Genomic DNA, 57671 nt, shown 5'->3' with positions numbered 1-57671 from the left:
AATCATCGGCCAGTCGCCCGGCTGGATCTTGCACAGTGGCATGACGGTTTTGTTCATTGTCGTCTCAATCGGCATCGCTATGACCTTTGTAATACGATATCCGGATAAGATCCAGGCATTCGGGGTGATCACGACAGTAGATCCCTTCAAGCCTATCATCTCCCAATCATTGGGAATAGTTGATACAGTATTTGTCCAGAACCAAGATATCGTTGAAATTGATACCCCCTTGTTTTATATAAAAAATACAGCAGATCGAAAGGACGTAGAAGAATGTTTGAAACAAGTAGACGAACTGGAACAATCCCTACCAACCATTCTACCCTCAGTTACGCTAAGATTAAATGATCCTATTTCAACACAGGAATATGGTGCTACTCCATACGAAATTAGACCATCCATACTTCGCAACTGGAAAGAACACTTTATTCTTGGACCGAATCAATCGTCCTTTGCCTCGTTGTCCAGCCAAGTGCGGGAACTGAGTCAATATTTAATACGACAGGAACACATCCTCAAGCTACAAGCCATAGATCGGGAAATCGAAGAAATACAGCTATTGAACAAGGTCCTGGAGGAAGAGAAGAAATTGACCGGCGAAGAAGTAAACCTGTCCCATAAAGATGTGGAACGCAACCAACAACTTTACGATCAGGGCATCATCAGCGAACGGGAGATGGAACGGAGCCAGGCCAGCCACCTTGGCGTACGGAAGAATTATCTGCTCAAAGGAAACAATATGGCTCAAAACCGAATCCGCATCGCCAGCCTGCATCAACAGAGGACTGAAATTTTAGCCAGCCGGCGGGAACAGATTCTGCTTTACCAATCCCAAATAACTGAGATCATTCTGAACCTCCGAAACCAGTACCGACAATGGCACCGACAATATTATATGGAGGCACCGGCCAGGGGCAGGGTCCAGCTCTCGTCTGATCTAGTCGCCGGCCAGACTATTCCGGCCGACAAATCGATCGGATATGTCCTTCCTGAATCTATTGACCGGGATACTGAACAAGGATCCTCTAATTTCAAATATGCCAAGGTTTATGTTCCCGCTACCGGCGTCGGCAAAATCAGCACGGGGAATCGCGCCATTATACGGCTGGAGGCGTATCCTTATAAAGAATATGGCTCCATCGATACCTATGTGGAAGAAATATACCCCATACCCGAAATGCAGGAAAACGGAGGCCGGAGCTATGAAATCCACCTCCCACTGAATTCTGTGCTCACCACCGATTATGGCTACCCGGTGCATTACACACCCGATATGCCCATCCACGTATCAATCATAGCGGAGGAGCGTAGCCTCTTCAGCCGTATCTTCGCTCAATTCCTCAATCTTGTAAAGACGCACAGCCGTGCTTCTCAACCTTCGAAAGGTGATACATCCATTGGCCCTACTCTTTCACCATCTGAAAAACAATCACTTGTTATTGCGACTGCAGGAAGATCATCTCATCCACCATTCTATCATTTGTACCATTATTCTATAAAGGGTCAGGATCATGCAACTCTAACACCCCCATTATGTCAATCATCAAACTATGTATCAGCTATCCCACCCCAAACTATAAACTATATACTACACACTAAAAATTAAAGTTTTGAACTTAATCGATCAGATCCACCGCCTTCAGCGCATTCACCAACTCATCCGCCGCAAAGCCACGGGTCCTCCGCATGACTTCAGTAGCCGACTAGGTATCTCCAACCGCCAACTATACCGCCTCCTGGACGAACTCAAGTCCTACGGCCTGCCCATCGAATATTGCCGTACTCGACAAAGCTATTATTACAGTCGGGAGGTAGAATTTGAGATATCATTTGAGATTAGAGATAACAATCATAGAAAAATATTCGGTGGAAGGAAAATGGAAAAGATAAATTTTGATTTTTTTCATTCACTGACAAGATATGGCAGTAAAAGGAATTATCTTGAATCATGAATTTGCAAAGACATCGGTCAGAGGACGCTGAAAAACATGACCTTAAAAAAGAGTGTAGGCAATTAATGCTAATAATTTATAAAAATGAGTAATTTAAAAGATTTTAGAGAATTAGGGATATCAATTCCTAAAGATCAGCTGAAAATGATTTTAGGAGGTTATGGTGGTTCCTGTGGCTATATTGACAATAATGGGAATGAAATGTGTGGTCTTAGCCAAGCAGAAGCAAGACATATGGCCGAGGGTATTCCTGGGTATTATTGGTGTTGCGAAAGCTGTGCGTCAAATGGGGGTAGTGCTAGTTATTGCTAAATTAATAATATTAACCCACCTTTTTTGGTGGGTTAATATATATTTTGGTTACGAAAATAGCGAATCATTTAAAGTTCGATGGATTTGACAGATTTTAAGATATTGATCCTTTTGATAAATGTAGGTTGTGTTTGTTTTTTATTTGATGATCTATATTGACTATTTGTCATGTAGCTTCAATAAATTTTTTATGAATAAAATATTTTTTATTATAATTATTACTTTCTTTGCTTGTGAACGGTATAGTCCATCGTCCAATTCGAAGATCTCAGATTCGTCGCCCAATACCTACACGATATTTTTAAAAAATGTTGATTACATAAATGGTTTTGATTTAGAAAATGGCATCAAATCGAGAACACGCTTTAAATGTCCTTTATATTATGTGGATTCACTTGGACTCATTTCAGAAATTTGTCCGGATAACGGGACAAATGATACCATCACCATTCTTCATACTCAGGATCATCTGGAAATAGTCCATACCATCAGGGGACTTGATTTTTTTTATTACCGGTTGGATTCAGGTGATACATTATCTCTCCATTATGAAGAAAATATTCCTATTGCGGAAAATCCAGCACAGAATTTATATTATAACCTACTTAAAGATAACCCCTTTGAAAAAATAAAGGATAGGTACTATTTAAAGTTTCCAGGACCAAATAGTTTATATAATAAATATAAGACAAGAGATAAATTTCCCGAAGAATTAGAAAGGCTATTACCATTATATAGAAACCTGGATTCAATTTATCAGCTGATAAAGAAAAGCCATACTTATCAGTTAGATTATATCAGAAATAATTCTGATTCGCCTGATTATTGGGAATGTATATTAAACAAAGAAATGAAACGTTTGATCCTGTCATCTTATTTTATTAATGATTTAGACACAAGTATATATGGAAAAGAGTCTGATTTTGATATTTATAGTATTTCAGACCGTTTTTACTATAAGACTAAATTCGATCAAAACCCGGACTCGATATTTAATTCGGTCCAAAATCACTGTCCCGACATCAATCCAAACCTCGCAAGGTATTATTTTCAGATGAACTTGGAAAGATTCACAGAGGCGGAATCCCTGGCATCCATCAACAACATGATTTCGCAATATTACAAATCATTTTCCCAGCCCCGGGATACTGTATTTATTCAGGGATTAAGAATGAAAATGGGCGTGGAAGAGAGCCTTGCTGAAGATATTAAAATCAAAAATAAGGCAGGAGCGAAATCCAACCTTAACCAGGTGATCCGGCAAAATGGTGCGTCATTGTATTACATCGATTACTGGGCGAGCTGGTGTGCACCTTGTCGCAAGGAGATACCTTATTCGATCGATCTGAAAAAGGATCTCGAAGAAATGAATATCCGATTTATCTATCTAGCCTACAATGACAGGATTGACAACTGGAAGAAAGCTAATGATGAACTGAAATTAAGTCAATACAAGTATTCTTATTTTATTACCAATTCACGGAGTTCCCAGCAGTTGATAGATTATAGTATTAAAACCATTCCGCGATATATGATTCTGGATAATGATGGCAAAGTTTTGGTCTCTCATGCCATGCGTCCATCTGATCCTGAATTAAAAAAAGTACTGCTAAAATATTTAAGTAAAAGGTAGCACGAATGGAAACCGGTTTTGCCAATTTAGTATATACGTTTCTTGATAAAAATGGATACTATTATCGGCACCTCGATGTTGAATTACATTCTCACCCGGAATTTCCTGCCTTATCAGCATTATCTGACACCTTCGACAAACTTCACATTCCCCATTTGTTCACCAAACTTTCTCCAACCCATGCCGAGAAATTAGATGGTGCTTTCTTAGCTCAACTTCAAATGGATGAATTGTCAGAAATATACTTCATCCAAAAATACAAAGAAAATATTGTAATTACCGATCAAAATAATAATAAAAGTTCGATTCCTTTAACGGAATTTCTTCAACATTGGACAGGGATTACCATCCTGATAAAAAGCAGACCCCCAAGTTATGCATCTATTTTAATAAAAGATTCTTTTACCTTATTTTCACTTTTATTTATATTACTTACTTATCTGATTACCGATTCAATTGGTGAGATATATTTTCTCCTTTGTTCAGGCATTGGTCTTACACTATCTATACTCGTTCTTAAAGTAGATTTAGGAAAGTCCTCCGAAGTAGTAAATAAACTATGCGGACAAAGAACTAAAATGGATTGCAATTCCATTATTCATTCAAAGCCGTCAAGGTTATTGAAAGGCAATGTTAAATTGACAGATCTGATTATCATATATTTTGCTTTCATCCTATTTTTTCAGATAATTTTTGTGAACATTATCTCTTTAGGAGTTCTAACTCTACTTTCATTGCCATTTGTACTCTATTCTCTTTGGCATCAGTTTAGATTAAACCAATGGTGTACTCTTTGTTTAATTATAGACCTAGTTTTAGTCATCCAATTCTCCCTGCTTCTTATCTATTTCAATTTAACTTTACCAACATTATTTATTCTATTGGAAGCATCTGTATTGGGACTTTTGACAATTTTAGCATGGGTTATGATCAAACCATTTATTGTAGAATGGAACCATTATAAACCAATATTATTCGATTTCCTATCTATAAAAAAAGATTGGAAACTTTTACACTATTATTTTGTTCAGTCTGGGGCTTTAAAACTTCCTGAATGTTATCAAAAATTCCCTCTTATACAGTTCAAGGATGGTATATGGAATCTTGATTTAATCCTTCAGCCCAATTGTCCAAATTGTATTTCTGCGTTGAATAGAATTATTAGTATTCAGGATAAGTACCAGTGTTTTAAACAAATACGGCTCATGATTAAACCTGAAAATGATCATGAATCCAATAACTGGAATTCGAAGATTTCTTTGTTATGTAAACTAGACTCGACAGATGCTATACAACAATGGGCTAGTTATTTAAAGAGGAGTAAAAGCTCCCAATTAGATACTAAAAATATTCCAAATAAAATTAAGGAAAATTGGATGGTTGCATTACACAATTTAAGTGAGTGGTGCAATAACACTGGCTTAGATAAGACACCATTAATCTTGCTTAATCAAAAGCCTTTGCCTTACCATTACTCGCCTGTAGATTTTGCATTTTGGGTTGATAAATCATTTGAACATTTTATGACAACAAGAGAAGCTTCTCCTTAATTTATCAAATCCTTCATTTGTAGAAAGACCTATTCAATTTGAATTCCTAATAGGCAATAAAAAAATAATTTCTGAAAAGTCAGGTTTCTAATCAAACGATCTCCATATACATACAACTCATTATTCGTTCATATAAAATGATATTAACTATTTCAATAAATATAACCTGGAAATCTACAAATGAAGCAAAATAAACATCAAATATTTTTTATGATGACACACTCCAGCCATCAAAATTCGACTTTTCTTACATCAAAGAAATTGTCAGGGTATTTATATAAACTATATTATTGTGGCCCAAATAAAGGAGTTGATGGAGATGACTTGAAAAGAAATGCCAATTATCAGGGATTTCCATATATCTCTTTGGATCCATACAGTAGAACTTATTGTTCATATTATAAAGAAGATCAAACCAAATCAAAAGAAGAAAGATGGCTTGATTGCTTTCTTTTCAATCTAGAAGATGGAGCGCTCTACAATAACTTTATTAAGGCATACACTCCTGATCTAATGATTATCGATATACACTTCATGGCATTGGCCATGCCTTTTTTGCACCAAGGCATTCCAGTTTTATTGGCCAGCACCAAAGTTGGAACAGACAAAGACATTTCAGTACCACCTCTTACGAGTTCACTTATTCCCGACGGAACCTCGTCATCTAACGAGCAAATTGAAAAATCCTGGCAAGCTCTTCGAATGAAGAATAAAGGATTAAGTGGGTATTTGGAGTTCTTAGGATATGTAGCAGAAGAAAGGTATCAGCTGAACTTTAATGATTTATATTACCAAGATAAATGCATTGTCCCATTTGGATTCAGATTACCGGAATTAATTTTTTGGGATGAGCAGTTTGATTTTCCAAGGACATCAAAAGGCTTGGAAAATAAGTTTTATTTAGGTAACCAGGTGGATGTCAGACGATTGGAAAAAGTCAATAAGTTTTCCGGTGATTTAGAAAATAATCTTATTTATATATCCCTCGGCACACGATGGGGTAATAATGTTGAAAGTAGAATATCTTTCTTAAAAGAATTCATTAAGGCGGCAAAGAAGTTGGAAAATTTTCACTTCGTTGTAGTTGTTTCCAATTACATGGATCGGGTGGAAGGCTTTATAGAATCTTCCAATATTACTTTATTAGATTTTGCTCCTCAATTATCTATACTATCCAAGTCGGTATTAATGATCAATCATGGAGGTGGGAATAGTGTGAAGGAATGCATCCGAATGGGAGTCCCCATGCTGTGCTATCCTTCAGATAATGATCAATTTGGAAATGCTGCACGGGTAGTATATCACAAAGTGGGACTGAGAGGGAATTATAACGAAAAGGACGAAGTTATCGCTGAAAAAATTGTGTGGATTTTGGATAATCAGGAATTTAAGGAGAATATTAAAAAATTTCAACTTCGTTCTATAGCCGCTGAAGAAAGTTATGAGGATGTAAAGGTTATTGAACAATTTTTATCCGCTTAATCAGTTCCCCACATAAGTGGCTTCCAACCTTTTACCAGAAGATAATCGACGATCGATTCACGAATAAGCCTGAAGTCAGCAGCCCGCCAGGAAGAGAACTGATCTCTGCTGTAATATTTATTCAGGTTGCCAGTACCATTTTTTGATAGCTGTTGAGGCACTACTGTCGGAATGGATCTCAGAATCTTCAAACTTGATGAAAGGTGCATATCCTCCCCAGAAGCAAAACTGGAAGGCCAGATGTGCCAAAAATCCTTTATCCACCCGGTCTTAAAAAAGAAACTATTACATCCATAGTCCACCATGGTATCATCCTCCTGGAAATTGTATTTATGATCCGGATGAACATCACCAATAAAATAGAGATCTCGTACTTCACCTTCATGGAAGGGCTTAATAATGCGGCCGGTACAGGAAATTACAGCATTATATTCCTTGCATTTCTTCAGGCAAGTATCCAACCATGTTGGTGAAGGAATCACATCATCGTCAATGATAAGTGTGTATTTGGTTTTGACATATATGCATAGAGAAAATCGCCAAAAGTATTTAAAATTAATATCGGAGTGGACGAGATGAATGTCAGGGAATATCTCTTTATACTTATTCACAGTTGAGGATATATCTATATGGTATTTATCCTGTAGTATCCATATTTCCTGCGGCCGAATGGTTTGATGAACCAAACTTTGCAGTTGCTCGTCCAGGTATTCTCTTTTCCAGACTGATATAATGATGGTAATGGTATCGTTCATGCGGTCTATTTGAAATAATTCATTTCAATATAACCTGAAACACTGCCATAAAATGGCAGTAAATTAGGTTAAAATGTGATGTAAAATGTTTGATGTGCTTGAAAACGACGTGGGTAATAAAATAACCATTGCTATCCTCTATCCTCCCAAGGCGGATCGATGTGAAATAATAGAACCGGGTTCATTTTGGAAAGAGTTGTCACATTCTATGTGCTGCGATACGCAGTAGTGGTCCCACTGGAGAGAATAAGGTTAAAGGCGGGTCGCTCGCCCACTTACTAAGCGGCAACCTCCTTCCTACAATCTTCTTTGATTCTGGATTGGTCAGGTTAACTAATTATATAATGTTAACCTATTCTAATATTAATATCATCAACAATCAAAGACATGCCACCACCTACACTAAATCCTATAAAGAAATCTCCAATTATCCATGGCATTATGGGTGATAATTCAAATTCCCCCCACACCCAAAAGGTAGTCGTCCTAATAACGACTTTCCATAGGCCAAAGTTATTAGCTTCGCTTTTGAACTCACTGCAGAGTGAATCTACATCATACCATATTGAATACTATATCTATGATGATGCCGTAACCAATAATGGTAAGCATAAATTTTGGCTAACAATCAATAGGTTGTGGGAACAGATTAGAGATAAAAGATTTGATTATTATATTCACATCCAGGATGATTATAGTCTTGGTAAGAATTTCATATCAAAGGTCGTAGGTTTATGGGATAGCATTGATGATCCATTTAAAATTGGTCTCAATATTTTTCTCGATGAATTTCGGGTCGGTAAAAAAGTATGGGTAGACAAATGGCCAGAATTGCGCTATTATAATAAAACTCGTTTCTTATTGAATCCATGGCTTGACATGGCCTTTATATGCACTCGAAACTTATTTGATCTATTAGACTGGAAGATACTGCCCATCTCCATGCAGCGCTGGCGACACAAGCCTAATCTTTCAAGTGGGGTAGGAGCTCAGATATCAATTCGATTGTTTATGAAGGGAAAGAATATGTACCAGGTCACCCGTAGTCAGGTAGAACATATAGGAAGCGATTCGAAAATGAATCCGGAAATAAGAAAACAGGAACCGCTCATTGCATTCTCTTTACCCCTGATCTTTGCCGCCTTTGAAGCTAAGGACCTGGAAAGTACTGATTATAATATGATAATTTCAGAATTAACTCGTTTTGTTGACAGAATCTATTTTTTTGCCCCAGAGGGTTCTACTGCCCCAGTTGTAAATTCTGATTTTAAAGATAAAGTAGGTGTAATTAATTATCCGGGTGATCAAATCACTTTTAAGAACAAGGTTGATATAATAAAGTCACTTCACAGAAGTGAGTTTTATCTCTTCCACAACGTGGAGCATGCTGCATGCTCCGCCCCTTATATTTGGAATTCAATCCGGCAAATGGAGGATGGACATTCCAATATTGATCAATTTGTAAAAATTATAGTATAAAGGCAATATTCTTCTTCGATGGGATTCGGCGTATCGTTTTGAGATCATTTTGTACTTGAATGCTATATATGAGACTCTCTCATACGCAGTAGATAATTTAACCTGCAAAACCAGCAAGATCGTTGACAATGCATTTCACCAGAATTATCGTATGACCTTCTAAGTAGGCTTAAATGCTTATTTTCAGAACTTCCTAACCTTAAGGGATTAATTACCAGATCCTGCAAATGTGACCGCTTTAACCATTTCTAATCTTTCCTATTCATACAAGAATAATCCATTTGCTGGCAGCTCAAAATGCGTCCTATAAAACTTCAATCTCCCTCTATTCCGTGGCGAAATCAACTACATCCTCGGTCCCAACGGGACAAAAAAAGCCTTTGGTCAACTACATAACAGGCATGCCACCCAACTATGAGAGCGAAATTAGATTTCCATAGCAAGAAAAGTGGGAGCGCTCTTAGAGGATCCCTTTGTCTATCCGTCACTCAAAGTGAAAGAAAATATCCGGATATTTCTTAGGCATCAACAAATAGAATATGGAACGTAGCATGATTTACTAAATCAACACCTGGAGGTTGACGAACTGCTTCACCAACGATACAAAAAACTGTCGCAAACGATAGAAAACACATAAAGTAAGCAGAGCCCTAATCGCATGTTTTTGATCAGGGGCTCTGGCATAAAATTTCTATCTCCTCTAATTCCACCCCGGATTCTGGGTCAAACTCGTATTTAAGGTTAATTGTTCTTGCGGTACCGGCAACAGATAATCCCTGCCAGGATTAAACTGATATCCATTCGGTATTTGCTTTTGCAATGGATCAATATATCCTTCCTCATCAAGGAAAACAACTTCTCCAACTGTGACATCCGGATAGGTCTCCGGATCAAACTTGGCTCCTTTCAGCCGCTTCCCCACAAATAAATCATGCGCTCTCCAGCGCATAATGTCATCCGGTCGGTAGCCTTCCAACGCAAACTCGATATGTCGTTCTCGACGTACTTCATTGAGTATAGGGGAGAGATTGGGATACAACCAATTGGGATCCGTCTCGATCTCGGCCATAATCAAATGTGGCATCGCTACCCGGTCTCGCAACACATTGACCGTCATATCCAGATCGCTTTGTGTGATTGTTCCCAGCTCAGCTTTGGCTTCCGCATAAATCAACAGTGCCTCCGCAAAACGGAAAGCTGGTGAAGTCGTCGTACCTACGCCTCCGGTAAAGAAATGATCCCGGTTTGGGTTGGCTCCTTTATAGATCATATAGCCGGTAGGACAACGGCTGGACCCGGAAGCATCAATGGGCGCTTTTTCAAAGAACTGATCCTCCTGCCCACGACCTGTAGCCATTAACTCACCCGGCAGCCACATGGTTTGAGACAACCGCAAGTCCCGGTTTGCCGATACATCCATGATGGTCGCATCTCCTTGGTATAAAGGGCTCGTAGCTATCGGTTTTCCATCCGAACACAAATAATCATTGACCAGTTGCCTGGACAATCCATACGATCCTCCGATTCGTGGCAAATAGCGCTGACCATTGTGCGTCACACCCTGATTGAGGTCAAATTTTCTCCAAACCATCACCTCAGGATTTGAACTGAGGTCCGTTTGATTGAACAATGTCCAATAATCATTCTGGGGATCACCGTTGGTGGAAATTGCAAAGCCGGCCGGATTATCCATCAAGTTTTTAGCAACATCAGCGGCCATTTGGATAAAATTACTTCCATCTTTCCCACTAACGCCAAATTCGGTCCCGGCATGATATTTTTCCCAGGTACCTTCATACAAGGCTACCCGCGCTTTAAAAAGCATAGCAACTTCCTTACTGATGCGATTCCCGTTGGCTTGTTTGCCGGAGTTCAGAAAACTAATTGCTTGATCCAGATCTTCTAAAATCTTAGTAGCAATCACATCCCGGGATTCTCTTGGAGCAAACAACTCCTCAGCATCCGGAGCCAGCGGCTTTTCAATCCAGGGAACCCCGCCATAATTGCGCAATAAGTCAAAGTAAAACCACGCGCGAAAAAAGTACCCCTCTCCCACGCTTTGACCAATTTCGCTCATTGGCGCGTCCACCTCCGGATACTTATCGAGAAATATATTTACTGACCGGATATCCCCATAATCCCAATTGCCATTGCCACTATTTATGGTATACAAACCTGCCATGCGGTTATTGACATTGGTATGGATGAGATTATCACTGGATCCATCCCACCAGTAAATGCCCCCGTTCCATGCTCCGGGGCTCCAGGACGGTAAATTGTGGTAAAATTGAGTAACGTATAATTCCAGGTCACTCGGAGTCTTCCAAAAGCTCGAGGTCGTTATATTGTCCAAATCCGGACGATCCAGAAAATCCTTGTTGCAAGAGTAGAAAGATACAAATAACAGTCCTGCTATCATACTGATTAATAAACTTTTCATCTGCTTTGTTTTTTATAGTTTGTTGAATGTTCATCCCAAAGGTTTGGGAAAATGCATTCAGAAACGCTCATGCCATTTAAATCATTCTTATTAGATATGTTTGCCATCGGTATCCCTAAATGTAAATGATGAAAATTAATGCTCGTTTCAATCTGTTTAAAATTATTTATAGTCCTACGTTCAACCCGACCGATAACACCTTCTGCAAGGGAAATATCTTTCCCTGGCCCCAGCCCCCGCCGAGCGCTTCTGGATCGTAAGATTCCCATAGCTTTGTAAAAGTTAGAAGATTTTCTCCACTAAATACCAACTGCACGTTTCTCAAGCCGACTCGATTCATAACCGATGATGGCAAAGTGTATCCCAGCTGAATATTTTTCAGTCTCATATAGGAGGCATCTTGCAAATACTTTGTTTGTTCTCTGGTGTTCTTTAGGTGCTCATTGTTCAAATAGGGCTTTGGAAAGTATGCATCTGTGTTTTCAGGCGTCCAATAATCAAGCGCGGACGTAATCCAGGAATTTTGCCACTGACTTCCTCGGAATCCATAGAACAGATTACTATTTCTGCTAAATAGAAAATCACGTTTTCCTATCCCTTGAAATAATAAGGATAGATCAAATCCGGCAAAGTTCACTCCGAGATTAATTCCAAAATTATACCGGGGTCTGTTATTGCCTATGATTTTAAGATCTCCATGATCTTCTAAAGTATTTTTACCATTGTTGATAACACCATCCCCGTTTACATCAGCATACTGGACATCACCAGCTCCCCACCTTGACCAAAACAAACTTTGATCCGGAGCATTTTCAGCTTCATCATCTGTCTTAAAGTAGCCTACCGTAGTATATCCCCAAATTTCTCCTACTTCTTCTCCCTCTCTCCAGTTGGAAAGGATACCCGTCGGATTTCGGTATTTTTGAACCACTGTCTTATTATCTCCTATATTAAATCCTGCCCGATAGCTAACCTTCCCGACAGCGCCCCGATACCGTGCACTCAATTCCCATCCTCTAGTCTCCAGAGCAGCATTGTTTTCTGCTGGTGCACCGACGCCCAGCACCTCAGGCAAAGACTCTACAGGCCCTATCATATCAGAGGTCGTTCTGTTGTAAAGATCAAATGACCCTTCAATTTTATTTTCAAACAGCGCTACATCAAAACCAAAATTCTTGGTGGTCACCGTCTCCCAGGTTAATGAAGGACTGATAATACCGGGCGCACGAATCACGTTTGGTCGTTGACCACCGATCAACCAGGACGTTGAACCAGACGGCAGCAATTCTACGAATCGATTCGCCAATCTGGGATCATGATTCCCCAATTCTCCCCAGTTAGCTCTCAGCTTAAAGGTATTTACGGACGATACCGGCCAAAATTCTTCTTTTGCAATATTATATCCGACCTCTACAGATGGAAAGAAGCCCCACTGTTTGCCTTCCCGGAAAAATGAACTCCCATCATATCGCCCTGTTGCTTTCACCAGGTATTTGCTTTTATAGTTATAGGTTAATCGCGCAAACACACCTTGCTGGCTATACTGACTTGCACCATCTCCTATATAATCCTCACCGGTTGCCGTACTAATGGTCGGAATATTAGCCGTAATCAAATTTGTTTTCCGCCCCGATAGATTTTCCCATTGAACCAACTGCTGCTCATAGCCTGCCATTGCAACAAAATTGTGACCACCTATCGATTTATCATAAGAGGTTGTCACGTTCATTACCTGTGTATTTCCACTTTCAAAATATCGCGAAAAGTCATCCGGATTAAACCCTACATTATCCGATGTTCCATCCGGTTGAAAAAGAAAGTTCCGGAGCCGGGTTTTCTTTTGATTCTCATTGTTCAGCTTATAGTTATACGTGAAGCGAGTCACCCAGCCCGTCACGGGCTCTATGTTCGTTCCGATCTGCAGAATAGTTCGATTTTTCACATTGTCCGTATACCCAGACTTTTGAAGTCGCAATGCATCCGCCAGAATTAAGTTGCCATCCGGATCGTAAAGACCCTGGATGGGACGAAGACGCGAGATCTGATGATAGAAGATATTTTTATCATATCCCCCATATCCGCCGGAAGGAAAATTGCGATTCTCTTTGGAATACTTGGCCGACATATCAAATGATAGCCAATCGTTAACTCTACTGTTCCAATTCCCTGTGAAATTGAACCGGTCGTATTCATTATCGGCAAAATTGAAATTCCCAATCTGATCATAATAGCTTCCAGACAAATAAAATGTATTCGTCGCTGACCCACCACTTAAGCTAACTCTGTGCTGTTGTCTAGGGACATTTTCCTTGAAAAAGATGTCATAAAAATCGTTGTTTGCATTGGATTGCCAGCCGGTACCGGTTTCATTGGGTTGGGCTTCTGTTTTCAGCTTGCCATCAATATAATCCTTCGTTCGCTGTATCACATCATCCTTGTAATACGGAGAGCCAAAGGCGTTGATATTTGAGGTGTTTATGGCATCAATAAACTGAAGGCTATTCATCATTTCCGGAAGGCGGGTCGGTGAAGCAAAAGCCACATTAGATGAAATGTCAAATTTGACTTTTTCTCTTTTCTCACCCCTTTTCGTGGTGATCAAAATAACACCATAAGCCCCCCTTGAGCCATAGATAGCTGCCGATGCAGCATCTTTCAATATCGAAATATCGGAAATATCAGAAGGATTGATTCCATTCATTTCCGAAACCGTGATCGGAATTCCATCAAGCAGGATATAGGGCTCTCCACCACTACCTGTCAATGTACCCAGACCACGAATATTAATGTTTTGTGTGGCACCGGGTTCACCGCCGCCATTATTAATAGAAAGGTTCAGATTGGGCGTTAACCCCTGCAGCATTTGCTGCACATTGGCCACCGGTCGGGTCCCTACATCTTTGTCAAAATTAACATTATCAATAGCACCAGTGAGATCTTGCTTTTTCTGTGTTCCATATCCCACGACGACAACCTCCTCCAATTGTTGGAGATCTTCGTCCAGTGTAATTTGGATTATTGCCCGGCCGTCTATAGGCACTTCTTTGGTTTGATAGCCTACATACGAGATGACAAGAATGGCATCTTCAGCTACATCAGATAGCGTGAACGCTCCTTCAACATCTGTGGATGTCCCCTTTGTACTCCCTTTTACGAGTACATTGACCCCGATCAAAGCTTCACCCTGTGAATCCCTTATAATTCCTGAAATATCAATGGGAGGAGGAGGTGATTCAGCATACATGACATCATTGTTGACTAATGGAATATATTCGGCTTGAACCGGAACGATCAAACCAAAAACAATTCCGATCAGGAGGATTTTTCGCACAATCAATTGAATCATACTTGAATATTTAGAAAGTTAGTAATCAGTTTTTGTAATAACCAGAGTTTAGGGCTCTGCACAGCATATTAGAACAATGAATTTTCATGCTACATATATAGTTAAAGGAGCATAGTGATCTAATACATAGTAAAACACAGCACTAAATTGTTATGACAAACGCTAATATCTAAATTTTTACTTAATATTATATTTGATTTCCTAGTTTTTTTCACATTAGCTACTTACATCAACTCTATATAACTATACGTCACTTCACAGAATGCACCTAAATTCACTCAGAGGTTGCTTAGTTTAATTTTTGTCTTATTTTTAAGCTAATAACCAATTCTTCTCAATGCCTATATAGAATAATGCATGACTACCTCCATTTATTCATAAAGGTCATTCACGGCGATAATCAGTTAATAATTAAAAAATTAGAACGTTCGCTCCGCAGACAGCCGCGGACCTTAGCCGCCTCTAATGTCCGAAGGAGTACGAACAAAAGATCTTTTCCCAGCATTAGTATATGATGTTTGATTACGTCAATGACTTTACCTCCTTTCAGACAATTCAAATGGGCTGACTCATTCGACCAATTCCCAAATTGGATCATATTCATGCGACCTTCCAAATGGATAAAGTGTGCCAGGCGATGGTTTATGGGCCCGTTTCAGTACCAACCCATATTGAAACAAAGGATCGGCAACGATAGAAATGGTTTCCGGAGAATTTGTATGGAATGCTTTAGTGATCCGAACCTAGAAAGCTGAACCCTGCCAAAAGCTACTTTGGATCAAAAACACGAAAGCACCAACTTAGAATGGATGGACATCAAATAACACAGATGAATTATTCAACTTTTTGTAAAAAGACATTAAACAAGAAAACTGATATCACCCTACTGGTATATTTACTATAAAACCACGCATGCATGAAAAACAGAATAGATATCAAAGTGGATGCATCCAGAAGGTCAAGCACTATACTTCTAAACACAAGATTTTATTCTTACAATTTTAAATGATGCACAGATCATTGATTGCGATCACTCTACAGCAGTTTTAGCAATAAGCAGTGATATGGAAGACATTGAAGATGCGCTACAAAATTATACAGCAATAAAATTTAAATTAACATTTTCATATCCACAGATCACGAATTAAAGAAGGCAGCTATTCTCCAATTGCCGGTTTATACCGCTGCAGAGCTACTCGAGCGTATAAACATATAGTAGTGTAATCAGTTTGGCTACCATTTTACCTTATCGCTAATCATATTTCTTAGCCTTCCCCATCAAATCTATCCCCTTTAGGATCCGCTCCTCATAACCCATATCAGAATGACGGTCCGAATCTTCAATTGTCGGCTTCCAGATGGTTTGCAAAAAACCAAGTAACCGGTCATCGGAAAGGAACTTTTGGCCAAATTCTACAGTCTGACCAATGTTTGAAGCATTGTCCGTATGGAAGCTGCCTGTGGGGATTTGATCATACCCATGTCGATCCAGGTCCAGATACGCATCGCTGAATCGTTTGTACTTCTTACCCTTACTACTTTTATCATAAAATTCCTGTTGATCAGTGGCCGCTACTTCTTCCTTCGTTGCAAAGTCATGTCCATAATACCAATTGCTTTGAACCACGGATTTCGGCATACGCTTAAAAAACACCTCCGGCTCGTTCCAAAGGAAATAATCGGGCCAGATCCAGGCTCTGGAGTTGTTTTTCTCGACTTCTTCCACCAAAAAATAAAAATCTTTCCACCACGCTTCGCCCTGGCGAACCACAATATGCTTTTGATACCGCTGATGGCTGTAGGTTTCCTCATCCATCCCCAAATGAAAAAACCGGGGTTGATCGAACAGTTCAGACACCTCTTTGATTAAATTGCTGCAAAATTCATAGTAGGGTTCTGTAGATACCATCCGGCTATAGACACCCATCCAAGTGTCGTGCCCGGCTGAAAAATTCAATTTTGGAATGGGCTCCAAACCAAGCTTCCGCGCTTTGTCCAGTTCCGCACGCAGTTTATCGACCGACCAGGCATTGTTCACCGCGATCTCCGGATAGGAGTCATATTTCACTCCGTCACCCAGATCGATTACCACCATGTTCAGTCCCTGTTCAGTCATTTCATTCAACGCCTTATTCCACAATGGTTCACTAAACTGCAAATCGGGTCGGTATCCCCGGAAAGGTCTTTGTGGTGCAATATACTCTTCCCACATATTGAAGCTCAAATGCAACAAACACGCCCATATTTTGTCCGGATAAACCGATCTTTGATTTCGGAAAAGCGGCGAGACTAAGGATGATGTCGTGGTCATCGAACCTGCTACAGCCATATCCTTTATAAATTTTCTACGATTATACATTTTGTACTGTTGTTTTTATGATCCATAATTCATTTATCCTGAAATTCACTCTTGGCCTCCCCCAACAAATCAATGGCTTTCAGAATGGTCGGTTCAAACTGCCTGGTCGTCGGCATCCAAAAGGTTTGCATAAATCCAAGTAATCTTTGATCATTGATGTGCTCAGCACAAAATTCAACCGTTTTCCCAACATTCATTTCATTCGTAGCCTTAAAATCCTGTGCCGGTATCGCGTGGTAACTCCCCGTAGGTATCTGATCATATCCTTCTCGTTCCAAATCCAAATAGGCCTGGGTATATTTCCCATCTGTGGCAAAGGTTTCTCCATAATACCAATTGCTTTGAACGACGGATTTTGGCATCATTTTAAAAAATTCCTCCGGGTGATGCCACACATAATCCGACCACACCCAAGGTCTCACGCCCTTCTTAAAGGCCTCACTGATGTAAAAATACAAATCGGCCCACCAGGCTTCTTTTTGACGAATGACGACATAGTCAAAGTGTTTTTGGTGGTGATAGGTTTCTTCATCCATTCCAAAATGGATAAACCGGGGCGCATCAAACAGGTCGATTGCTTCTGCGATCAGATCTCTACATACCTCGTAATATTTCGGCGTGGAGACCATTTTTGCATACTCCCCCAACCAGGCATCGTGGGTTGCCGCAAAGTTCAGGACCGGTATGGGCTCAATTCCCTTTTTGCGAATTTTATCCAATTCAATCCGCAATCGTTCCGGTGTCCAGGAATTTTTTAAAGAAATTTCAGGATGAATCCTCCACAGTACAGAATCATCCAGATTCATCAATACCATGTTTATACCTTGGACAGCCATCCGGTCAATGGCCGCATCCCAGGTGGAACTGTCCGGTTCAAACTCATCACGCAATCCTCCCCAATTTCGAATACCACCCGCAAAATTGAAGGACAGATGCATGAAACAGGCCCAAATCCTTTCTTCGGTGTCATTCAAGTTTTCGTGAACTTCTTCCTTTCTCATATTGGCTAATTTCTTAATCAAACACTGATTTTATCATTTTTTAATCTAATATTCAAATCGGTACGTAAATATTTACATGAAAATATACCCTGAAACTGCAGTACTCCGATTAGGGGCTTGAAAAATCACTTATTGATCGCATATCAACGAGGTGTGTCGTCCCTGAAAGTCCTTTTTCCACCATCGATAGTCCTAATGCATGGAGGACGATCTTTTTATCAAAATTTCATCTATCCTACCACTGGCAAATCACTAAATGTACCAGACGTTATCCCGAGTAACCTACCTATTCAAGGATAATGAGGGTATGGAGCTGATACTAAAATCATATTCTTAAAGTTCTTCGACCCTTATCGGGTCGGTTGAGGTAAATCACTGTGTCTAATAAACTGTGACCCCTAACAGGGTCAATCCTTATTACAAAGTACCATCACCCCTTCAGGGCTCATTATACTCCGTTCATCTATTCGATGGGTTGGGACCCATCGCTGTTATATCATCGCCCTTTTCCCATAGGGATGCCAATGGCACAGAGCTCTTACTCCACGGACCAAAATGGTGCAAATCAGGTCCGGTTAGCAAGGTGTAAGCCATCTCGCTATCCTACAGGCAAACATCGCGATTTCTTCCACCAACATCTGTTTTATAAGGCTATTCCATCTCAAGAACAGGATGTAGTATAGTATCAAGTACTATGTTGGTCGAACCAAATAATTGTAAAGAAAAATGGGTATCATGATATCAAGTCTAGGAAGGACGTCGGTGTATTAGTGATGGGTCCCACCCAAAGGCCGGGATGGTAAAAAACTACGCTCGCAAATACGTTGACATGATGGGGATCTCCACATAACTTAAAAAAGTACACTAGTGTTCTGTTTTATAAGTTATGTGGAATAATACTGAGGTCTTTTTTGTGATAGTCAAGGCGTCAAAACGCAACCGCAGCTGGGGTTAAGGTGAGGCTTTACAACGAAGGATAGCACAAAAAGGAGCCAGAATTAACCGTAATGATTTATGAAACGGAGCACTAGCATGCAAGCAATAGGACCTCAGCGAGGTCCAACTTTATTAGCATCATATCGACCCCCGATATCGACCCAGATATGGGTCGCAGACTGACTAAAACCTAAATAGAAATCAAAACCACGCCATCAATATGTATTTCGTTTCTGGTGAATTAGCTTCTTAGAATTCTTACAAAATTTTGACTTCCCCGCTATATTCATCTCACAGGCCATTCAAGATCAGGCCTTAGGAGTGATAATCTTTTCTTTCACCAGCGCTCCACTATCCGCCAACATCTTTACCTTCAATTGCTTTTGATTTGCGTGCAGTTTTATCAAGGTTCGACGGCCCTTTTGCGGACCTCCGCCGATGAATATAGGAAAATTGTGGTCTTCGTCTGGTTCATGATATTTGTAACGGTGGGTATGCCCTGAGATCTGGACATCAATATCAGCTTGATTCAATAAATCACCAAACATCTCCCGGCAGTGCAGTGTTCCATGCCAGGTGCCCGAGTGCCACGGCGAAATATGAATCAACAGTACCCGGTATTTCGCATTTTTAAATGAATCCTTCTGAATTTCCGCTTCCAACCAGGCTCTTTGCTCTGCCCGATACCGGTCAAAGGCAGCCAGCCCCCCATATTCCCAGTTCTCATCGGCCTTGTCCTCTCCCGCATCCAACACCAAAAACTTAACTGGCCCTCGATCAAAAGTGTGGTAAAATTTACCTGTCGGAAAATCAAAATATTGCGGGAGCATTCGAGCCGCAGCTCCACGTACCTCATGATTCCCTTGTACAAAAACCAGTGGCGTATGCGATGCAAAAACATTGACGCAGGGTGTGATAAACTGATCTTTGATCTGCGTTTCAGAATTGGTATTGTTGAACACATCCCCATTGAACACCACCACATCAAAGTCCTGATGATTCCCCTGGTATCCAAATCGGTATAGAAGCTCCGGGATGGTGGATTCTATTTCATGGTGGTCATTGAAAATGGCTACACGGACCGATTTTTCATCTTTAGGAGGAACGGCCACTTCATGAATTGGTCCGATTTCGGGTTCACCGAATTCATATTGGGATCCCTTGACGTCCAGTATTTCAACGGATACAATCCGGTATTTTAGCCGTACGCCAGGTTCCAGGGGTTGTATTCGAACCCGGTGTATGCGGTTGTTCGCCTGAATAAGTCCACCCACATATTCGAAAGCTTTTTTATGTAAAAAGGCACTTTGACCGTACTCCACCCAGGAAAAGCTATTGCGTGTAGTGGTCCACATCACAGTGATTCCCTCCGAGGACAGGTTTTGCAAATAAGGTCCTACTTCCAGTAATTTGTTCGATTTTGCACTGATGGCCACCTCTTTTGATGAGAGCAAGGGGGAAGCCGGCAGGAAACTCAACATACCCAGTTTGGTTATTTTGTCCAGAAAATCTCGTCTATCCTGACGTGTACTATTTTTCATAATTCTCTATTTCCGACCAAAATAATTTATTAATCTGATCTTTCCTAAATTCCTAATCCGGTGAGTATCAATGTAACCAAATTACATTTAAACAAAAGCAAAAATGTACGCTATACAAACACATGGACGTGGTTAGAAAATATTCAACGCCATGTCGTCACACGGCTGCGGAAATTTGTGAGGTCAGTGGGAAATATACGGATCATTTTTAGACCCTAGTGCACTAAGTATTTCTCAAAAAAACGGTCCATATAATATTGACAGTATTCATTCACCTTTACAGCCAGATCCATGGTATGGGGCCATCCTTTCAACCGGTGGTATTCATGAGGGACACCAGCATTGGACAACCACACAGCCAAAGAATCGGACTGGCTCACGGGCACCAGGCCATCGATGGTTCCCTGAAATATCAAGGTCGGCGGAACATCTGGAGAGATATAGGTCCGTGGGGAGGCTGCTTTATAGATGTCCGGGTTCTCTTCAAAGGATGCATTCAGGAAGTCTTTCACCTGATAGCTTTCCCGGGCGTACGATGTGGTGAAATCAGTGGGACCGTATAAATCTACGATGGCCTTTATATCAGCAGAAGCGGAATCAAGGGAACAGTGGTCACTAAATAACTCCATATCACCTCCATAACCAACCAATAGAGCCAGATGCGCACCGGCAGAACCACCGACCAGAGCCATCTTGGTGACATCCATGCCGTAGTCGGACCCATGTTTCATAATCCATCGAATCGCACAGTTTACATCCTGAACAGCGGCCGGATAGGGGGCGTCTTTCACTAACCGGTAGGAAATGGTCGCAGTGACATATCCTTTGTTGGCATAATCAATCAAATACGGCAGATAATCCGATCGTTGGCCACTCCGCCAGGCGCCGCCATGAATAAAAATCAAAACGGGCGCAGGCGACTTGAGATCCCTGGGTTTGTAGATATCCAGTTGAAGAGAAAGTGAATCGACTTTTTTATACTCTATATTCTTAAATTCCTGGATGCCCTCGGGAACCGATGGTTCTGTATCAACCAGATCCAAGAAACCCAAAGCATAAGATATCTTCAAAAATGTTTCATTCATATACCCTTTCGGTGATTGAAGCGGTCGGGATTCGCTTATCGGCCGGGTCTTGCAGCTAAAAAGGACCATCAAAATTAAAATGGAAACCAGGTGAAGCTTATATTTCTTGGAAACGTCTTTTATCAAAGCTACAGATTAGATCAAATATTTTTTTTTACCAAAATTTGTCAGGAATTGGGCCCGGTTGCACTAGTGTGCCGAATCATAAATAAAAGATACTATTTATGATTTGGTGCCCTCGTTCTTCAAGAACAAAGTACGATAATTTTGGGCTCGGCAATCCACCTGCACACGAACCTCCCATTGGCTACTATATCACCATTTTAGCTCGGTAATCCTTCTTACCCACAATCCTCACCCACAGGCTTTCCGATCTAATGGTGATACGGCGTGCTGTTCCAAGACAACCACATTGGCGCGCACTTATCGCTCCCGGAGAAACACAGGTTCACGAATCACAGATTGAGCCAGACGATTCGTGAGCCTGCCTGGCTATATTTTTTTTCGATTATTTATAACACCTCATATATCTCAAAATGACTCAGAGTTCAACCTAATCCGACCCACGCTATGGGGTGGCAGGCTCTGACTGGGTTGGAATTGATTTTCTAACTCACATCTAACCTAATCTGACCCTGACTGGGTAAAAGACCTCAGAGCGGTTGGGTTAGATTCTGAATTGCATAATTTTGTTCGTTACATTATAATTATAAAAATTTATGAAACGCAACACTAGTTTTGATTCAATTTCCACTTTTCATACTCTTGTTCTATATCATCCCGGCTCTCCCATTCTTTATACACCACCCGCCATTTGATAGCGTATTCTTTTCCTACTTCAAAGTCCGGCAGTATATATTGAAAATCCCACGCTGGCTTTCCATCCCCGGCTCCACTGGGCGATTGAGATAATCTGATGATGCCCTCTTCTGGTTCCGGAAAAAGATAAGCAAACACCATATTATGAAACCGACCATAGTAATAGGGTTCTGAAAAAGTATAATCCGAAATCTCTTTCGCCAGGTCTATATTAAAATTTGGTGCTGTATAAAAATCATACGAATCATCTTTGCTGACGTGCGTCCCGTTGTCGCCGTGAAATCTTGAAAAAACATACATCCAATCATCGGGACCAATTCCATTTTTCCGGCCTTTAAAATAAATCCCGAGTTCTTTGGGTGAATTGATGTAGGAGGCCCAGAAGAAACCGATATATCCATGGTCAAACATGGCTCGATCGTGCACTTTAAATTTGAATTCCACATCGATGTAGTGGGGTTCCACCATCTCAAAAGTGGTCCAGTTTTCCACTTTTGAAATGCTGGTTTCCGGTTGATGCAACATCACTTTGGAATCCGACAACCGCTGAATGGTCATCGCTTCCTTTCTGGGCTCAAAAAAAGAAACCAGGGAATCCCCGTCAAAAATATGTTCCAGGTTAACACCGGCAAACAGCGGCACAAACAAAGTGGAATCCTGATCAACGTGGTACAACTCAGAAATGCCGTTGTATCCGCTGCGATGGTGTTCCCCATAGGCGCTATTATCCACAAAAACAGCTTTGAGGTCCCCCTTTTTCAAAGTAACTGTCGGTTGAGCTATTAGATTCCCCATGGAACAAACACAACTGATACAAATACCAATTAAAATTTTCAAAAAAAGAGGATGATTCATGATTTTTAAATTGTTGTCATAGTGATTTTATAAAATAATCATTGTAGCGCAAACACTCTGCAAGTAAACTTAACGAAATCCAGCTGAAATCAAAATATAGCTTCTACTTCGGTTCCTATACAATACCTTTTGAAGGACCGAATGGCAATCAACTGATTTTGCGATCTGATTGGGCAGGCACGATCTTTGTACATCATAAAAAAATGCGTCTGATATCATGTCAACTTCACCTGTGCATAGCTTATCGTATTCTTTTTGTTTTCCCGGACACCCAACAAGTCAATAAACCTTGACGGGGAACAACCCGCCCCCTGAGAAGGAACCTGAAAAGTGACAAAAGGTGCATCAAAAGGAATCTGAATTGATTCCCCTCTAGGAACCATTGGCGTTCGAAGAATTTCTACCATTCGATTCTCGGAAACTTTACGGCCATCGGCGGTGATTCCGGAAATATAAAATACCACCATTAATCGGCCTTCTGGGGTCACCACAAACCGACCGTTCCCGGGTGTTAAATCGCCTTCCTCATCTTCTTTATGTGCTGCAACGGCTATTGTTGTTAGCAGCTCTCCATTTTTCACCACACTGCAATTTAATGCCTTGTACTGTTTTGCATCCGGAAAAAAGGTTGGTCTCAACCGCTCATCAATGGCTTTCTCCGTCCACAACAAATACGCCGTATTATCCTCATCGACCCATAGATCCTGATTGCGGATATGTCCCGCTGTGGCATCGCGGTCCGCAATCAATATCCATGAAGAAAAATCACGTTGCACGACATCCGAATTCCAGGAGAAATAAAGTCTTCTGAATACATAATCCCATTTTTGACCGGTTGATTCCAATTTGTATTCCCGCCAGGCCTCCACGGGTTCTACAATATCCGCAGTGGATAAAAACCAAGCCTTGCGGTCTCTTAACACAACATTGCTATAGCACAGCCGTAAGGGAATTTCCTTCCCATGATAACTTTTCCTGGGCCACAACAGGCCACCCGTTGCAAGCCAGGCTCCGTGCCGGTCGCGGAAAGTCCATTCAGCATGATCATACAAATAGTTTTGAAAAAGAATGACTTCTTGATTTCCACTGTCCACCCCCCAGGCCCTGTAGGAGTGATCGTTAAACCCCGGATTATTTCCCCACTCCGGAATCCACTGTTCGTGAATCCCGTATGGAGCTTTCGAATTAAAGGTCAATACGCCCGGACGGGTTGGGCAGTATTTTGTGCAGGTGTCAGCCATTTTCGGATTCACGGACAAAAGCACCTGGTCACCTCCGAAAGCCCCCAATGGACAGGGTTCTCTGGTGTAGTTCACTAAATCCCGGGCCACCAACATCCAGCCAGATTTCTTCCGCTCAAACAAAAGCCACTGGCAATTACTCAGTCCTTCCACTTCCGGATCTGTTTCCAATCCGCTGGCGAACAACTGATCGCCCATCCGGACAATCGAAGTACATCCAGATGCCCAAAGCGGACCAGCACCGTTGTTTGCGTTCACATAGGAGTAAATGTCTTCTTCGACCAAAACCGATGTTTTCAGACCTCTTTTGACTTGGATACCGGATTTAATAAACATCAGCGTGCTGACATTCCCAAGGGCAAGGAATGCTACAGAATGCTTAGTGGCTTTTAAAATAAATTTTCTTCTGGATAACATATACATATCATTTAGACTCAGCGACATTCTCGAGGATCGGCAACATGCTCATCTTGAATTCTTCCCAGGTGTCCACTGCGATCGACCCCCGGTATCCCTCAAAAACTGCAGTGACTCCCGATACCCGATTAATTGGGCATCCAACAACATATCCGGTGTCATAATAATCATGTCACCGTGTTCATCCCGCACCGAAGCAAATCCATGGTTCGGCGATTCAATCACAGCGCTTAACGCACCGCAGTGAAAACTCAACGCGCCATCCAACCCAAATGGAGAATAACTACCTACGCCTTCCGGATCGGACTCCAGTTCCACATTATCCGTCCGTTCCAGCCCGGCCTTCGTCCACGCCGTCAATATCCTTTTGTACAATTGATCAAAAACGGGTCGCAATTCAACTTCCGTAAATGGTTTGAGCATTTTGGGAAACACGGCTCCGGTATGCATATTCAAAATTAAATCCGGTTTCTCTATATCACACAAATCAAACAAAGCGCGGGTTTCGGGTTGCATGACGTTGAAAAAGTCATCGTGTTGGATGTTTACACCGGCTTCGTTCGAGTAGCCACCGGGAAACTGATTGGTCGTAAAATCAAAAGGGATATACTCTTTGATATCAGGCCACCCAATCAGCGTTCCATCGGGATTTCCTCCGGTATTCCAATATTCATTGACCTTATAATTCATTCCCCTGAATGGCGTCATCCGAATAGGCACCCGGTTCCTTCCATCCGGATTCATAATCGGAATCACGATCAACCGGTCGATCTCATGAAAAAACTGCTCAATCTCGGGCCAGGCTTTCCCTCTCAGATCCTTGCCAGTTTCCAGTACAGATAAAAAGTTGACGATACCCATGATGGGCTCCAATTCGCCACCATGAACGGATGCCATCGCCAAAAAGACCGTGTTTTCGTGATCCGGACCTCGGTACGCCCGCACATCCTGAAAACCCAAGGAACCGGAATAGGTGGTTGTTCCTTCTCCTTCCCGGGGAGTCCCGTAAAAAACAGCACGAATGGGTCGACCGCCGGCTGAAGTGCCAATTTGACGTACTTCTCCACGACGTATGTTCGCGTCCAGAAAATCATTCACCTCCGCATTGGTGGTGAGCCAAAAATCAGGAATTGAATCTCTTTCTTTTAAATACTCCGTCGGTACTTCAAAGCAATGGATGCCCGGTTTGATCCAGGTGGTGGTCTGGCTTTCGACCGACGACAAGAAAAACATAAAGAAAAAGCTTGCAACCAGGGTGAGTCGAATCATACGTTGTGAGATATACATTATTAAATTAAGCAATTGTACGTTTTATCCGGATCCATCAAATGCCCCCAGCCATAAATTTCTTCATCTTCAATGCCTTTAGCAGGTTTCAAATATCCGCTTTCAACCAATGCTCCGATATGAAAATACACCGCATCGACATCGGAAGGAGCCTTCCCGGGAAAATGGCTAAACCCACCATCGTCCTTGCGGCATTCCAATATCCAATTTGTCGCTTTGCGATACGCCTTTGCAATCTGTCTTTTTCGCTTTTTATCACCCACCTGACGAAGTATAAACAAGGCATCAAAAACAGCATGCACATCATAATCAGGTGTGTTTAAAGACCAGGACCCATCGTCTTTTTGATCTTTAAGTACCCGGGTCACCATTTCTTCTGCCAGTGGGGTTTCCTCACCAATTAATCGATAATAATGAGCAGCATGAAAGGTGGATGCCACATGGTTACCGATATAACCATCCGCTTTTTGTTCGTCTTTCAAATACGCCCTCATTTTTTCATCGATATACGAAGGCATCCTCTTATTCCAGGCACTAAAGAAAAGAGCAAAAAAACTCGTAGTATAAAGCGGTAGTTCCTGGAATCTTTTTCCTTCAAAAAAATACTCGATAACCGGCATGGGGTCATACCTGGGTTCTGCGCCTAAAATCTTCAATGCGGCCACACTTTGTACCGTGTTGTACAGTTTGGAAAGGGGGGTGTTGGGATCTCTGGACCCCGTCGTTGCATAGAATGCCCCATCGCTCCGCTGACTTGAAAGGAAAAAATCAATGGATGCCTCTTCATAAGGCAATTCCCAGCCAAACGTTTTATGAACGACCACCGCATAGGTAGGAGCTGCGATGCCAGAGAGTCCGGTATCAGACATCCCCGGATAATCAGCGGGAATCCCGGGTCGAAACGTTCCATCTTCGTTAGCTACTTTTATAAAAAAAGACCGAACCCCGTCAAGGATTTTAGCTTTGTTTTCCACGGGCAAAAAGCCAAAATTTCCAACCGCCAAGCCTCCAGCAAGGACAGGCACTGATTTTAAAATTCTTCTCCTGTTGTAAATCATAGTATTTTAGGTTTTAATCTTCTGAAGACAGAGCCTGTACCAACGGATACCGCATAACATACCTACCGCCATGATCGTCTTTTTCATGCACCTCCCGAAAAGTTCAGTCGCTGACCCTGGTTGATCAGAACTTGGGAAAACACGATATGGTACAATATATCGGATTTTCAACTTAAATTATATAGTAGGTGCGTTTTTATCTTTAATTTCTCGACGGAGAACCCACCTTCCGCACTACTAAACAATTGGTCATTGATCCGATGTCTGCGCATAAAAGGCTATTCAGTTACTCCTGATACACTCGCGTCAAATTTTGCGTCATGATATTTCGGGTATGGCTTTCTTCTATACCATATCGAATGATCTGGTCTCCATCCCCACGAAACACGCCATTGATAAAGCTACAATTCGCGATGGCTTCCTCTATCAGGATCAGTGATTGACCATCGCCATTAATATTCATGGCATAGATATTATTGATTTTTCCTGGCTGCGAGTCTCTTCCATAGCCCCGGCCTCCAACCAACAGGGTATTGTAGCCACCATGAAAAATCACCCCATCCACAAATACATGGTGGGTACTGGCTTCATCATTCGCCCGGATGGCTACTGCACGGGTCGCACTTTCACAGACGATGTTGGTGATGTACACCTGCTCCGTGTCATCTTCCGGCCCATGCCATCTTCTCGAAGTAACCATGGTCGAATTAAAGGTGCCCCCTTCTGGATCATCCGCATGCGTTCCAAGGGTCGACAAGGCCACAAAATCATCACCGGTTACTCCCGAAATATTATCGATCCGAAAATTTTTACATCCGTGTCGGAGATTAATACCATCCCTATTTCGTATCACCTGCTCCTGGCCACCGATCACACTGGTTTCGGGATTATTTATTCTAATATTGGAAAGCTCCGCATTCCACACTCTTTCGTGGCTCACGGCCCATGCATGCGTTTCTTCTATCGTGACATTCTTAAGAGTAAAACCATCCACATAAGCCATCAGGATCATTATATTTCGCCAGTCTCCAGATTGTTTCACACCTGCTTTGCCCGCATCGGTACCGTAGCTAATGTGGTAGTCCCCCGACTTTTTAATATCCTTAGCGGGAGTCAGACTAAGCTTTTTAGCTCCATCGCCGGTCGATCTGGGACGAGCTGCTCCTTTTAAGGTCGCGTCACCCACGCCAATAATTCGGATGTGGTGATTCCACGATGGATTGACTATTCCGAATCCCACATTGTTGCTACGGAACATATTGTCTCTGGATTGATCGGACATTTGAAGAGTGCAATTTTCCAGAATCACTGTAACGTTGCTGGGCAACAAGATTGCGCTATCCAACAACCACAATCCAGATCCATTCCCATTGGTGGCCGGGATCACAACCCGACCGGTCGACTTTGTAGCTTGATCCACCGCCGCCTGGATTCGTTCCGTATCGTTTCCCTTAAACTGGTTTGGAGTGATGTTCTCTACTTGATGTGCGATACGCCTCGTACAGGAGAAAACATTCAATAGCAACAACAAGGATACCCAATATAAATTTTTCACATTTTTGTTTTTTAAGCTGAAAGAACCATTTAAAAATAATCTATCCCGCAAAATTCATGGCTTTTGACTTATGCAGATGCAAGGCATCTAACTCCGTCGGAATAGCATTCTATTTCAAGGAGTTAGTAACATGAACGAATATAGTCTCATCTCGGTAAAGCCGAGCTGAGACAGAAAGTTCAGTGAACTTTCTATGAGAGAACCGAGGGCTCTGTCCCGAGGATAATGTATGAATCAAAAGTCAAACGTCAACAAAAATTGGGCTATGCAATATGCCCAATTTTGGATTTTAAGCAATTGATGACCTGCATATTATGCACCATCACAGATTGACGTGGTGAATAAAGCGGGCTATGCAATTCAAAATACGCGTCCAGCCTGTTCCTTTCCACCAGATCTTTGATCTTCGGCAAGCCGCTCGAAATCGATTGCCTATTATAGCACAACCAGCACATGCTACCAGTACACCAAATTCATTTCGGAATTCGACCATAATATTTATAGTCATCAAATGAGCTCTCCTTTAATAGCCTGGGATCATTGGATGCTTCCATCCATTGTTCCAAAGCGGTGCGAAACACTAGAGCCTTTTCTTGATATTTTTCATTATTGATCACATTATTCAACTGATGTGGATCATGGGTTAAGTCATAGAGCTCTTCCACCGATCGTTTGCTGAATATTTGATCAAATAAAAAATAACTCCTGCCTTGTTTCAGATACGATTTCTGGTTTTCCACGAGTACATCCTTCGTAGGAGAGCGGTCGATATCTGCTCCTCTGTATTGCTTTTCTTCGATCATCCGCTGCGGGTTCCCCGCTGGCCACCGATGGCTCTCAAAATTCTTAATATACAAGAAATCACGGGTGCGCACTGCCCGCATGGGGTATCCCTTCTGACCTGATCTGGTGATGGAATGCCGTTCCCGCTCTACGAAAATTGTATCACTGCCCTTTATCCCATGCCTGTTTTTCAACGCAGGCCACAAACTGGCACCTGACAGGTCAGATGGAATCTTCGCACCGGCCGCTTCAAGAAATGTTGGTGCCAGATCGATCAGATTAACCAGATCGTCCACCACCTGGTCCTTCTGAATTTTTCCTTTCCACATGATGGCCAGAGGCACGCGCGTTCCGGCATCATATAGAGTGGCTTTCCCCCGGGGAAATGGCCAGCCATTATCACTGGTTACCACAAGGAGGGTGTTCTCTAATCGGCCCTTTTGTTCCAAAACCTTCAAAACTTCGCCGACCTGCTGATCAAATTGGTGGACCGCGTGGTAGTAATCCAGGATATCCATCTTCACCTGCGGGAGATCCGGCAGGTAAGGCGGAACCTTTACCAGCGCAGAATCCAGACCGGCCGTCAATCCAGCCCCTTCTTGATAAGGCCGATGGGGCCGGATGCTGCCATACCAAAAACAAAAGGATGCGTCTTCTGGGACAGCGTCTAAAAAGGAAGTGATATCGGCATACTGTGGACCAGCAGGATTATGTTGCCACCCGGAGATCTGAAAGTTTCCGGGTCCCCACCCCTTTCCTGTATACCCTATCTGGTATCCTGTTGCTGCCAGTATATCGGGATAAACCTGGAGATCCTTGGGAAAAGAACCATACAGGTTCGCGCCGGACCCCAACTCATGAGGGTACCGACCTGTTAAGATGCTGGCGCGGGAAGGTGAGCACGAGGGAGCAGCTACATGGGCATTGGTGAAAAGCACCCCATTTTGGGCTATTTTATCAAAATTGGGTGTGTGTACCACAGGATCACTGTGCGGCGAAATACTTGCATGTGGCCACGACCAGTCGTCTGCTATAAGAATCACGATATTGGGCTGATCCCGTGTACCCATCGGATCAATTATCCCCTGCCCGGCGGACTGCATCGGATGTGCCGATATGCATACCAGCACCACAAGAACATTCAACCACTTCATGTCCTATGGATTTCAAGTTGTCCGCACATTACAGGCCAGGCGTTGGACATCGGGTCCCAATTCATCATTTTCTAAAATTTCTTATCCGATGGAATGTCAAAAAATTGGCGTCGTGGTTGTTGTGTGCACCGCCCAACCCATCATCATAGGCGGTTCGGGATAAGTAGATAATATTCCGACCATCAAACTGCCAATCGATGTATTGAAATCCGTGGTATTTCATCTCCCGATGATGGAGCAAGATCCGTTCCAGCTCCCAGTTCACCAAATCCCTGGAGGACATCAGTGCCTGGGTGTTTCGCACCGTAGCCGGGTTTATTGTTGGATTATACTTTTTAATATCCGCCGGAATGTAATTCGCGATCATCCAATATCGGTCAGATGACTTATCGTAACGAATCGTAAATTTCTTGGCTCCGCCCGGGAAGGGTTTAAATCCGGTTTGGGGATCAAAACTGGCTTTTTTCCCATCGGTTGAAATCCTGACAAAAGCCGCTTTCTCCTCGATGGTCGATTTGTCATCCACGCGCAAGATATTCCACAATTGACCCTCCCGGTCTACCACCGCATTCCCTTCGATCCAGGCGTTGAAGTTTCCGTTCAGATACGAAGTATCCCGATATAGTGTATTACTGATCGTCCAGTTACCCGCATCCAGTAAATCCGCCTCAACCGGCGCAGACATCATAAAATTACCGTAGCGTTTGCCCCACCTTTTCGGAGTGCCCATGGCACTTTCCATAGCCCGCCACAAGCGTCCATCGTGGATCAAAACCGGTCCAGGAGCGCAATGGTATTCACCTTCCAACAACAGACCATTTTTGCGATCAGTGGGTTGTGTCCAGGTCCTCCCGCTATCGGTTGACTTCCGTAAAAGTGTGTTCCCATGGTGTTTATGGGTACCCAAAAAATACAAGTCATTCTGATGAACAAACAATTTAGACCAGAACGCATCCTGCAACTCTGCGATCTGAGTCCAGGTCCGTCCTTTGTTTTTCGATACAAATATGCGGGAAGTCGCACTTTCGTGTTCATTGGATTCGGGACCGAAAAAATCGTGTGAAGCGACGTAGTGTCCATTGGGTAAAATGGCTATACTTGGAGATCCGATGTATTTACCCGAGGACTGCGGACTGTGGGTCACTACAATTCCGGGCACCAGTGACGGATCGTATTGCTGGGACATACTCCATTGAGAGCAGCAAACAAACAGAAGTAATAAGGGTAGTTTTCGAAGCATCGTTTTATCGCTTATATTGACTTATTAATAGACCAGATGGTTCATTCCTCCTTTTCTTCATGAATACATCAACCTTACAAAAAAAGACCCCCCATGCATTGGGTATCATCATTGAGGTGGAAATATAAGTTTTTTTATCTGAGCAACTATCAGATAACCAAAAAATCCATACCAGATTCCCAGTTCGTATCCTGCAATGTCAAAGACTAAATTGAATAATAACTTTTTGGCCTGGGTCTTGTCGGCTGGTATTCGCCCATCATCTAATCGACTGCCAGGATCATTCCATCTTCTTGCAGTTTGGTTTTGAGTTTGGCGTAGTTAACATCCTGCACGGCAAGCCCTTCGTCAATCGCCATAACAGCTGCAGTGCCGGCACTTTGCCCTAAAATCATAAAAACAGGTTCCATGCGGATGGATCCAAACGCGACATGCGATGCAGAGAGCGCAACAGGGACCAACAGGTTTCGGCACTCTTGCTTTTTAGGTACGATAGCACGGTAAGCGATCGGATAAGGGGCAGGAAACCCTTGCTGAAAACCGCCTTCATTCCGCACCACATCACGACCATCCTCTTTTATGACGACGCGTTGACAAAAATGAGAATCCATAGGATAGGAGGCGAGTCCAATTCCATCGCTAACGATTTCTTTGGATTCGCAATTGGCTTGTGTCATTACGTAATCAGAAACCATTCGACGTCCTTCCCGGATATAAAGTTGATGCGGCCAATGCCCGGTGTTTTGAAATTCGTCCGGATCCAGTCCCCACGCATTCATGGTATCCTTGATGAATTCCGGGACCTGAGGATCATTAGCCAGAAAATACATGAGTCCCTGCTGATAGTTAACATGGTCCTGAAAAATTTCCTCCCGAATCTTATACAACTCTGACATTGGCATGGTAAGACCACGACGAGGTGGTGGTAATTCTTCAAATGATCCGGATTGATAGGTTCCATCCGGCCACTTATAATTTCCACCGACATAGTCGGTAGAAAAGCTTCCCGCATTGTTACTGTCACCTAAGCGCAATTGAACGGGTCCATCTGTCATAGGGGCGACGGTATAATTAAACACCCACTCAATGGGTGCATCATAGTTTAAAAATCGGGCAAGGAGAGCGTATCGATCAGGATCGTAACCTGCCGGTTTGGGAAAAGGGATTCGATCCTCATCTGTGGTCAGATAATGGCGAAAATTATACGCCTGTACCTTATAGTCGCCTTCCCCGGCCTTTCCATAAGGATCTGAAGATACTTCAGGAAGCAGGCCTGAATCCGGGTTGTCCGCATCCACATAGGGGCTTATCGGCAATCCACAGAATTGATATACATTCTCCCAAGAATCTTTTTGCCATTGCCCCCCCATAGGTTCTCCATAGGCACTGGCTGGTTCTCGTCCGACCGTGTAGGAAACGTTCGCAGCGGCCATTAAATCTCCTTCGTACGTAGCGTCCACAAATACTCTGGCCTGAATGGTTTCGTTTGTTTCCATCGTCATAGAAATCAACTGACCATCTTCCATTTCCACAGTCTCCAGACACCGCCCATAAAGTACGGTTACTCCGGCTTCTTCCAGCATTTCCAAATACAAATTCTCCGCATCTGACGGGCTATACATCCTGACGCGTCCGATCCGGTCATAAAATTCCGAAGCCAACCCACCCACTGTTTCTCTCTTTCCAATGTCTGTCGCAGTCAATCCGCCGGATGTCATTCCACCAACGTGTTGATTAAAAGATAACAGCAACGCCTTTTTTCCAAGGTTTGCAGCCTGAATGGCTGCTGTGACACCCCCTGGTGTTCCACCATAAACTGCCACATCACATTCTATTATCTTGGATGTTCCCCGGTCAGATTTTATATAATAATGCGGTTTATGATCACCACTTGTCTCTCTGGTGTCAGGAAGTGTTCGCGTACAACTTAAAAGCAAACACCCAATAAGTAAGACCGTAAAGTGAATTAAACTACGGCTAAATTGTTTCATGATCATATTTCGTTAGAGTTAACATCAAAAATAATAAGGATTCCACCAACTCAATAAGAATCCATGATTTTTTAAATAATACACTCAAGCTTCGGTAGTAATAAAGAGCAGTGGTCGATGGCACACATTTCGAACTCCTCGAAGCTTGTCTCAACCTTGTTAGAGAGACGCACTGTCCATGCTGAAATCATTGGTTTGAAAACTACCGAACATAAATTAACACAATTCTCTATAAAAAATGCAATCCTCAACAATTCCATTCATATTCAACAACTTAGGCATTGCAGTTACACCATTTACAAATCAGACCTGCTTCCACAAGGCCATTTTGTCACCAAATTAGTAAAACAAATTCATTCTCAATAGATATCCTGGTTTATTCCGTTCTAAACTCTTATTTGAACCCCATACGGGGTTCTCAAAAGTATGGACTTTATCCCCCGGCTGCACAATGTTTGCCGGGGGTTATTTACTTTGAACCCCATAAGGGGTTCCGATCTGGGATGATCTCTATTTCCCGATATTCTCAATCCATTGGGGCTCCTATCGATCAGTGTTCGAAAAACAACACCGTCGGTGTTGAAGATGAATAACCCCGAATAAGCCGCTAGGCGCCATTCGGGGAGTGAATGTTTGTGTTTTGAACTCCGAAGGTGTTCAACCTGACCATCTAAGTTTTTGACATGGTTTTGATAATTTGACAACCCTATTATGGTAAAATCTTAACCACGTCCTATATTTACTTAGCCTGGACGCTTGTCATATGTTGTGAACTTTCAATATGCTTTGATACTACTTTAACTTGTACTTTATGTGGCGTTTTCTGTTTGATGCAAACACACTATTTGAAGGTCTTACTTTTTGAGCTCTGACTTTGGCCACTCCTCCAAATCCACATCCAATCGCTGACCGACTTCCAAAAGCTCCTTTCTCAACTTGTTGTAAGGAACCTCCTGAACGATGTTGTTTTGATCCAATGCAATGTCCGCCGCAACAGCAGAAGATTGGCCCAGTATCATAAATACCGGCTCCATTCGGATCGATCCAAACGCAATATGAGAGGCAGAAATGCCATTGCAACAAACCAATAGATTCGTACACTCATGCTTCCGGGGGGTCAGAGAACGGTAAGAAATAGCATAGGGTCCGCCCGGTGAATACTCCAGATTACCTTCATTCTGCACCAAGCCCTCTGGCGTAATGTATCTCTGAACATTGTGGGAATCCATGTTGTAGGAACCGAGGCCAATGGAATCTGAAGCAATTCGGCTTCTTCGGCAGTCGTGTTCCGTCATGACGTACTCGCCAATCATCCGACGGGCTTCCCGGACATAGATTTGCGGGGTCCAGTTCCCATGATCGGGATATTCATCGGCTGCCAGCCCCCATTTGCTGTATTCTGTTCTGAATTTTTCAGGCACACGCGGATGGTTGGCCATCGACCACATATGACCTTGTTGGTAAATCTTATGATCTTCCAAAATGCGTTCCCGCGTTTCGTGATTACCATCCGGGTATTCATAATTCATGCCGATGTTGTTTGTCGACACCGCCCAGCGGTTGTTGATATCCGTCTTGCGATTTGGCATGGGTGAATTGATCCAGGGGAAGCGGTCATCGCCAGCTTCAAAGTTACGAAACAGCAGTTCGTGCCTCATTTCATCGTACCCTTCCGGCTTTTCGAATGGGATTTGATTTTCCGGAACGTCGGTAAGGCACATCCGGTAGCAATACGCCTGCACTCGGTGGTCTCCCGAGAATTCGTCCCCCGGTCCGGTCGGATCGATGCCGGGTAAAACACCGCTGTGACTTTGTCCGGGCTTGATGTAGGGATCCACATTGCTCTTGAACACGTGATTATGAGATCTTTTCGATTGAACACCATTCAGATTTTCATCATATTTGTCGTTTCCTTCACGGCCCACCGTATAGCTCACGCCCGCCATCGCCATCAAATCGCTTTCATAGGTCGCATCCAGGAACACCTTACCTCTGTACACATTTCCACTTTCGGTCAACATGGCCATAATTTTTCCACCCCGCTTTTCCACGCCCCTTCCATCCAGACGGATCCGATCTTTCAAGACCACCTGTATGCCGGACGCTCGAAGCATCTCTTCATAAATTCGCCGAGCCACCTTGGGTTCAAAACCAAACATTCCCTGACTGTTCTCGGTCAGGCGCGTCGAGCGATTCATGTATTCATCCCAGGTTTGATGATTCCAGGATTGATCGTTCGTATAATGTTGACGAATCTTCTTATAAAAATCGAACGAAAGCCCACCAATGGCCCCACCTTCCCCTTCCACGCCGATATCCGTCTGGCCAAGGCCACCGGATGTCAATCCTCCAATGTGGTTGGAAGGCTCCACGATGATTACCGACCTTCCTCTGTTGGCAGCTTCCACAGCCGCTATTACGCCTGCGGATGAGGCGCCATATATGACCACATCCCATTCCATGTCGTTGTGATAACGAGATCTGAATAGACCAGTGGGCAGAATAAAACCAGAACTGAGAACAGCCGAATTTTTTAAAAAATGACGTCTTTTTGGATTCATGTCTAAATTGATTGTACGTTTTCTATTTATTTTTAGAATAGGTTTCTAATCCTTAAAATAAGCAGTTGGTCAATATTTTGGATTTTGAACCATCTTTTCATTGGTGTCCATCTCAATATAAGGAATAGGCCACAAATAATCCCTGGAAGGATCAAAACTACGACGTTCCACCAATCTCATCTTAAAGTCTGCAGATTCACCGGGCGCTGCGATTGGAATATCATCATAATACGCCGTACCTAATTCATCAACTCGTGGCGGTTTAGATGGATAGTCCCTTTTCATACGTCCTAAAACAGGCAGATTCATCACATCCTCAGCGATCCGCCATCGTCTGATATCAAAAAGCCGTAACCCTTCGCCAGCAAATTCATATTTACGCTCCCGTCGTACGGCATTACGGAGTTCATTTTGATCCATCGTGGTGATGGGTGGCATGTTCACGGACTCGCGTTGTCTTACTTTATTAATAGCTTCTAACACAGTATTATCAATCTGACCAGCTTCAATTTTAGCTTCGGCGTAATTTAACAACACCTCGGCGTAACGGAAAATGATCGTATTGAGCTCACTATTATTAATAGCGTCTTTATCCAAATTGTCTGCATACTTTCTCCATCCCACTCCTGTAAAAGTCGCGTAGGCATGCGTTGCCTCCAAATTCGGAACACGGCGGGCAGGATCCAGGTTGTAATTCCAGCACATCAGGCTATCCCCATGAGTTTCATATTGAAAGCCCAAATAGGTCGAACCGGATACAGCCAATGTGAATCCCAACCTGGGATCCCGATTTTCATAGGGGTTTTGCGGATCGAAAAGTGGTGATTCATCAATTTGCAGACCATCCACGCACTCCCAGGTATCTGTTAACTGATAGGTGGGTTTTTTATTCGTATGTGCTCTCGCTAACCGGCTACCAAACAGGCGAAAAAGAGAATGTGTCTTGGCATTTTCTAAATACTGAACCGAAAATATAATTTCCTTAGAATCTTCACCGGCATATTGGAACAAGTCCATATAACTCGGATTGATAATGTATTCTTCTCCTTCCAATGCCATGACCCTTTGGGCAGCATTTATAGCGACATCCCATCTTTCATTGTACAGTGCAACCCTGGACATTAAGGTAAGTGCAGCACCCTGGGTCGCTCGACCCGATTCAGGATCATTTTGCACCGGCAGGTCTGGAACACTTTCTTCTAATTCTTCAATGATAAAATCTACTATATCCTTTTTGGGTGTACGGGGTGACTCTGAATCAGATAACGATAACGGAGATGTTATTAGTGGCACGTCACCATAAAGCTCAATAAGATAATGATAATATAGACTTCGTAGAAAGCGGACCTCAGCACGAGCTGTGGCCATTACATCCGCATTAATATTACCCGTTCCCCGATCCATATTGGTTACCACATAATTGCACTTAGATATTGCGGAGTAAAGATTCTTCCATACCTGAACAATGTAATCCGTACGTGCATCGTGGTCACTTCTTCCCACCGCTTGCAATCCGGATCCATTACGCTCAAAGCCAATATCCGTTACGGCATCGAAAGACAGATGCAATGGAAAAACCTGGTACTCGGACCACAGGCCAATATAACAGCCTGCCACAGCCATGTTCAATTCCACTTCTGTGGATAAAAAAGTTCCATCGGAAGGATTATTCAATGGCTGTCTGTCCAGATAATCATCGCAGGACATGTAGCCTAAAAACGAAAGCAAAAAAATAGTATTTATTATATACGTTCTCATATCGGTGTTTTTTTTAAAATCTAATATCAATTCCAAAACTATAGGTTTTCACCTGGGGGTAATACCCTCCACTACCCACCGGGGCTTCTACATCATATCCATCCCAAAAATTCTCCAGGGTAAATATATTCTGCCCACTGAAATAGACTCTTAACTTCTGAAAGCCTCCATTAAACAACAAAGAAGGAGGTATGGAATAGCCCAGTTGCACGTTTTTCACTCTTCCATATGCCGCATTCTTCATCCAAAAACTGGACACCTTCTCATTATTTGTTTCATTAAAGGCAAATCTTGGAAAAGTGCTGTTGATATTATCTGGTGTCCATCGATCCTTATGTTGTTCTTGCACGGTTCCACCCAGGAAAAAAGGCATAATACCTTGATTACGGATCAGACCATTGGCTTTACCTACGCCTTGCAGGAAAATTGAAAAATCAAAATCCCTATACTCTGCGTTAAAATTCAGCCCAAAAGTAAGTCGGGGGATCGTTCCACCAATAATTTTATAATCGTTGGCATCAATGACGCCATCTCCATTCTGGTCCACATATTTTATATCTCCCGCTCCAAATGCGCCGTATTGTTGAGGTCCGTTATAGTTACCTTCAGAATCAAAATCGGATTCCTGGATCAACCCAGCGGCTTCCAAACCATATATCGAATGCATTTCATGACCTTCATGATTAACAGTGGTTCCCGATCGGGTAATCCCTTTCAGATCTAAAATTTTATTTTTTACATCTGACAAATTGAATCCAATTTCATATTTGAATTCTTTATCCCACTGACCATAGTTCAAACCGAGCTCCCAGCCCCGATTTTCAACTTTACCAGCGTTTTGATCCGGTGCAGATAAACCGACCGTCAATGGAATATCCAGTGCCAACAGAATATCATCCGTCACCTTATAAAAATATTCAGCAACCAGATTAAACCGGTTGAATACAGTCACATCCAGCCCCAAATTACTTGCTGTCGTGGTTTCCCAGGATATCTCTCTGTTTGCTAAGCTGGTGATCCCCGCTCCATCAACTATTTGATTATTAAACACATAGCTTAAACCCAGGTTGATATCACTGGAAAAGGGATAGGTTCCTATCCTTTGATTACCAAGCTTACCCCAGGAGGCCCGTATTTTCAAGTTATCGACCACATCTTTGGCTGATTCAAAAAATGATTCTTCCGAGATTCTCCACCCTGCAGAAAAGGAAGGGAAGACCCCCCATTTGTTTCCTTTGGCAAATCTGGAAGATCCATCGTACCTAAAATTACCTTCTAAAAGGTACTTCTCATTAAAATTATAATTTAACCGACCGAAAACCGATTGCAAAGCCCACTCTGATGCACCGCCACTCGCTCTTTGATTTTCCTCACCGCCCGAACTCAAAACGGGGTAATCGGGAAAGGCATACTTTTCACGATACCCTGAAAAGTCATCGCTCCGAAAGTCTTCTTGCTGATACCCTGCCAGGAAGGAGATGTTATGGGAACCAAAGGTTTCACTCAGCGTCACGGTCCCCCGTAAGTTGTTCGTCAAACTCCGGCTATGCCGTGTATTGTTTGTACTTCTTTGGGGTGTCTTGTAACTTAAAGACCCATCCCCTCCATAGGTCTGGATTGACTTGTTAAACGCTGACGTATTGGACTGCCAGTAATGCGGAGAATAATAGAAGTTCATCGACAACCAATCCTTGGGATCGTATATCAGACCCAAATTAAGTACCGCTGTGGGTGAATGGCTCTTTCTAAGTCCGCCATCGCGGGTAAAAGCGATCGGGTTATCTCCATTCCATCCCTCCCCCCAGGATCCGTCTGACAATCTTCCACCTTGATTGGCCGGGATTCTTCCAGCCCAATGTATGGCTGCACTCGTTCCCCGGGTAGGATCCACAATATCGTTCTGTACAATATGTGCATCTAATTTAGCAGACAACCCTTTGGCTAATACAAGATCGCTGTTGATATCAAAGGTATACCTTTTGTAATTCGTATTTTCCATGATGCCATTTTGATCCAAATAGCCAAGCGATGCAGAAAACCGGGCACTTTTCGTGCCTCCACTAAAGGATAAAAAATGATTTTGCATATACCCATTTCCTGTAAGGACTTCATCATACCAATCGGTGTTCGGATACTTATCCGGGTTTGTCGCCATATTGTTCCGGTACTCTTCTATAAAATCATCCGAGTATAACTGAGACCTTCCAGTATTAACATATGCTTCGTTTGTCAAAAGCATGTGATCAATAGCGCCCACCATGTCAGGGAGATCGATGGGTGTTTGCTTCCCAAAATAAGAGTTATACGATACGGTTACTCTGTCGCTATCTTTTGCCCTTTTGGTGGTCACGAGAATAACACCCGCGGACGCCCGAGACCCATAAATGGCAGAAGACGCTGCATCTTTAAGGACAGAGATAGATTCTATCGATGAAGGGTCTACACTATTAATATTTCTTTCTACGCCATCAACCAATATCAAAGGGTTCGAATTACCTAAGGTGGTTTTGCCTCTTATGCTTATAGCTCCACCATCTTTTCCTGGCTGTCCAAATCGCTGAGTCACAACCACTCCCGGAGCTACCCCTTGCAATAGCATGGAAGATTGACCCACTTGTCGGCGGGCCAAATCATCCCCATCCAAGGTGCTTATTGCTCCAGTCAGATTGACTTTTTTCTGCGTCCCATATCCTACCACCACTACCTCATCCAAGGTCTTTACATCTTCCTGCATCACAATCGTCAGACTAGTCTGCCCATTCACAGCCACTTCCTGACTGCGATACCCGATGTACGATACGAGCAGTATCGCCTGGTCTGCGATGTCACTGAATGAAAACCGACCATCGACGTCCGTCGCCGTACCTAAGTTTGATCCTTTCACCAGAATATTCACGCCAATCAACGGTTCCCCATTGGTATCTACCACACGACCGGTCACATTCAGCACCAGGCGCTTTAGATGCAATTCATCAAAAGAATGGCCCCCCAGACGATCGACCAGCCTGGACTTTCTTTTGTGCTCCAATTCTTTTTTATCAACGATACTTTGAAAATGCACAATCATTTTTTTCAATGATTCTACGCCCTCCTCCGTGTCCCGATAAACTGCGACATACTGTTTGTCAAAAATCTGGAATTTTAAATCGGCCTGCCCCAGGACATCGTCCAGCGCAGCATCCAAAGTTTCATGTTCTTCTTCATCATAAAGAACGCTCACATTGTTTACCATGACCTGATCATAATTGAAGAAAACGCCAAATTTCTGACCGATCAACTGAAAAGCCTCTTCGAGCAATATTTCTTCGGCTTCGGCCTTCGGCGTGTCGGCATGCAGCGGCCCTTGATAAACCATTAGGAAAATCGCACATAAAAGTATTCCTATCCTACTCTTTTTTCGCAGAAAAAGTTCTAACTTCATTGATTCTAATTTATTGTTAGTTAGTAAATAGCGGGCCAGGGTGACCTAACAATTTGATCATCAAACTTTGCACCTCGGTGGGGAATCGAACCGGTCTGATCACTAGCGTTCAGATTCCATTGTACCAGGTTTACAAAACCTGACACCCTCGGTTACACAAGGTTATCCTGCCCTTTTTTTGATCTTTATTCTATTGTTATCGTAATCTGTTATAATCTCCAAATTCAAGGTTACTTCGATTAATTTATATACCGTTTCCCAATTTTCATAAGGCACTGCCAATGATACTTTTCGGGTAAGCAATGTGCTGTCCTCTACGTTGAACTGCTTCCCGTATATATCTTCAAGTTCTGTGAGGATCTTCCCAAACTCCATTTTTCGGAACGACAGCGTGCCATTTATCCAGGTCGGTTCATTCGTATATTTTTCCCCATCATTTTTCTTGAACAACTTTGTCGTTGTGGAAAAGCTGACGTGATCTCCCGGCTTCATTAACACACCCTCATTTGTCGTAGGTTCTGAGTTCTCACGACCACCCTCTTCCACGGTCACTATTTTTTCATGGTCTTTTTCCGTGCCCAGATCGAGTTTCACCAACCCGCGTTCCAGAAACACATTGGTCTCCCCGCGGCGGCTTGACACATTGAATGCCGTACCCAATACATTAACCAGTAACTCCGGCGTCTGTACCTGAAAAGGAAGCAGGTCCAGGTCTTCGTTTTCTTCTGCATCGATATGAGACACATCAAAATAGGCTTCCCCAACAAGCTCTGCGACCCGAACTCCGGTTTCCTCCCAATTTTTATTCCACATCAGTTTTGAGTTCGCATTCAAGGTCACCGAAGTTCCATCATCCAACAGAATGTCCTGCGTTTCTCCATACCCCGTTTCATAGGTCAGCCCACTCTGTTCTTGCTGTCCCCACACCCACCAAATGGCACTCACCAATGCCAAAACAGAGGCTGCCACGGCCCATTTCCAGGGAAAAGTCACTATTTTGTTTTGTTTTCGTTCCGAATTCCAATGACTTTGCATATCCTCCCAGGTCACATGCGGAATCTGATGAGGTTTATCTGTTCGCTGCCATTCACTCTTAAATAATTCATCGATGTTGTCCGCTTCTTCCGCACGATCCACTCTCCATAGAACTTCTTCCCACTCTTCTTTGGTGAGGGTTCCATCGAAATATTTCCTGGACAAATACTTTATTCTTTCTTCGTCTTTCAACTTAAATTTTTAGTTTTTCCGATCACTACTATGCGATCCACGAAACGTGTATTAATTTAATATTACTCTACAAGACTGTGAAAAATCAAGAATGTACCAGTGCTATATAAATTTTTATTAAGTTTGGACATTGGATTACATCTTTAGGATCCCTTTACATGATGCGCCAAGAGTAAAACATGAATGAATTAAAGTTCAAAATACTATTTCATAAATACCGGGATAAGATCTTTGGATTCTTTGTTCAGTTTCTCGGTGACCAGGAGCTGGCTCGTGATTTGATGCAAGATGTTTTTCTAAAATTAATTCAAAGTAAAAGTGATTTCGACAAGATATCAGATCAGGATGGGTATATTTATCAGATGTGTCGGAACCGGGCATACGATCATCTAAAAAGAGCTTATAAAGACAAAGAATATCGGAAATACCTGGAATCCCACCTAAGCTTTTCATCGAATCATGTTAATCCGGAAGCCGAAGAAAAGATAAAAGCCGAACATTATCGGGAGGTTCTGGAACGATCCATCAACCAACTCCCTGATCAACAACGACTCATTTTCAACCTCAGTAAAAGGGAAGGCTTATCCCATCAAAAAATTGCCGAGCAGCTGGATCTGTCTCCCATAACTGTCCGCAATCACCTACACCGCGCTTTGAAAAAATTAAGAACGATGATCAATCCGGATATTGATCTGATGCTGGTTGCGGTAATGGTTATTCTAACATAGGTAGGATAGAAAGAGTAATACCAATTTATTGCTGATATTGAGTCCATTCGCAAGGCAAAGGTATGAGCAGTCTCTATGCAAAGTTTATACCCCATGGATATTCCGGACCATATTGACCCCCCAAATCCGGATTTTAAAAGAGCATAAAAGTCGGAAAATTAATAAAACAAACATGACAATCCGGCGGATAGTGACCCCCTTGGACAAAAATAAGGGAAAATGAGGTAAAATGGACTGGATTTGTCGTGTTCTAGCACACTATCGACAAAAATTATCCGGACTATGCTGACCCCCCATGGATCAGAATCCGGAGCATGTTGACCCCCCATCAGAAATGGAGGTAAAAAATCCGGAGCATGCTGACCCCTCTTTTAACGGTTTTTGGTTGTTTGGTTTACGTAATTATTAATCACGTAAATCAATCATGACGATGGCGGGAAAACCAAAACCTATGAGCCAAATCAAGCAACTATTACAACTCTATAAACAAGGAGAATCAAAGAAATCCATGGCCCGGATACTAGGCATCAGTCGGAATACTGTAAAAGCTTATTTGAATAAGCTAACGGGTATGGAGTCTGATATCAACGAACTATTAGCACTTGATGACCCGGTGCTGAACAAACAATTCCATGGTGGCAACCAGTCATATAAGGGGAATCGGTATAGCTATCTCAAAAACCGGTTGGATTATTACACCAGTGAGCTGAAGAAAGTCGGTGTGACACGTCAGCTTCTCTGGGAGGAATATAAAACCGATTATCCCAACGGATACGGTCGCAGTCAGTTTTTTCATCATTTGGCTCAACATAAAAAAGCGGCGAAGCCTTCTATGATTCTTACTCACGCTCCCGGAGATAAGCTCTATGTGGACTTTGCAGGAAAGAAATTATCATACATTGATCAGAAGACAGGAGAGGTGATAGAATGCTCAGTTTTTGTTGCCTGTCTCCCATATTCCGATTATGGATTTGCTATAGCTGTACGCAATCAAGGTCTGGATGAATTTATCTATGCTCTGGAACAATGCCTGAACTTTCTGGATGGTGTGCCCCAGGTGTTGGTTCCGGATAACCTCAAAGCTGCTGTTATCAAAGCGGATAGTTATGAACCAGAGATTAACAGAGCTCTGGAAGATTTTGCCAATCACTACGGCACTACAGTGATTCCTGCAAGATCGAGAAAGCCCAAGGACAAAGCGTTGGTTGAGAATCAAGTCAAGTTAGTTTATAGCCGCGTATATGCCAAAATAAGGAATCTCCGCTTTTTCAGCTTGGCTGAACTTAATGCAGCTATCACAGAAAGGATGCTTGATCACAACCAGACCCGGATGCAAAACAAACCCTGGTGCCGTGAAGAAAAGTTCATGGCTGAAGAAAAACATCACCTGAGTCCATTACCCGGCCAACCCTTCGAGATCAAATATTATAAGACTTACAAGGTGCAGCAAAACAACCATATACAGCTAGGCCAGGACAATCACTTCTATAGTGTGCCTTATGCCTTTATCGGTCAGCAAGCTAACGTCATATACACGCGTTCTATGGTCCGCATCTATATCGATGGGGAATGCGTAGCGATACATCGCAGAAACAGAACCAGCTATGCCTATACAACCGTCAAAGACCACCTCTGCTCTACACATAAATATTATCTGGATCGGAGTCCAGGATATTATATTCGTCGGGCCAGCCAGTGCTGTGAAGAACTGGATCATTTTACCCGACTTCTTTTTGACCAGAAGCGACCTCCTGAACAATTGTACAAAACGTGTGAAAGTGTACTAAGACTGTACAGGAAGACAAACAAAGAACAGTTCAAGAAAGCCTGTGATATAGCCATCAACCACAAAAGATACAGCTACAAGTTCATTCTAAAGATCATCGAAAACAAAACAGTGGATCAAGACGGAGAGATTCCTTTTAAAGATCTACCAGATCATGACAATGTCAGAGGCAAAGAATATTATTCATAAATACATAAATCAACAAACAACATGATGACACCAATCACGACAAAATTTAATGAATTGCGACTGCGGGGCATGAGCCGCAGCTGGGAATCCTTAGTCGAGACCCGCCAGCATCAGGACCTCACACTGAGCGAAGGACTGGAGATATTGCTTCAGGCAGAGAAATTGGATCGGGAACAACGTCGTTTTGACCGACTGCAGAAGAATGCTAAGTTCCGCTACCAGGCTTCTATCGAAGAGCTCCACATGGACGCATCCCGCGGTATAGACAAAACACTTCTCGCATCGCTAACTACAGGTAATTATTTGAAGAATGGTGAATCCATTATCATCACCGGAGCTACCGGCTGTGGGAAGAGCTTTATCGCTTCAGCACTCGGTCACCAGGCATGTGCACAAGGCTATAAAACGGCTTATTTCAATATGCAAAAGCTAACACAACAACTAAAGATCTCCCGACTGGAAGGAACACTGTTATCTTTTTTCCTGAAGATTGCAAAAACGCATCTACTGTATTGGATGACTTCGGTTTGACCCACCTGGAAAAACAGCAACAGCTGGACCTAATGGAAATAATCGAAGATCGCCATGCTCGTCACTCAACCATCATCGCCAGCCAACTGCCGGTAGCTAGCTGGTTTGATATAATCGGTGAAGCAACTATCGCAGATGCTATTTTGGATCGATTGGTTCATACTTCGCACAGATTAGAACTAAAAGGAGAAAGTTTAAGAAAAAAACAGTAATTTTGTCAGTGTAACAGCCACCCGAAATACCAAAAACTCCCAGGGGGGTCAACATCACCGGATTGGGGGGTCAGTATCACCGGAATATGCAACTATTGCCCACAAAGATAGCCATCAAGGAAGAATCAGCCTAGATGTACTTGCTCGGACGGATACAAAAAAAGTGACCACCGACTAATGGATGGTCTATGGGGCAGTTAGCCAAGGATATTGTGAACATGATACTAATTCCGTCCAGCTAAGGGCAGTAGCTTCGCGGAAATCCACAGTGCGATTGAGCTGTTAAAGGCATGGCTAAGAAGAATTCACTATCACGTAAGGGGTCTGCAGGACTACCTCGAAATGTATTACTACAGTTTTAACAGAAGCCTTATGAAGGAAAGTTGCTGGGGATGATTCAGGCTATATCATGTCCGGCAAACTATTTTAGTGGCTAGTTGCCTAAATAAAAAATCAATTATATTGGAAAAGATTCTCCGGGTCACTGATAAAAACATCAATTGCAGGATCGTTATACCACAACTCGTTTTGGAGGCGTATAGGTGATACCTGCTGTACCCATTCTTTAAAACCAACTCTACCTCCTACATTAATCATTTTATGTTCTTTTGCAATTCGAACCAACTCACCAAAACGTTTCGCATGAGTAGCAAGATCGATTGAGAGATTGTTTTTCAGGGTATTTCTCTGATCAATATCGGCCCAAAGAACACTAAACATCTCAAATTCAACACGAGATAAAAGAACAGAATCTTGAGCAACTGCTTTCTGGGCGCGTTCAAACATCTCTAATGCCAAATTTGAAAATTCAGGCGTTACAAGTGCTGGATTTGATTTCTCACTGTGTTGATGTACATCACGAACATCGATTTCATTATACATAAAATCAAAGTACTCTCTAATGTCTGGAGCGGCGGTTCCATAGTAAACTGACATAAATTCATCAATTAAATCTTCAACATTTGAGTCTGGTTCCCAAAGCAATTGCGCCATGACGTACAAAAACAAGTTTCGGAAATTCGCAGGAACGACACAGAATGTGATTCCACGAATCCCCTTGGTAGCATAATAATTCATTTTATCAACCATTGCATAAAAACTTCCAAAAGGCTGATACCATCTATAATAATTCCTCGGATAGTCAAAAATATACATGTTGTCAGGATAAAATGACAGCCAGCTCTCAATATCTTCTTTTGCCCATAAATTATCGAAGCAATCCAATCCATGACTGTGACATTCACCATCATAATTAGGTTCGGGGCGATGCAATGGAGCATACATGACCATAACATTTGAGTCTGGTCCAATTCTTTCTGGAGGACTTGCTGATGCAGAACCATATGCCAGTGTAAGTATTTTTTTGTCGGGAAATTTTTCAGTAACTTTTCGCGCATTGTAATTGACATAATCCATCAGACGATCAGTCATATGAACACCTGGTTTTGCATCAAATGCTTTACACTCAGCACACTGACACCAATTTTGAGGTCCGCCATCACCTGCTGTAACAACAAAATAAGATCTGTCCTTTTGCTGTTCTACCAATGACAGTAATCGTTCTGCCCCTACTGCACGCATTTTCATATTTGACATGCATAAATGTCCAGGTGCTCCAACCCCATTATACCTTTGCCCATCCTTTTTTAGTGCAAAAAATTCTGGATGTTCTTTACCAAATTTTTGGTATGGCATCAGGTAGCTGGCAGAATGAACCCAATTTCTCTCACCTGGAACACCAAGGTCTCCATGATATCCTAAGTCATCATTGGGTGAATATCCTAATTTAAGGTATGATTGAAATCCAGGATAATAAACATCCATTTTAAAAATCGACCTTAAATCATAATGGGGTTTAATTGAAAGATTCATTCCAGGTATCATCACAATGGACTTTCTTGGGACAATTTCACAATCCTGTGCATAAATTTTTACACCTAATCTACTTAAGAGCTCATAAGCACCATATACAGTACCCAAATCCCGCCAGCCACATAAGACTCCATTATTTTCATTAATTCGAATTATAAAACCATCATTAGTCACAGAATCAAGTTCCTTTCTAGCTATTATTCCTGATTCAATGGCCAAATTACCTACAGCAATCACACCTTCAGGAATAATTGAATCCCTAATTTGGATCAGTGGGATCTTTTCATCTGTTATTTTATAGAAATAGTCTATGAGTTCATCTGCTGCAAATTTCTCCCTCTCTGACGCATTTGAAGAAATCGCAATTGCATTTAAGTCATTATTCCCCAACCGAAAAGGAGGTCTTTGTTTTTCTGTATCGACCCCGCATGAGGCTGCAAGTATGTGCAAACAAAATATTACAACAAAAGGAGGAATATAAGTCTTGATATTTTTTGATTTCATAATTATTGATCTTCAGCAAATTCATAATCAATACCTTCAGGTAATTCCTCCACTTTTAACTTCATCCATTTGCCTTGTATTTTAATAACAACCATATGGTTATCACTATCATAAAAGATGGTGCCATCTGTGGAGTTTTTCAATTCAATAAAATTTACATGTTTGGCGCTCTCTTTAGCATTACTTTCGTCATCCCCTTCCGGTTTATCCATCCGTAAGTTCTCAGCTCCAATGTTTCCAAGTGTAAAAGCATTTTTGAGTTTTAGTGAGCCATAAAAAACTGCTTTATCCCGGCTAAACATATAGGAGTGATTTTTTACGTCAGATCCTATCCGGATCCAATTATATGCGGTAGTGGAATGATTATACGCCGTTCCATAGTAATATATCTCTGCAACTGGTTTATTCATCTCAACATGTTTATTGACAAGCATTGTTAATCTTGATTTGTCATCATTAGCATACCCTTCGAAAATATGAAACCCCCATCGCTTTTTATTCGTTTCATTTTCATTCCCTCTTACCTGGATCATATAAGGGGTGCTTAATATCCCATTTACTGAAGTGTACATCGGAGTTTTATCCGGATCAAATCCAAAAGAATAACCTCTCAATTTCCACTTTTCCCATGAAGTGTCTATATCAGAAAATAATTCTACACTATAAAGGTTTGAACCAATTGATCCTGGCTTTAATTGAAAGTATTTTTTATCACTGGAAGGAAATGATACGTCCTGACCTTCAGAGACCCAAGCATAACAACAAAACGCAACAAGTAACATTAACCGAAATATCCTTCTATCTATCATGATTTATTATTTTGTATCAACCAATTAAAAAAGCCGGTTCCAAAATCTGGTAATTGCATATCCCGAGGCAACAGATAATGTCAATAGCAAGAACCCAATCAAATAATTGCCATATAGGAAATTCCCAATAGAAAAAAGACATGAATAAATTGAAATGCATCCCAAACTCATACATAATAAACCGACTGGGACAGACCATTTTTCACTATATATTTCAGAGTCTTCCATATCTATTCTTCTCAAAAATGTTTTCCAACCAGGTCCACCCGGCTTGGTCCTCAGGTAAAACTTCTTTAGCACACTATTCTCACTAGGCTTGGTGCATAAAGTAACTATTAACCACAATGCGGTAGTGAAAACTACGATGAAAACAAATTTCAAGGAATCCCATAAGCTTAATGTCAATTCAAACCCTAGAATAGTCTGACCATTTACATCACTTAAGTCAACAAAATAATAGCTTTCTATAATTATTACTACCAATGAACCAATTAGTGCACCCAACATCGCTGCTATTTCTGACCACGCATTTATTCTCCACCAAAACCATCGTAATATGTAAAGTAACCCAGTTCCAGCTCCTATCATAAGCATATACTGAAATACTTGAAGAGCATTCTTTAAGTATAGGGCAAGAATGGTGGATACCACCACTAAAATCACAGTAACTATTCTCCCGACCAAGACTTTTCTAGGTTCTGTAGCACTTTTATTCAAAAACCGGCAGTAAAAATCATTGACAAGATACGAAGCACCCCAATTAATTTGGGTCGATACTGTTGACATATAAGCCGCTATTAAGGAAGCGAATACTAACCCAAGTACGCCTGTGGGTAAAAATCGTTTTAACATGGCCGGATAGGCAAAATCATTTTTAATGTATTGGACAGGAACATTAGGGTAATCCTGGATCATAGATTGTATATCAGGATATATGACGAGAGAACCGAGACCCACCAGTATCCAGGGCCAGGGTCTGATGGCATAATGAAAAAAGTTAAAAAGTAAGGTAGCTGCAGTCGCACCTTTTTCTGATTTAGCCGCCAGCATGCGTTGGGCTATGTATCCACCTCCTCCAGGCTCAGATCCCGGATACCAGGCAGCCCACCATTGAATAGTTATTGGAATTATAAATACTATTAATGCATTATAGGGATTTGAAAAGTCAGGTATGAAAGAGAGCTTGGATACTATGGACTCATGATCCATAAAATTAGACAGACCCCCAATTTCTGGAGAATTAATAATAGAAATCGCAGCATAAATGGATCCTCCTATAGCAAAAGAAAATTGAAACAAATCAGTCCATAAAACGGACTTTAAGCCGCCTATTGTACTGTAAATCGTCACAATTAAACCGACGATAATTAACGGCATAACAGGATTTATGCCCAGCATAATCGAGGAAATTTTAATGAATGCTAATGATGCACTCGCCAAAACCAAAATATTAAAGAATAGTCCCAAATATATAGCTCTGAACCCTCTTAAGAAAGCAGCGGCCTTTCCGCTATACCTAATTTCGTAAAATTCTAAATCTGTTAGAATCTTTGATCTATTCCATAGTTTTGCATATACAAAAACTGTCAATAGCCCTGTTAACAAAAAAGACCACCACAACCAATTCTTTTCTACCCCACCAGTACGCACAATATCGGCAACTAAATTTGGTGTCCCTAAAGAAAACGTTGTCGCAACCATAGAAATCCCCAATAACCACCAGGGTGTATTCCTCCCTGAAAGAAAATAGCTTTCAGTGTTTTTACCAGCTCCACGACCACTAACGAATCCGATTATCGCCAGAACAATTAAAAATAGTATTATAACTAACCAATCCAGTTGACTAAGACTCATAAGTTGACCACATTAATTTATAATCAGTAGTACTTTTTCTTAGCCTCGCCAATCAAGTCTATTCCTTTTATAATTCTATCTTCATAACGCATATCAGAATGTCTATCAGAATCTTCAATAGTCGGTTTCCATATAGTTTGTAAAAATCCTAATAATTTGTCGTCCGATATATGTTCTTTACTGAATTCAACCGTTCTGCCAATATTAGTAGCATTATTTGTATGAAAGCTACCGGTGGGTATTTGATCATATCCATGTGCATCTATATCCAAATATGCTAAGCTATAACTATCATATATCTTGTTTTTGTTTTCCTTATTGTAATATACTTTGGGAGTCCCTTCTGGTGCTCTACCTTTTAAAGAAAAATCATCACCATAGTACCAATTACTTTGCACCACCGATTTCGGCATTCGCTTAAAAAACATTTCCGGTTCATTCCAAAGAAAGTAATCCGGCCAAATCCATGCTCTGGAATTATTTTTTTCAACTTCTTCAACTAAAAAATAAAAATCCTTCCACCATGCATCCCTCTGGCGAATTACGATATGTTTTTGACGAGATTGATGACTAAAGGTTTCTTCGTCCAATCCAAGATGAAATAATCTTGGTTGATCAAATATATCTGATACCTCCTTGATGATATTACTACAGAATTCATAGTAAGGCTCTGTTGAAACCATTCGGCCATACACGCCCATCCACGTGTCATGACCAGCCGAAAAGTTTAATTTAGGGATGGGTTCTAATCCAAGTTTCCGTGCTTTAGTCAGCTCGGATTTTAATTTATCTACCGACCAGGCATTATTCACTGCAATATCCGGATAAGATTCATATTTCACTCCATCTCCCAAGTCAATAACCACCATGTTAAGTCCTTGATCAGCCATCTCATGCAACGCCTTATTCCACAGAGCTTCACTGAACTGTAAGTTAGGTCGATACCCACGGAATGGTCGGTGAGGAGAGATATATTCCTCCCACATATTAAAACTTAAGTGTAACAAACACGCCCATATCTTATCCTGTGAAGATGTAAAGCGATTTTTAATAAATGATGCCGGGAATGGTGAAGTTGCTATGGAACTAGCTACTGCAATATCTTTAATAAACTTCCTTCGATTGTACATATTAATAAATAGTTTTAATTTTAAAATATTTAAAAACCTAGAGATCAATGAGAAAATAAGGCACTTGCTATTAAGGTGCAAATTTTTCGTTTGCACTAAACATCGGCATAAACAGCTATGGAATCTTATTCAAAAGATCTATTCTATAAAAACGGTCCTGCTTTAACTTCTTCTTTTGAACAGAAAATTATAATAGAGTAAACTGTAAATGTATTCCTCATAACTCAACCGGAGAAGACGTTGAAATACTGTCATAACAGGCATTCATCACGTCAATAGTTTTCTTATGCCACCTTAAATTAATTTTTGGTTCATTTCCATTTCTTATGCAATCAACAAATTCATCCATCATTCCAATCCACTCATCGAAATATGTGTACTGAACCGTGTACCTATCGTTGGGTGCTCCGTTATGATATACATTGGGCCCAAAACAATCAGCCATTATGGCCCCTTCATCTCCCCTCATTGAAATATTAACTTCCATCCTTTTTGGATGGATCTCCCAACCAGGCCCCGGAATTGATAATCTTTCTTCCATACGAGACCATGAGGGATCAAATAAAAAGATTGTACCATCTTTCATTTTTCCATTAACGATCATGGTATCTTCCACCTCGAGGTCTTTTCTAAGGTTTGGCCCCACTTCTGCATAAACCGTTTCAAATTCACTCTTAGTAAACCACCTAATAAGATCAAAAACATGTGGATGGTCCGACAAACAGCCTCCTCTGAACCGGTTATCTCCTTCCTTTAGAGGGACTCTCTCTCCATAACTTTTTTCCGGATTCCCCTGCCAGGGAAAAGCCCAAACTGGCGATAAAGTGATATTCGTTGCGTTAAAAGAGGATAATTCCCCAATCGCACCTTGCCTGTATAACTCTTTTAAGCGTCGGACGACAGGGTTATAATGCAATTCAAGTTCAACCTGACATACTATCCCAGAATCTTCAACTAGAGCAATCATTTCCTCGTACTCTTCCATATTGAATGTGGGAATTTTCATACACAAGATATGTATCCCTCTTTCTGCGCACATAATAAATTGTTCTAAATGCCTATTATTGGCTGATGCCATAACAACTGCTTCGATTTCGGGATGTTTTTCAAACATTTCCTCTTCGCTACTATAGCAAGGGATAGAATTATTCAAACTAATAAAATTCTCTCTAACCGTTTCATTTTCAGCGGAAACAGCTACCCACTCAAAGTTTTTGTTATCTAATAAAGTTTGATAATATTTTCGGGTATGGCCATGTGTTAATGACAAAATTGCAATTCTAATTGGTTCCATTTCCTATAATACTAATTTGGTAAAGTTTCCATCACGCCTTCCATCAGAAAGTATAAATGCACGTGTTGTAATATCGATTCACTGACTACCTCAGGATGCTGGTAAGCTTGAAATGCTGATCTTATATGGTCAACTTCGAAAGGTTCATAACCAAAAAGCTCCATATCAATATCATTATATATTTCCATCCCATTTTGAGTGAAGGCATAAATTGAACTTTGTGGTATTTGAGTATCTACAACTAAATCACTACACGTTCCACGTGCACCGATAATCTCATGTCGTTCTATTAATGGTGGCATAGAAATACTATCGGTTAGGTCCATCCCAATTTCGATACTGCATAAAACTCCATTTTCTAATTTTACAACTATATTTACACATTCTCCAGATTTATTAGCAACATGATTGAGAGTAGCAATCTTAGATCCGCTTAAAAATTCACACAAATCCAATTCTCTATATAGTATAGCTTTCAGAGGCCACAGATCATGATCGATAGAGTAACAAGATAATCTCATCAATGCGACATCTTCAATGGTCTGTGTTTCAACAATATTTTTCAGTTCAATAAATTTTCTATTTGATCTCCAGGGCAATAATGGCACATAATTATCACTTAGATCTTTCGAAAATTTCCAACCAGGAAGAAGATGCATCACATCTGGTGCACTTGTTATACCGCTTAATTCAAAATCATTCGACAGGGAAACATCGTATTTGTCGAATAACATCTTTAATGATTCATGTAGATCATTATTATTTCTATGAGTATGTGTATTCATAATTATAGATATTTAATTCTGGGCAGGTATTTATCTATATATTTCTGATTAATGGCGTCACCTCCTGGTGCATTCGCGCTCGCCCAAATCGGCGGTTCAACACCCCTTTCAACACATTTTTGGATGGCAATAATTTCAAGTAAATGGGCGATATAAAAGTCTACCATATTGGAAATGGGACCTATCTTTGAATCTAAGCCCTTAACCTCAATAACTGAATCTCCGACAGGATTATAATCATCAATGCATACGTCTGCATAATCAAAAAGATTTTTAGCGTTTGGGTGCCGTATATCATGATCTTTTGGCATTTCATTTTGCCAATAGGATGAACTAACCGCAATTATTTTGGCTCCATTCTCCTTCGCCTCCATTGCAGCATCAATGGTGGCAGGATTTATACCTATATTATGAAATATAATCAATACTTCGCCTGGTTGAATCCTAAAGTATTTTACTATACTACTTCCATAATTCACAGTTCGCTCCAACTCAAGGTACTTAAGGGCTTGATTAAATACGGACAATCCGGGTTCCATGATTGGGTTAATATTGGCCAAACCACCGGCCCTGAAAAATATTTCACCCATTACTAAAGTCGTATGGCCTCCTCCTCCATACACATGAATTAACTCATCTTTCTCGATTGCTTTTGCCATCAATTCAGCTCCTTTCAGTATGTTGTCCATTTGTTCTTCACGAACTCTATTTATAACAGAAGTTACTTTGTCTAAATATCCTAAATCATTCATAGTTTATATTATTTAATTTTGTAATCCGGATTTAAAACTTCCCCATAAGCCTCTCCCAACATGTCCCACATTTTTAATGCATTCGGAGCAGCCAATACAGTGCCATGTCCTCCCCTGTAAGTCCATGCAAAAAGGCTTTCAACGCCTAAATCATTGTACAGGTGGGCAATTTCTTTGATTTTCCCTAAATCTTCTGGCTCTTGATAATAATTCATTATCCACCGTTGAGATCCTTTATCATATTTATGAGCGATATCCATCGTTCGCTGGGTGATCGATTTAAAGAATGAATCTGGTAATTGATAATTTAAAATAGTTGTGCTAAAAACGTCAAAATCATCTACAGCTCCCACTTTGTCCCAATCATCATATCCCCTATTTTCTTTTACATAATATGTATTCAAGGTAGCATGAACACAGCATATTATTTTAGATTCTGGTCTAATGCCCTTAATAAGGTTTGCAGCATTTTCTAAAATATGCAAAGCATTGTCCTCTCTGAAAGCTATAACTTCTTTTGTTAATACACGAGGCATCTTGTAACCATATGCCTCATGAAATTTATTTTGACAAACATTGCACCGGCACGACCAATCATCGCCCGCGCCGCCAGTGATGGAAGCATAACTCTTTGGTAATGCATAGTGAGGTTCATCCCAAAAGAAACCATCAGCATCGACTTCTTTTGCCAATTTCTCACAAATTTTATAGAAATAGTCTTGAAAAGCTTTCGTATTAAAACATGCTGCAGGAAGTGGCTCTCCAGTAAAGGCAGAAACTTGTCTGTTCTTTGTATTATTTGTTAAAAAATTACTTGGTGGTTCACCTCCAAACCACTTTCCTATTCCCCATGTATTCAGATAAACCTTTAGACCCAGATCCTTGGCTACTTTTGCAATTTTAATAATATTAGGAAACCAAAAATCTATATCATACTCTGACAATGCCAGTAATACAGCATTACAATTATGATCAATCATTTCCTGGAAGTCACGTTTCGCATGCTCTGGGTAACTTAGTCCATAATAACTAACACCTGTCTCCTTTACATTCATTTTCATTAATTTTTCAATTTATATTCATTTATTATAAAATCTATTCTTTGCAGCACCCATTAAGTCAATTGCTTTTAAAATAATTGGCTCGAACTTCTTTGTCGTAGGCATCCAAAATGTTTGCATGAACCCCATTAACCTATCATCACTAATATGTTCAGAACAAAATTGAACCGTTTTTCCAATGTTAGTTTCATTTGTTGCTTTAAAATCATCAGCTGGCCTGGCGTGAAAACTACCAGTTGGAATTTGATCATACCCCTCCCTTTCCAACTCAAGATAAGCTTTCACACGTGTATTGTCTTTTTCAAATGCTTCTCCATAATACCAATTACTTTGAACAACAGATTTAGGCATCATCTTGAAAAACTCATCCGGATAATGCCACATATAGTCTGACCAAACCCATGGTCTCACACTTTTTTTAAATGCTTCCCCAATGTAAAAGTATAGATCGGCCCACCATCGCTCTTCACGACGAATGACTATATAATCAAAATGCTTTTGATAACCAATGTCTTCCTCATCCATTCCAAAATGTATAAACCGGGGACCGTCGAATATATCGATAGCTTCCGATATCAAATTTGAACACACTTCGTAGTACTTGGGAGTTGAGACCATCATTGAGTATTCCCCCAACCAGGCATCATGAGTAGCAGCAAAGTTTAATACTGGAATTGGCTCGATCCCTTTTTTGCGTATTTTATCTAATTCAATCCTTAGCCTCTCCGGTGTCCATGCATTTTTTAAAGCAATTTCAGGATGACTATCCCATAACACAGAATCATCCAAATTCATTAACACCATGTTGATCCCCTGATTAGCCAGTTCATCAATTGCGGCATCCCATGTGGAGATATCTGGTTCAAATTCGGTACGTAGCCCTCCCCAATTTCGAATACCTCCTGCAAAATTGAAAGACAAGTGCA

General features: G+C 41.6%; 37 protein-coding genes and 1 pseudogene (2 of these 38 running past the window's edge). 10 read left to right on the top strand and 28 right to left on the bottom strand.

The window, feature by feature from the left end:
* The 6 genes from KUV50_RS13745 to KUV50_RS13720 all read left to right on the top strand — a co-directional run.
* On the top strand, positions 1 to 1606 hold the 3' portion of the coding sequence (locus tag KUV50_RS13745) for an HlyD family secretion protein (RefSeq protein ID WP_222580749.1). 77 nt of this gene lie to the left of the window's left edge; only the last 1606 of its 1683 coding nucleotides appear in the window; its start codon lies beyond the left edge, outside the window; its stop codon occupies positions 1604 to 1606.
* 4 nt (positions 1607 to 1610) lie between these two features.
* Positions 1611 to 1952 carry a hypothetical protein gene (locus KUV50_RS13740; RefSeq protein WP_222580748.1) on the top strand — a complete coding sequence of 114 codons (342 nt, stop codon included), beginning with the start codon at positions 1611 to 1613 and terminating at the stop codon, positions 1950 to 1952.
* 84 nt (positions 1953 to 2036) lie between these two features.
* A complete protein-coding gene (locus tag KUV50_RS13735) occupies positions 2037 to 2264 on the top strand; it encodes a hypothetical protein (RefSeq protein WP_222580747.1) in 228 nt (75 codons plus the stop codon).
* Between the two features lie 850 nt (positions 2265 to 3114).
* On the top strand, positions 3115 to 3897 hold the full coding sequence (locus KUV50_RS13730; RefSeq protein ID WP_222580746.1) for a TlpA disulfide reductase family protein: 783 nt from the start codon (positions 3115 to 3117) through the stop codon (positions 3895 to 3897).
* Positions 3898 to 3902: 5 nt separating this feature from the next.
* Positions 3903 to 5447 carry a vitamin K epoxide reductase family protein gene (locus KUV50_RS13725; RefSeq protein WP_222580745.1) on the top strand — a complete coding sequence of 515 codons (1545 nt, stop codon included), beginning with the start codon at positions 3903 to 3905 and terminating at the stop codon, positions 5445 to 5447.
* A gap of 180 nt (positions 5448 to 5627) precedes the next feature.
* Complete coding sequence (locus KUV50_RS13720; protein ID WP_222580744.1) at positions 5628 to 6929, top strand: glycosyltransferase; 1302 nt, start codon at positions 5628 to 5630, stop codon at positions 6927 to 6929.
* On the opposite strand, the gene KUV50_RS13715 is transcribed toward KUV50_RS13720, so the two are convergent.
* Positions 6926 to 7684 carry a glycosyltransferase family 2 protein gene (locus tag KUV50_RS13715; protein WP_222580743.1) on the bottom strand — a complete coding sequence of 253 codons (759 nt, stop codon included), beginning with the start codon at positions 7682 to 7684 and terminating at the stop codon, positions 6926 to 6928. The two genes, KUV50_RS13720 and KUV50_RS13715, sit on opposite strands and share 4 nt — an antisense overlap.
* Positions 7685 to 8071: 387 nt before the next feature.
* On the opposite strand from KUV50_RS13715, the gene KUV50_RS13710 reads away from it, so the two are divergent.
* Positions 8072 to 9163 (top strand): hypothetical protein, encoded by a 1092-nt coding sequence (locus KUV50_RS13710; protein ID WP_222580742.1) that lies wholly within the window; start codon positions 8072 to 8074, stop codon positions 9161 to 9163.
* A 700-nt stretch (positions 9164 to 9863) separates the two neighbouring features.
* On the opposite strand, the gene KUV50_RS13705 is transcribed toward KUV50_RS13710, so the two are convergent.
* The 18 genes from KUV50_RS13705 to KUV50_RS13620 all read right to left on the bottom strand — a co-directional run bounded on the left by KUV50_RS13705 (position 9864) and on the right by KUV50_RS13620 (position 43238).
* Positions 9864 to 11603, bottom strand: coding sequence for a RagB/SusD family nutrient uptake outer membrane protein (locus KUV50_RS13705; protein ID WP_222580741.1), 1740 nt, complete (start codon positions 11601 to 11603; stop codon positions 9864 to 9866).
* A 166-nt stretch (positions 11604 to 11769) separates the two neighbouring features.
* Positions 11770 to 14949 (bottom strand): SusC/RagA family TonB-linked outer membrane protein, encoded by a 3180-nt coding sequence (locus KUV50_RS13700; protein WP_222580740.1) that lies wholly within the window; start codon positions 14947 to 14949, stop codon positions 11770 to 11772.
* A 1252-nt stretch (positions 14950 to 16201) separates the two neighbouring features.
* Positions 16202 to 17308, bottom strand: a complete 1107-nt coding sequence (locus KUV50_RS13695) for a hypothetical protein (RefSeq protein ID WP_222580739.1) — start codon at positions 17306 to 17308, stop codon at positions 16202 to 16204.
* 29 nt (positions 17309 to 17337) lie between these two features.
* A complete protein-coding gene (locus tag KUV50_RS13690) occupies positions 17338 to 18309 on the bottom strand; it encodes a hypothetical protein (RefSeq protein WP_222580738.1) in 972 nt (323 codons plus the stop codon).
* A gap of 1244 nt (positions 18310 to 19553) precedes the next feature.
* Positions 19554 to 20786 carry a metallophosphoesterase family protein gene (locus KUV50_RS13685; RefSeq protein WP_222580737.1) on the bottom strand — a complete coding sequence of 411 codons (1233 nt, stop codon included), beginning with the start codon at positions 20784 to 20786 and terminating at the stop codon, positions 19554 to 19556.
* A 215-nt stretch (positions 20787 to 21001) separates the two neighbouring features.
* The gene (locus KUV50_RS13680) at positions 21002 to 21871 is read right to left on the bottom strand and encodes an alpha/beta hydrolase (protein WP_222580736.1); all 870 of its coding nucleotides are present in this window, start codon (positions 21869 to 21871) and stop codon (positions 21002 to 21004) included.
* 732 nt (positions 21872 to 22603) lie between these two features.
* Entirely contained in the window at positions 22604 to 23485 is an 882-nt protein-coding gene (locus tag KUV50_RS13675) for a hypothetical protein (RefSeq protein ID WP_222580735.1), read from the bottom strand.
* Positions 23486 to 23760: 275 nt separating this feature from the next.
* On the bottom strand, positions 23761 to 25203 hold the full coding sequence (locus KUV50_RS13670) for a hypothetical protein (protein WP_222580734.1): 1443 nt from the start codon (positions 25201 to 25203) through the stop codon (positions 23761 to 23763).
* A gap of 48 nt (positions 25204 to 25251) precedes the next feature.
* The gene (locus KUV50_RS13665; protein ID WP_222580733.1) at positions 25252 to 26472 is read right to left on the bottom strand and encodes a M14 family zinc carboxypeptidase; all 1221 of its coding nucleotides are present in this window, start codon (positions 26470 to 26472) and stop codon (positions 25252 to 25254) included.
* Positions 26473 to 26492: 20 nt separating this feature from the next.
* Entirely contained in the window at positions 26493 to 27548 is a 1056-nt protein-coding gene (locus KUV50_RS13660) for a prenyltransferase/squalene oxidase repeat-containing protein (RefSeq protein ID WP_222580732.1), read from the bottom strand.
* A gap of 286 nt (positions 27549 to 27834) precedes the next feature.
* On the bottom strand, positions 27835 to 29103 hold the full coding sequence (locus KUV50_RS13655) for a glycosyl hydrolase family 28 protein (protein WP_222580731.1): 1269 nt from the start codon (positions 29101 to 29103) through the stop codon (positions 27835 to 27837).
* Positions 29104 to 29576: 473 nt separating this feature from the next.
* Positions 29577 to 31040: a sulfatase gene (locus KUV50_RS13650; protein WP_222580730.1), complete on the bottom strand. Its 1464-nt coding sequence runs from the start codon at positions 31038 to 31040 to the stop codon at positions 29577 to 29579.
* A gap of 64 nt (positions 31041 to 31104) precedes the next feature.
* Positions 31105 to 32280 carry a sialidase family protein gene (locus tag KUV50_RS13645; protein WP_222580729.1) on the bottom strand — a complete coding sequence of 392 codons (1176 nt, stop codon included), beginning with the start codon at positions 32278 to 32280 and terminating at the stop codon, positions 31105 to 31107.
* Between the two features lie 263 nt (positions 32281 to 32543).
* A complete protein-coding gene (locus KUV50_RS13640) occupies positions 32544 to 34271 on the bottom strand; it encodes an FAD-dependent oxidoreductase (RefSeq protein ID WP_222580728.1) in 1728 nt (575 codons plus the stop codon).
* An 854-nt stretch (positions 34272 to 35125) separates the two neighbouring features.
* Positions 35126 to 36832, bottom strand: coding sequence for an FAD-dependent oxidoreductase (locus tag KUV50_RS13635; RefSeq protein WP_222580727.1), 1707 nt, complete (start codon positions 36830 to 36832; stop codon positions 35126 to 35128).
* A gap of 69 nt (positions 36833 to 36901) precedes the next feature.
* Positions 36902 to 38590: a RagB/SusD family nutrient uptake outer membrane protein gene (locus KUV50_RS13630; RefSeq protein ID WP_222580726.1), complete on the bottom strand. Its 1689-nt coding sequence runs from the start codon at positions 38588 to 38590 to the stop codon at positions 36902 to 36904.
* 13 nt (positions 38591 to 38603) lie between these two features.
* Positions 38604 to 42011, bottom strand: coding sequence for a SusC/RagA family TonB-linked outer membrane protein (locus tag KUV50_RS13625; protein ID WP_222580725.1), 3408 nt, complete (start codon positions 42009 to 42011; stop codon positions 38604 to 38606).
* 162 nt (positions 42012 to 42173) lie between these two features.
* Positions 42174 to 43238 (bottom strand): FecR family protein, encoded by a 1065-nt coding sequence (locus tag KUV50_RS13620; RefSeq protein WP_222580724.1) that lies wholly within the window; start codon positions 43236 to 43238, stop codon positions 42174 to 42176.
* Positions 43239 to 43417: 179 nt separating this feature from the next.
* Here KUV50_RS13620 and KUV50_RS13615 point away from each other — a divergent pair, with 179 nt between their 5' ends.
* The 3 genes and pseudogenes from KUV50_RS13615 (at position 43418) to istB (ending at position 46684) form a co-directional block, all read left to right on the top strand.
* Entirely contained in the window at positions 43418 to 43966 is a 549-nt protein-coding gene (locus KUV50_RS13615; protein WP_222580723.1) for an RNA polymerase sigma factor, read from the top strand.
* Positions 43967 to 44417: 451 nt separating this feature from the next.
* Positions 44418 to 45941, top strand: a complete 1524-nt coding sequence (gene istA, locus KUV50_RS13610; protein ID WP_222580722.1) for an IS21 family transposase — start codon at positions 44418 to 44420, stop codon at positions 45939 to 45941.
* A 24-nt stretch (positions 45942 to 45965) separates the two neighbouring features.
* Positions 45966 to 46684: pseudogene (istB, locus tag KUV50_RS13605) on the top strand (IS21-like element helper ATPase IstB).
* A gap of 453 nt (positions 46685 to 47137) precedes the next feature.
* Here the strand turns inward: istB and KUV50_RS13595 are convergent.
* From KUV50_RS13595 to KUV50_RS13555, 9 genes are all read right to left on the bottom strand, one after another.
* A complete protein-coding gene (locus KUV50_RS13595) occupies positions 47138 to 49060 on the bottom strand; it encodes a DUF4838 domain-containing protein (protein ID WP_222580719.1) in 1923 nt (640 codons plus the stop codon).
* A 2-nt stretch (positions 49061 to 49062) separates the two neighbouring features.
* Complete coding sequence (locus KUV50_RS13590) at positions 49063 to 49869, bottom strand: hypothetical protein (RefSeq protein ID WP_222580718.1); 807 nt, start codon at positions 49867 to 49869, stop codon at positions 49063 to 49065.
* A gap of 24 nt (positions 49870 to 49893) precedes the next feature.
* The gene (locus tag KUV50_RS13585; RefSeq protein WP_222580717.1) at positions 49894 to 51723 is read right to left on the bottom strand and encodes a sodium:solute symporter family protein; all 1830 of its coding nucleotides are present in this window, start codon (positions 51721 to 51723) and stop codon (positions 49894 to 49896) included.
* A gap of 23 nt (positions 51724 to 51746) precedes the next feature.
* On the bottom strand, positions 51747 to 52853 hold the full coding sequence (locus KUV50_RS13580) for a family 20 glycosylhydrolase (RefSeq protein ID WP_222580716.1): 1107 nt from the start codon (positions 52851 to 52853) through the stop codon (positions 51747 to 51749).
* 217 nt (positions 52854 to 53070) lie between these two features.
* Entirely contained in the window at positions 53071 to 54147 is a 1077-nt protein-coding gene (locus KUV50_RS13575; protein WP_222580715.1) for a Gfo/Idh/MocA family protein, read from the bottom strand.
* A gap of 11 nt (positions 54148 to 54158) precedes the next feature.
* Positions 54159 to 54932: a hypothetical protein gene (locus tag KUV50_RS13570; protein ID WP_222580714.1), complete on the bottom strand. Its 774-nt coding sequence runs from the start codon at positions 54930 to 54932 to the stop codon at positions 54159 to 54161.
* Between the two features lie 2 nt (positions 54933 to 54934).
* Complete coding sequence (locus KUV50_RS13565) at positions 54935 to 55684, bottom strand: sugar isomerase domain-containing protein (protein WP_222580713.1); 750 nt, start codon at positions 55682 to 55684, stop codon at positions 54935 to 54937.
* Positions 55685 to 55692: 8 nt separating this feature from the next.
* On the bottom strand, positions 55693 to 56745 hold the full coding sequence (locus tag KUV50_RS13560; RefSeq protein ID WP_222580712.1) for a hypothetical protein: 1053 nt from the start codon (positions 56743 to 56745) through the stop codon (positions 55693 to 55695).
* Between the two features lie 18 nt (positions 56746 to 56763).
* Positions 56764 to 57671, bottom strand: the 3' portion of a protein-coding gene (locus KUV50_RS13555; protein ID WP_222580711.1) for a hypothetical protein. Its footprint extends 64 nt past the window's final position; 908 of the gene's 972 nt are visible here — the last part of the coding sequence; the start codon falls outside the window, past its right edge; its stop codon occupies positions 56764 to 56766.

The sequence above is a fragment of the Membranihabitans marinus genome (genome assembly GCF_019802045.1).
Classification (GTDB): Bacteria; Bacteroidota; Bacteroidia; order Chitinophagales; family Saprospiraceae; genus Membranihabitans; species Membranihabitans marinus_A.
The sequence above is the reverse complement of the archived record's forward strand: the minus strand, read 5'-3'. Positions and strand labels throughout refer to the sequence as shown.

Coding starts and splice junctions, on each gene's coding strand:
- KUV50_RS13735 (WP_222580747.1), top strand. CDS start 2,037: ATGAGTAATTTAAAAGATTTTAGAGAATTAGGGATATCAATTCCTAAA.
- KUV50_RS13730 (WP_222580746.1), top strand. CDS start 3,115: ATGAAACGTTTGATCCTGTCATCTTATTTTATTAATGATTTAGACACA.
- KUV50_RS13725 (WP_222580745.1), top strand. CDS start 3,903: ATGGAAACCGGTTTTGCCAATTTAGTATATACGTTTCTTGATAAAAAT.
- KUV50_RS13720 (WP_222580744.1), top strand. CDS start 5,628: ATGAAGCAAAATAAACATCAAATATTTTTTATGATGACACACTCCAGC.
- KUV50_RS13715 (WP_222580743.1), bottom strand. CDS start 7,684: ATGAACGATACCATTACCATCATTATATCAGTCTGGAAAAGAGAATAC.
- KUV50_RS13710 (WP_222580742.1), top strand. CDS start 8,072: ATGCCACCACCTACACTAAATCCTATAAAGAAATCTCCAATTATCCAT.
- KUV50_RS13705 (WP_222580741.1), bottom strand. CDS start 11,603: ATGAAAAGTTTATTAATCAGTATGATAGCAGGACTGTTATTTGTATCT.
- KUV50_RS13700 (WP_222580740.1), bottom strand. CDS start 14,949: ATGATTCAATTGATTGTGCGAAAAATCCTCCTGATCGGAATTGTTTTT.
- KUV50_RS13695 (WP_222580739.1), bottom strand. CDS start 17,308: ATGTATAATCGTAGAAAATTTATAAAGGATATGGCTGTAGCAGGTTCG.
- KUV50_RS13690 (WP_222580738.1), bottom strand. CDS start 18,309: ATGAGAAAGGAAGAAGTTCACGAAAACTTGAATGACACCGAAGAAAGG.
- KUV50_RS13685 (WP_222580737.1), bottom strand. CDS start 20,786: ATGAAAAATAGTACACGTCAGGATAGACGAGATTTTCTGGACAAAATA.
- KUV50_RS13680 (WP_222580736.1), bottom strand. CDS start 21,871: ATGAATGAAACATTTTTGAAGATATCTTATGCTTTGGGTTTCTTGGAT.
- KUV50_RS13675 (WP_222580735.1), bottom strand. CDS start 23,485: ATGGGGAATCTAATAGCTCAACCGACAGTTACTTTGAAAAAGGGGGAC.
- KUV50_RS13670 (WP_222580734.1), bottom strand. CDS start 25,203: ATGTTATCCAGAAGAAAATTTATTTTAAAAGCCACTAAGCATTCTGTA.
- KUV50_RS13665 (WP_222580733.1), bottom strand. CDS start 26,472: ATGATTCGACTCACCCTGGTTGCAAGCTTTTTCTTTATGTTTTTCTTG.
- KUV50_RS13660 (WP_222580732.1), bottom strand. CDS start 27,548: ATGATTTACAACAGGAGAAGAATTTTAAAATCAGTGCCTGTCCTTGCT.
- KUV50_RS13650 (WP_222580730.1), bottom strand. CDS start 31,040: ATGAAGTGGTTGAATGTTCTTGTGGTGCTGGTATGCATATCGGCACAT.
- KUV50_RS13645 (WP_222580729.1), bottom strand. CDS start 32,280: ATGCTTCGAAAACTACCCTTATTACTTCTGTTTGTTTGCTGCTCTCAA.
- KUV50_RS13640 (WP_222580728.1), bottom strand. CDS start 34,271: ATGAAACAATTTAGCCGTAGTTTAATTCACTTTACGGTCTTACTTATT.
- KUV50_RS13635 (WP_222580727.1), bottom strand. CDS start 36,832: ATGAATCCAAAAAGACGTCATTTTTTAAAAAATTCGGCTGTTCTCAGT.
- KUV50_RS13630 (WP_222580726.1), bottom strand. CDS start 38,590: ATGAGAACGTATATAATAAATACTATTTTTTTGCTTTCGTTTTTAGGC.
- KUV50_RS13625 (WP_222580725.1), bottom strand. CDS start 42,011: ATGAAGTTAGAACTTTTTCTGCGAAAAAAGAGTAGGATAGGAATACTT.
- KUV50_RS13615 (WP_222580723.1), top strand. CDS start 43,418: ATGAATGAATTAAAGTTCAAAATACTATTTCATAAATACCGGGATAAG.
- istA (WP_222580722.1), top strand. CDS start 44,418: ATGAGCCAAATCAAGCAACTATTACAACTCTATAAACAAGGAGAATCA.
- KUV50_RS13595 (WP_222580719.1), bottom strand. CDS start 49,060: ATGAAATCAAAAAATATCAAGACTTATATTCCTCCTTTTGTTGTAATA.
- KUV50_RS13590 (WP_222580718.1), bottom strand. CDS start 49,869: ATGATAGATAGAAGGATATTTCGGTTAATGTTACTTGTTGCGTTTTGT.
- KUV50_RS13585 (WP_222580717.1), bottom strand. CDS start 51,723: ATGAGTCTTAGTCAACTGGATTGGTTAGTTATAATACTATTTTTAATT.
- KUV50_RS13580 (WP_222580716.1), bottom strand. CDS start 52,853: ATGTACAATCGAAGGAAGTTTATTAAAGATATTGCAGTAGCTAGTTCC.
- KUV50_RS13575 (WP_222580715.1), bottom strand. CDS start 54,147: ATGGAACCAATTAGAATTGCAATTTTGTCATTAACACATGGCCATACC.
- KUV50_RS13570 (WP_222580714.1), bottom strand. CDS start 54,932: ATGAATACACATACTCATAGAAATAATAATGATCTACATGAATCATTA.
- KUV50_RS13565 (WP_222580713.1), bottom strand. CDS start 55,684: ATGAATGATTTAGGATATTTAGACAAAGTAACTTCTGTTATAAATAGA.
- KUV50_RS13560 (WP_222580712.1), bottom strand. CDS start 56,745: ATGAAAATGAATGTAAAGGAGACAGGTGTTAGTTATTATGGACTAAGT.